Source organism: Salicola sp. AFF1 (assembly GCF_056783195.1).
On sequence record NZ_JBXAYL010000019.1, the window covers coordinates 1 to 56,026 of the forward strand.

General features: G+C 62.7%; 54 protein-coding genes (1 of these 54 cut by a window edge). 25 read left to right on the forward strand and 29 right to left on the reverse strand.

Features of this window, described 5'->3' with window-relative positions; genetic code table 11:
- Nucleotides 1–55: 55 nt before the first annotated feature.
- From AC1RQI_RS12445 to AC1RQI_RS12475, 7 genes are all read right to left on the reverse strand, one after another.
- On the reverse strand, nt 56–1,084 hold the full coding sequence (locus AC1RQI_RS12445) for a TPM domain-containing protein (protein WP_481905040.1): 1,029 nt from the start codon (nt 1,082–1,084) through the stop codon (nt 56–58).
- Complete coding sequence (locus AC1RQI_RS12450) at nt 1,059–1,718, reverse strand: LemA family protein (RefSeq protein WP_481905041.1); 660 nt, start codon at nt 1,716–1,718, stop codon at nt 1,059–1,061. The genes AC1RQI_RS12445 and AC1RQI_RS12450 overlap by 26 nt, the downstream gene beginning before the upstream one ends.
- 288 nt (nt 1,719–2,006) lie before the next feature.
- Nucleotides 2,007–2,474 carry a GNAT family N-acetyltransferase gene (locus AC1RQI_RS12455; RefSeq protein ID WP_481905042.1) on the reverse strand — a complete coding sequence of 156 codons (468 nt, stop codon included), beginning with the start codon at nt 2,472–2,474 and terminating at the stop codon, nt 2,007–2,009.
- 20 nt (nt 2,475–2,494) lie between these two features.
- Nucleotides 2,495–3,445, reverse strand: coding sequence for an EamA family transporter (locus tag AC1RQI_RS12460; protein ID WP_481905043.1), 951 nt, complete (start codon nt 3,443–3,445; stop codon nt 2,495–2,497).
- A gap of 62 nt (nt 3,446–3,507) precedes the next feature.
- Entirely contained in the window at nt 3,508–4,095 is a 588-nt protein-coding gene (locus AC1RQI_RS12465; protein ID WP_481905044.1) for an HD domain-containing protein, read from the reverse strand.
- Nucleotides 4,096–4,199: 104 nt separating this feature from the next.
- Nucleotides 4,200–4,586: a tautomerase family protein gene (locus tag AC1RQI_RS12470; protein ID WP_416633058.1), complete on the reverse strand. Its 387-nt coding sequence runs from the start codon at nt 4,584–4,586 to the stop codon at nt 4,200–4,202.
- A gap of 127 nt (nt 4,587–4,713) precedes the next feature.
- Nucleotides 4,714–5,952 (reverse strand): MFS transporter, encoded by a 1,239-nt coding sequence (locus AC1RQI_RS12475; RefSeq protein WP_481905045.1) that lies wholly within the window; start codon nt 5,950–5,952, stop codon nt 4,714–4,716.
- Nucleotides 5,953–6,034: 82 nt separating this feature from the next.
- Here AC1RQI_RS12475 and AC1RQI_RS12480 point away from each other — a divergent pair, with 82 nt between their 5' ends.
- Nucleotides 6,035–6,577 (forward strand): CGNR zinc finger domain-containing protein, encoded by a 543-nt coding sequence (locus tag AC1RQI_RS12480; RefSeq protein ID WP_481905046.1) that lies wholly within the window; start codon nt 6,035–6,037, stop codon nt 6,575–6,577.
- Between the two features lie 9 nt (nt 6,578–6,586).
- On the opposite strand, the gene AC1RQI_RS12485 is transcribed toward AC1RQI_RS12480, so the two are convergent.
- The 4 genes from AC1RQI_RS12485 to AC1RQI_RS12500 form a co-directional block, all read right to left on the reverse strand.
- Entirely contained in the window at nt 6,587–6,913 is a 327-nt protein-coding gene (locus tag AC1RQI_RS12485; RefSeq protein ID WP_481905047.1) for an AzlD domain-containing protein, read from the reverse strand.
- Between the two features lie 4 nt (nt 6,914–6,917).
- Entirely contained in the window at nt 6,918–7,592 is a 675-nt protein-coding gene (locus AC1RQI_RS12490; protein WP_481905048.1) for an AzlC family ABC transporter permease, read from the reverse strand.
- Entirely contained in the window at nt 7,592–9,577 is a 1,986-nt protein-coding gene (locus AC1RQI_RS12495) for a helix-turn-helix domain-containing protein (RefSeq protein WP_481905049.1), read from the reverse strand. The genes AC1RQI_RS12490 and AC1RQI_RS12495 overlap by 1 nt, the downstream gene beginning before the upstream one ends.
- 243 nt (nt 9,578–9,820) lie before the next feature.
- Nucleotides 9,821–10,255, reverse strand: a complete 435-nt coding sequence (locus tag AC1RQI_RS12500) for a GNAT family N-acetyltransferase (RefSeq protein WP_481905050.1) — start codon at nt 10,253–10,255, stop codon at nt 9,821–9,823.
- A gap of 450 nt (nt 10,256–10,705) precedes the next feature.
- Between AC1RQI_RS12500 and AC1RQI_RS12505 the strand changes: the two genes are divergently transcribed.
- Entirely contained in the window at nt 10,706–12,244 is a 1,539-nt protein-coding gene (locus tag AC1RQI_RS12505; RefSeq protein WP_416633050.1) for a phosphoenolpyruvate carboxykinase, read from the forward strand.
- Nucleotides 12,245–12,339: 95 nt separating this feature from the next.
- On the opposite strand, the gene AC1RQI_RS12510 is transcribed toward AC1RQI_RS12505, so the two are convergent.
- The 3 genes from AC1RQI_RS12510 to AC1RQI_RS12520 are packed head-to-tail and all read right to left on the reverse strand — an operon-like array spanning nt 12,340 to nt 16,520.
- Complete coding sequence (locus tag AC1RQI_RS12510) at nt 12,340–14,403, reverse strand: TRAP transporter large permease subunit (RefSeq protein WP_481905051.1); 2,064 nt, start codon at nt 14,401–14,403, stop codon at nt 12,340–12,342.
- Nucleotides 14,404–14,429: 26 nt separating this feature from the next.
- The gene (locus AC1RQI_RS12515; protein ID WP_481905052.1) at nt 14,430–15,449 is read right to left on the reverse strand and encodes a putative solute-binding protein; all 1,020 of its coding nucleotides are present in this window, start codon (nt 15,447–15,449) and stop codon (nt 14,430–14,432) included.
- A 24-nt stretch (nt 15,450–15,473) separates the two neighbouring features.
- Nucleotides 15,474–16,520 (reverse strand): hypothetical protein, encoded by a 1,047-nt coding sequence (locus AC1RQI_RS12520; RefSeq protein WP_481905053.1) that lies wholly within the window; start codon nt 16,518–16,520, stop codon nt 15,474–15,476.
- Between the two features lie 257 nt (nt 16,521–16,777).
- Between AC1RQI_RS12520 and AC1RQI_RS12525 the strand changes: the two genes are divergently transcribed.
- Nucleotides 16,778–17,050, forward strand: coding sequence for an HU family DNA-binding protein (locus AC1RQI_RS12525; protein WP_416633046.1), 273 nt, complete (start codon nt 16,778–16,780; stop codon nt 17,048–17,050).
- Between the two features lie 16 nt (nt 17,051–17,066).
- Here the strand turns inward: AC1RQI_RS12525 and AC1RQI_RS12530 are convergent, their stop codons facing one another.
- From AC1RQI_RS12530 to gshB, 8 genes are read right to left on the reverse strand one after another with little or no spacing between them, the layout of a single operon-like run.
- Entirely contained in the window at nt 17,067–17,237 is a 171-nt protein-coding gene (locus tag AC1RQI_RS12530) for a hypothetical protein (RefSeq protein ID WP_416633045.1), read from the reverse strand.
- Nucleotides 17,234–18,523: a dihydroorotase gene (locus tag AC1RQI_RS12535; RefSeq protein ID WP_416633043.1), complete on the reverse strand. Its 1,290-nt coding sequence runs from the start codon at nt 18,521–18,523 to the stop codon at nt 17,234–17,236. The genes AC1RQI_RS12530 and AC1RQI_RS12535 overlap by 4 nt, the downstream gene beginning before the upstream one ends.
- Nucleotides 18,520–19,527 carry an aspartate carbamoyltransferase catalytic subunit gene (locus AC1RQI_RS12540; RefSeq protein ID WP_416633042.1) on the reverse strand — a complete coding sequence of 336 codons (1,008 nt, stop codon included), beginning with the start codon at nt 19,525–19,527 and terminating at the stop codon, nt 18,520–18,522. Before AC1RQI_RS12540 ends, AC1RQI_RS12535 begins: the two co-directional genes overlap by 4 nt.
- Entirely contained in the window at nt 19,520–20,023 is a 504-nt protein-coding gene (gene pyrR, locus AC1RQI_RS12545; protein ID WP_416633041.1) for a bifunctional pyr operon transcriptional regulator/uracil phosphoribosyltransferase PyrR, read from the reverse strand. The genes AC1RQI_RS12540 and pyrR overlap by 8 nt, the downstream gene beginning before the upstream one ends.
- A gap of 14 nt (nt 20,024–20,037) precedes the next feature.
- A complete protein-coding gene (ruvX, locus tag AC1RQI_RS12550) occupies nt 20,038–20,463 on the reverse strand; it encodes a Holliday junction resolvase RuvX (protein WP_416633040.1) in 426 nt (141 codons plus the stop codon).
- Complete coding sequence (locus AC1RQI_RS12555; protein WP_416633039.1) at nt 20,456–21,013, reverse strand: YqgE/AlgH family protein; 558 nt, start codon at nt 21,011–21,013, stop codon at nt 20,456–20,458. Before AC1RQI_RS12555 ends, ruvX begins: the two co-directional genes overlap by 8 nt.
- Before the next feature lie 40 nt (nt 21,014–21,053).
- A complete protein-coding gene (locus AC1RQI_RS12560; protein ID WP_481905054.1) occupies nt 21,054–21,923 on the reverse strand; it encodes an energy transducer TonB in 870 nt (289 codons plus the stop codon).
- An 8-nt stretch (nt 21,924–21,931) separates the two neighbouring features.
- Nucleotides 21,932–22,894, reverse strand: a complete 963-nt coding sequence (gshB, locus tag AC1RQI_RS12565) for a glutathione synthase (RefSeq protein ID WP_416633037.1) — start codon at nt 22,892–22,894, stop codon at nt 21,932–21,934.
- 329 nt (nt 22,895–23,223) lie between these two features.
- Between gshB and pilG the strand changes: the two genes are divergently transcribed.
- The 14 genes from pilG to AC1RQI_RS12635 all read left to right on the forward strand — a co-directional run bounded on the left by pilG (nt 23,224) and on the right by AC1RQI_RS12635 (nt 40,722).
- Nucleotides 23,224–23,616, forward strand: a complete 393-nt coding sequence (gene pilG, locus AC1RQI_RS12570; RefSeq protein ID WP_349751308.1) for a twitching motility response regulator PilG — start codon at nt 23,224–23,226, stop codon at nt 23,614–23,616.
- Between the two features lie 48 nt (nt 23,617–23,664).
- Nucleotides 23,665–24,027: a twitching motility response regulator PilH gene (gene pilH, locus AC1RQI_RS12575; protein WP_095616183.1), complete on the forward strand. Its 363-nt coding sequence runs from the start codon at nt 23,665–23,667 to the stop codon at nt 24,025–24,027.
- A 13-nt stretch (nt 24,028–24,040) separates the two neighbouring features.
- Nucleotides 24,041–24,601, forward strand: coding sequence for a chemotaxis protein CheW (locus AC1RQI_RS12580; RefSeq protein WP_481905055.1), 561 nt, complete (start codon nt 24,041–24,043; stop codon nt 24,599–24,601).
- A 66-nt stretch (nt 24,602–24,667) separates the two neighbouring features.
- Nucleotides 24,668–26,788, forward strand: coding sequence for a methyl-accepting chemotaxis protein (locus tag AC1RQI_RS12585; RefSeq protein ID WP_481905056.1), 2,121 nt, complete (start codon nt 24,668–24,670; stop codon nt 26,786–26,788).
- A 30-nt stretch (nt 26,789–26,818) separates the two neighbouring features.
- The gene (locus tag AC1RQI_RS12590; RefSeq protein ID WP_481905057.1) at nt 26,819–27,742 is read left to right on the forward strand and encodes a CheR family methyltransferase; all 924 of its coding nucleotides are present in this window, start codon (nt 26,819–26,821) and stop codon (nt 27,740–27,742) included.
- On the forward strand, nt 27,726–35,018 hold the full coding sequence (locus tag AC1RQI_RS12595) for an Hpt domain-containing protein (RefSeq protein ID WP_481905058.1): 7,293 nt from the start codon (nt 27,726–27,728) through the stop codon (nt 35,016–35,018). Before AC1RQI_RS12590 ends, AC1RQI_RS12595 begins: the two co-directional genes overlap by 17 nt.
- Complete coding sequence (locus tag AC1RQI_RS12600) at nt 35,015–36,055, forward strand: chemotaxis protein CheB (protein ID WP_481905059.1); 1,041 nt, start codon at nt 35,015–35,017, stop codon at nt 36,053–36,055. The genes AC1RQI_RS12595 and AC1RQI_RS12600 overlap by 4 nt, the downstream gene beginning before the upstream one ends.
- A 22-nt stretch (nt 36,056–36,077) precedes the next feature.
- Entirely contained in the window at nt 36,078–36,536 is a 459-nt protein-coding gene (locus AC1RQI_RS12605) for a chemotaxis protein CheW (protein ID WP_481905060.1), read from the forward strand.
- A gap of 38 nt (nt 36,537–36,574) precedes the next feature.
- Nucleotides 36,575–37,063: a Fur family transcriptional regulator gene (locus AC1RQI_RS12610; RefSeq protein ID WP_481905061.1), complete on the forward strand. Its 489-nt coding sequence runs from the start codon at nt 36,575–36,577 to the stop codon at nt 37,061–37,063.
- Nucleotides 37,056–37,790 carry a zinc ABC transporter ATP-binding protein ZnuC gene (gene znuC, locus AC1RQI_RS12615; RefSeq protein ID WP_481905062.1) on the forward strand — a complete coding sequence of 245 codons (735 nt, stop codon included), beginning with the start codon at nt 37,056–37,058 and terminating at the stop codon, nt 37,788–37,790. The genes AC1RQI_RS12610 and znuC overlap by 8 nt, the downstream gene beginning before the upstream one ends.
- On the forward strand, nt 37,787–38,593 hold the full coding sequence (locus tag AC1RQI_RS12620) for an iron chelate uptake ABC transporter family permease subunit (protein WP_481905063.1): 807 nt from the start codon (nt 37,787–37,789) through the stop codon (nt 38,591–38,593). Before znuC ends, AC1RQI_RS12620 begins: the two co-directional genes overlap by 4 nt.
- Before the next feature lie 74 nt (nt 38,594–38,667).
- The gene (locus tag AC1RQI_RS12625; RefSeq protein WP_481905064.1) at nt 38,668–39,372 is read left to right on the forward strand and encodes a PAS domain-containing protein; all 705 of its coding nucleotides are present in this window, start codon (nt 38,668–38,670) and stop codon (nt 39,370–39,372) included.
- 73 nt (nt 39,373–39,445) lie between these two features.
- Nucleotides 39,446–40,396, forward strand: coding sequence for a DnaJ C-terminal domain-containing protein (locus AC1RQI_RS12630; RefSeq protein ID WP_416633025.1), 951 nt, complete (start codon nt 39,446–39,448; stop codon nt 40,394–40,396).
- Nucleotides 40,397–40,398: 2 nt separating this feature from the next.
- Complete coding sequence (locus AC1RQI_RS12635; protein WP_481905065.1) at nt 40,399–40,722, forward strand: chaperone modulator CbpM; 324 nt, start codon at nt 40,399–40,401, stop codon at nt 40,720–40,722.
- Between the two features lie 3 nt (nt 40,723–40,725).
- On the opposite strand, the gene AC1RQI_RS12640 is transcribed toward AC1RQI_RS12635, so the two are convergent.
- Both AC1RQI_RS12640 and AC1RQI_RS12645 read right to left on the reverse strand, forming a co-directional pair.
- Nucleotides 40,726–41,808 carry a patatin-like phospholipase family protein gene (locus tag AC1RQI_RS12640; RefSeq protein WP_481905066.1) on the reverse strand — a complete coding sequence of 361 codons (1,083 nt, stop codon included), beginning with the start codon at nt 41,806–41,808 and terminating at the stop codon, nt 40,726–40,728.
- An 8-nt stretch (nt 41,809–41,816) separates the two neighbouring features.
- The gene (locus AC1RQI_RS12645; RefSeq protein ID WP_481905067.1) at nt 41,817–42,746 is read right to left on the reverse strand and encodes an alpha/beta fold hydrolase; all 930 of its coding nucleotides are present in this window, start codon (nt 42,744–42,746) and stop codon (nt 41,817–41,819) included.
- A 231-nt stretch (nt 42,747–42,977) separates the two neighbouring features.
- On the opposite strand from AC1RQI_RS12645, the gene folE reads away from it, so the two are divergent.
- The 5 genes from folE to AC1RQI_RS12670 all read left to right on the forward strand — a co-directional run bounded on the left by folE (nt 42,978) and on the right by AC1RQI_RS12670 (nt 48,097).
- Nucleotides 42,978–43,544 (forward strand): GTP cyclohydrolase I FolE, encoded by a 567-nt coding sequence (folE, locus tag AC1RQI_RS12650; RefSeq protein ID WP_416633021.1) that lies wholly within the window; start codon nt 42,978–42,980, stop codon nt 43,542–43,544.
- A gap of 16 nt (nt 43,545–43,560) precedes the next feature.
- Nucleotides 43,561–43,935 (forward strand): dihydroneopterin triphosphate 2'-epimerase, encoded by a 375-nt coding sequence (gene folX / locus AC1RQI_RS12655; protein WP_416633020.1) that lies wholly within the window; start codon nt 43,561–43,563, stop codon nt 43,933–43,935.
- 72 nt (nt 43,936–44,007) lie between these two features.
- Nucleotides 44,008–45,594 carry a putative bifunctional diguanylate cyclase/phosphodiesterase gene (locus AC1RQI_RS12660; protein WP_481905068.1) on the forward strand — a complete coding sequence of 529 codons (1,587 nt, stop codon included), beginning with the start codon at nt 44,008–44,010 and terminating at the stop codon, nt 45,592–45,594.
- 5 nt (nt 45,595–45,599) lie between these two features.
- Nucleotides 45,600–46,118 carry a DUF411 domain-containing protein gene (locus AC1RQI_RS12665; RefSeq protein WP_481905069.1) on the forward strand — a complete coding sequence of 173 codons (519 nt, stop codon included), beginning with the start codon at nt 45,600–45,602 and terminating at the stop codon, nt 46,116–46,118.
- Nucleotides 46,119–46,147: 29 nt separating this feature from the next.
- Nucleotides 46,148–48,097 carry a VacB/RNase II family 3'-5' exoribonuclease gene (locus tag AC1RQI_RS12670; protein ID WP_481905070.1) on the forward strand — a complete coding sequence of 650 codons (1,950 nt, stop codon included), beginning with the start codon at nt 46,148–46,150 and terminating at the stop codon, nt 48,095–48,097.
- Between the two features lie 12 nt (nt 48,098–48,109).
- Here the strand turns inward: AC1RQI_RS12670 and hemH are convergent, their stop codons facing one another.
- Entirely contained in the window at nt 48,110–49,204 is a 1,095-nt protein-coding gene (gene hemH, locus AC1RQI_RS12675) for a ferrochelatase (RefSeq protein WP_416633015.1), read from the reverse strand.
- Nucleotides 49,205–49,293: 89 nt separating this feature from the next.
- On the opposite strand from hemH, the gene AC1RQI_RS12680 reads away from it, so the two are divergent.
- Complete coding sequence (locus AC1RQI_RS12680; protein ID WP_416633014.1) at nt 49,294–49,761, forward strand: flavodoxin family protein; 468 nt, start codon at nt 49,294–49,296, stop codon at nt 49,759–49,761.
- Nucleotides 49,762–49,814: 53 nt separating this feature from the next.
- Here the strand turns inward: AC1RQI_RS12680 and AC1RQI_RS12685 are convergent, their stop codons facing one another.
- Nucleotides 49,815–50,306: a Spy/CpxP family protein refolding chaperone gene (locus AC1RQI_RS12685; protein ID WP_416633013.1), complete on the reverse strand. Its 492-nt coding sequence runs from the start codon at nt 50,304–50,306 to the stop codon at nt 49,815–49,817.
- 108 nt (nt 50,307–50,414) lie between these two features.
- Nucleotides 50,415–51,857, reverse strand: coding sequence for a phospholipase D-like domain-containing protein (locus AC1RQI_RS12690; RefSeq protein ID WP_481905071.1), 1,443 nt, complete (start codon nt 51,855–51,857; stop codon nt 50,415–50,417).
- Between the two features lie 156 nt (nt 51,858–52,013).
- Here AC1RQI_RS12690 and rapA point away from each other — a divergent pair, with 156 nt between their 5' ends.
- Complete coding sequence (gene rapA, locus AC1RQI_RS12695) at nt 52,014–54,671, forward strand: RNA polymerase-associated protein RapA (protein ID WP_481905072.1); 2,658 nt, start codon at nt 52,014–52,016, stop codon at nt 54,669–54,671.
- Between the two features lie 129 nt (nt 54,672–54,800).
- A complete protein-coding gene (locus AC1RQI_RS12700; RefSeq protein WP_481905073.1) occupies nt 54,801–55,259 on the forward strand; it encodes a DUF4124 domain-containing protein in 459 nt (152 codons plus the stop codon).
- Between the two features lie 60 nt (nt 55,260–55,319).
- Here AC1RQI_RS12700 and AC1RQI_RS12705 read toward each other — a convergent pair whose 3' ends face one another.
- Nucleotides 55,320–55,745 carry a YidH family protein gene (locus tag AC1RQI_RS12705; protein ID WP_416633010.1) on the reverse strand — a complete coding sequence of 142 codons (426 nt, stop codon included), beginning with the start codon at nt 55,743–55,745 and terminating at the stop codon, nt 55,320–55,322.
- A 93-nt stretch (nt 55,746–55,838) separates the two neighbouring features.
- On the reverse strand, nt 55,839–56,026 hold the 3' portion of the coding sequence (locus tag AC1RQI_RS12710) for a hypothetical protein (RefSeq protein WP_416633009.1). Its footprint extends 226 nt past the window's final position; only the last 188 of its 414 coding nucleotides appear in the window; its start codon lies beyond the right edge, outside the window; its stop codon occupies nt 55,839–55,841.

Consider the following 56,026-nt stretch of genomic DNA (forward strand, 5'->3'; position numbering starts at 1 on the left):
TTCTGTGGCCTGACGGCCACCCGGAGGTGGGTCAAAATTAATGGCCAGTAGTGGGTCATTTTAATTGGCCACTAACACGTCTGGATTGCGGGTAACCGTTGCCGTCCAACTGCCAGTCCATGAACGCAAACCGGTAGCGGTGGATGGCATTGGGGTTCAGATGCCACGCATTATTGCGACCAAAACCCACGGCCTTTTGCTGCACCACCAGATCCAGTCGCCAACGCTGGCCATCCTGCTTCAGGAACCAGGGCGCGCACTGGCGTTCATCAATGCCATAACGCAGCACCGCGAACCGGCCATCACTGGATTCCAGAACTTCCCCCTTACCGCAGCCCCGGTATTGGCGCACGATGTTGTCCATCTGGGCGGGGGTTACCGTCCAGTCGTGCAACATCGCCTGGGTTTTTTCGGTATAGATGGATAGCCCCGGGCGATCATCCCGCTCGTCCATTGCCGCCAGATAGGCCCGGACCGTCTCTCGGGGCCCCTCGCCGGCTGTCACATCCGGGCCGCCCGACGAACGCTGGCGCTCCCCACCTGCGCCCAGCTCCGCCTCGGTGGTCGCCCCGGCTCCGCCAGTGGCAGCGGGCAGTGTTGAGGGGTCAAAAGCCTTGTTTTCGGCCGCTTCCTGAGCGCGCGTCACAATCAGCTCAGTGGTGGCCACAATGCCATCCGCCACACGGCCACGCTGGAAAAACGGCACCATCTGCCGACGCTCCAGATAGCTGATCAGGGCATCCGGGTAAACGCCCTCCAGCGCCTGGGACACCTCAACCCGCACCTGGTCCTGCTCCGGGTCCAGCAACAACAGTAACCCCCGGCCACCCTCGCTACGCTGACCCACGCCAATGGACTCAAACAGATTTACGGCACGACGGTTTACATCCGCCTCCCCAGCTTCGATCACCACCCGATAATCGATGCCGTGATCCGCCAGCAGATGCTCATGGTAGGTGTTCAGCGCTTGCGCCTGATCCTCACTCAACAGATCCGCCCGGTCCTCCAGCCAGGTCCCCGAGTCCGAGCAGGCAACGAGGAGGATCAGGACCAGAACACTAGCGGAACTCCAGAGAACCCGCATCTTGCGCCCCCTCATCCGCCTCGAAATAGGCCTTGCGAGTGAAGTTCCCCATCCCAGCCATCAGGTTGCCGGGAACACGGCGAATGGCCGAATTATAGGCCTGCACCGCTTCATTGAACCGCATACGGGCCACATTGATGCGATTCTCGGTGCCCTCAAGCTGGGCCTGAAGGTTGAGAAAGTGATCCGCTGAACGCAGCTCGGGATAATCCTCGACAACGGCCACCAGACGGCTTGACTTCTCCGAGAGTCGGGCCTGGGCCTGCGCGATGCGCTCCAGGGTTGCCTCATCCTCCGGTGGCGCACCACCAGCCTCAGCCGTGGTCTTGGCAGCTTCCTCGCGGGCGGTTTCCACTTCTTCCAGCACCTGCGACAGTCCCTCACCCGACTGGTTACGGCTTTCCACCACGCCTTCCATGGTCTCGCGTTCGTGCTCCAGATATCGGGAAGCCGTATCCACAAGCTGCGGAATCAGGTCCTGGCGACGCTGGTAGTTGCTTTCAAGCTGGGCCCACTGCGAGAACACCGCCTCTTCCTTGCTGATCAGGCTGTTGTAACTCCACCCCATGAACAGAGCAATCAGGGCCAGGGGCACCAGAATAAAAACCGCCAGGGCGATATTGCGTGACAACATAGCTGTTTGATCTCCTGTTTCATGCTGATCTGACATCCATTCGCCGACATCCTGTACCGGCTGCGTATCGTCCTGCCCCCAGGCCAGGCCGGGAAACACCATCAAAAGCGTCACCAGAACGGCAGTACAAGCCATTAAGGCGACCGGATTGCTATGTAACGGAGGCGATTTAGGTTGGTATGCATCCATTCTCTGGTTCCTTTTCCGTCCTTGCGCCACGAACGCTTAAGGGTCCCTACCCGGCGGGCACCGGAAGGGCATTCGAGGTTTCCATTAAAGCGGGCCACGTTAAACGGACGCCGTTGCGAGCGGCTTAACCATGGCCAACGCTCCTGAGCCGTCCCTTTTTTCTACCGCAAATCCTAACCCCTGGTAAAGCCGAACCGCCTTGCTGTTGGATTCATAGACATTGAGCGTAAAACGCTCGGCACCGTGGTTCGCTGCACCAATGTCCATTAAAGCCACGCACAGAGCCCACCCAATACCCTGGCCCCGAGCCGCCGGATCGACGATCAACCGCGCCAGGTGAAGAGCCTTATCATTTTTGGGGAGAACCTGACCAAATCCAACAACGTTGCCCGCAGCGCCCACCAGAACGTAAGCATTGCGCTCGGACGCGCCCATGTCCGCCCATGCGGTCTCAGGGGTGGCGGGATAACGTATCGTGGGTCCGGCCCACATACGGCATGCGGCTTCCGCCTCAATCCACTCAAGCACCACGGCGAGGTCGGATTCCCGGGCAGCACGCAGTTCCATTCAGCCCTCTCCCCTGCCAACTATCTGGTTACAGCCCCTGACAAACGGCGCAATCCTCGAACCCCAAAGGTGGACACGCTGAGACCGCAAAGGATCAGGAAACACGCCCCCCATTGCGCCAGGGACAGCCGCTCATCAAGTACCAACCCCGCTGTAAGTAGCCCTGTTACAGGCACCAGCAGCGACAGGGGCGCAACGCTGTGCGTTGGGTACCTGGAGAGCAGGCTGCTCCAGGCGCCAAACCCGAACAGGGTGGCCCCGAACGCCAGATAGACAATGGCGAAGAGGGACATGCCTTCCAGGTTTGTGAATGCGCCAACAATCGCCTCTGGCGGGTTCAATGCGAAAGCAAACACCAGAAGGGGCACAGGGGGCACAAGGCTCGACCAGATGATCAGGCTGAACATATCCAGCCGCTGGCCTTTCGCCACGGCCTCCGCCGCCGCTTTCCGCACCACGATATTGGATACCCCCCAGGAGGCCGCGCCGGCGAGTGTTAACAGGAAAGCGGGCACCGGCAGCTCTCCCAACCCCTGGGCCCCTGAATGCCCTATCAGGAACAACCCCAAGGCCGCTATGCCAAGCCCTACAAGCTGGGCGCCGGAGACCGCTTCACGCAAAACAACGCTGGCAAAGATGAGCGTGAAAAACGCCTGGGATTGAAGGACCACGGAGGCCAGGCCAGCGGGCATGCCAATGTGCATGGCGTAAAACAGGCAGCCAAACTGCCCGATACCCACCGTAAGACCATACAGAACCCAATAACGCACGCTGGCAGCAGGGCGCGGCACAAACAACACGGCTGGCAGTGCGGCGAGCAGATACCGAAGCGCAGCCAGCAGCATCGGTGGAACCCCATTGAGCCCAAGCTTGATGACCGTGAAGTTTGCACCCCAGATGGTCACCACCAACAAAGCCAATGCCATATCCTTGCGGCTCAACACCCATCCCCCATCCGTTATCCAGATCACAAGCCAAGCGCCTTCCCACAGCCCCGTTCAGCAGGAAGACGCCAGTCCCTATCATGCATGCCCTAATTCTCTTCGGTGAGAATCCCCTGTTCGAAGGCATCCGCCAGCTGCTTTCGGAGTACTTGCCACAGCTCTGTGCTTCCCTGTTCAATCCGCGCGTTAAGGCTCAACACCTGATCCGGTGTTACCCCATGGGTCCGCCAGCTGTGGCCCTTTCCCTGCAGGTTCTGAAGCAGCGGGGGCACACGGTCGATCGCCTTGGCATACCGGGCATCGGGTGTTTCCCCCGCCTCAAACTCATGCCAGAGCGCCACAAAGTCATCGCCTTCCCCATTGGGCAGGATTGAAAGAATCCGCGCCACGCCATCAGCTTCCGCGGCTTTCAGCGGCTCCGTTTCACTGGCGTAGACAATGGTATCTCCAACATCGATCTCACCCAGATCGTGAATCAACAGCATCCTGATGACGCGATCAATATTGACCGGTTCATTGGCAAAATCTTTCAGCATCAGCGCCGAGAGGCACACATGCCAGCTGTGTTCAGCGGCGTTCTCAAAACGCGCCAAGCCCACAGGCTTTGTCTTCCGGTGAACGTCCTTGAGCTTTTCAATCTCAACAATGAAGCGGAGGACTTCCTCGATTGCCGTCACACACGACTCCCTGAATACCTGTTAGGCGTCATCGGTAAGCAGGCCTAGAGGGTTGCGAGACAAGGTGACTGGCGCACCCTCACGATGCCTGGCCCACCGCTTTGTTACACATTCACTGAATACGTAAGGCCGCGTGCCTCGTCACCCGTCATACCCCGGAATCCCCAACAATGGGGTGCCTGCTCCTTGATGGTCACCTCAATATCCACCGGTGAGATACCGACCTCGGATTGAATCCTCCTGAACAACTCCTTGATCAACGCTTTCTGGGTCTCCGGCGCGCGCCCCTGCATCATATTGATCTCGATGGCTGTATAAGCGGGAGTCCTGCCGCCCGGGTAATAGAAATCCTCGGCGTCCATCGGGATAAAGCGGTGAACCCGCTTATCTTCAGGCATGCCCAGAACAGACTGCATGCATCCATGGATCACGTCTGAAAGAAGCGCCTTGAGCGGATTCAGGTGTTCCTTGATGCCGTAGACAACAATCACAATGCCTCCTGCAACACATTGGGCTTAGCGGTGAGCGTTAGCCTGACCCACAAACAACGGAAAAATCAATTGCTCCCAACTCCTTCACGCAACCGTCAGCCAGGCTCGACCGCACAACTCACCGCGACTATCCCGAGACAGCAGCCGGCTCAGGCGCCCGTATGCCCCTGAAGGCAGCCGTGGCAAGCGCCCCCAGTGCCAGCAGCAACGCTGCGGATAGAAACGCCAGGTCGTAGCTTCCCGTCGCCTCGCGTACGGCGCCCCCAACGTAAACACCCAGAGCCGCCAGGACCTGGTGCGCAAACCAGGCGGAACCGAGAATGGCACCCAGTCCGCCAGCACCGAAACGGTCGCCAATAAGCCCTGTCTTGAGGGGAATAATCGGGATGGACGACACACCATAAACAACGGCAAACACATACAGCTGCCAGACCTGGCCAGCCATGGCCAACCAGGCCAACGCAAGGGCGCGGACAACGTAAAGCCCGATCAACAACGGCTTCTTTCCAACCCGTGGGGCTGCCTGGCCCAGCAACCCCATGCTCAAGGCGCTGGCCAAGGCGGCTATCCCCAGAAGATTCCCGCCCAACGCCTCGCTGCCCCCAAGGTCGACCGCAAAGCCGGGCAGGTGCATGGCAACCATGTAGAGCGAATACCCGCAGCTGACAAAGCCAATGGTCGCGCAGTAGAAGTCAAAGGAGCGGATCGCCTCTGTAAAGCTAGCGCTTGGGGAGGCCGCACCGGTGACCGTTGGCTCAGCCTCGCCATCCGGCCATTGCCCCACCTGGGCGGGGTAATCCCGGACACCGAAAAACACCAGCGGCGCCACCAGAAACAGCATCCCGGCTCCGAGAACGGCAAACGCCGTCTGTGCGCCCCCGAGAACGATCAACCAACCCACAAGGGGAAGAATCAATAACTGACCAATGTTGATGCCCATGGAACTGCGGGCAAGCATCTTCCCCCTCTGCCTTACATACCAGCGGGATACCAGCACCGCATTGGCCATGGAACCGCAGCCGGCAAAGCCAATGGCGGTCAGGACCCCGTAATACAGGAAGAACTGCCACTGATGCTCAATGGTCGCGGCCAGGAGAAAAGCCAGCCCCATCAACGCCGCGGATGCCGTGATGACCAACCGAGCCCCCACGCGGTCCACCAGCCGCCCAAGGAAGGGCTGCAACACGCCCCAGACAATCATGTTCACCGAAACGGCGGTACTGAGCGTTGCCAGGGACCACCCATGAACACTGTGCAGTTCCGCGAAGAATTGCCCGGCTGAAAGGTTCAGACCGAAGGCCGCCATCAGCACCAGGAATGAAATGGTGACCATGCGGCCACCCATGAAGTGAGTTCCAGACCCCATCAAACTAACCTCCTTTTATTTAAAAGATGGTTAGATTAGAGCAGGGTCCCATCTAACCTGTCAAATGTGAGATGATGGTTACATGGTAAAAGCTGCATTACAGAGCAGACCCCTTGAGGGCGAACCCATTGCCCTGGACCTGGTCAACACGCAATGGAACGAGCGCGGTCAGCGCATGGATCTGCTGGAAATGGAGGGAGGCGTGGCGCAATGGCTTTCAGAGCACGACGTGCCCCAGCCAGCGGATTTGGACGCAACCCAGGCAGCGCTGTGCGAAGCGCGGGCCGCCCTACGACGATGCCTTGAAGCGGATGATGGGGATCCCGGTGCCAGGGCGGCATTGAATCAGGTGCTGGCCTGGGGCCGGATCATTCCCGAACTGGCAAGCACTGGCCCCAGCGAACGGATTGAAGCCGAGGAAACACTATTTCCAGCGTGGGTCGCCGCCCGCGGCTACCTGGAACTCCGGAACAAATGGTCCCCTAAGCGTATCCGGGCCTGCGCCCACCCCGACTGCATCCTCTACTTCCTGGACGCAACCCGTAGCGGCACCCGCCGCTGGTGTGATATGCGAACCTGCGGCAACAGAGCCAAGGCCAAGCGCTACCACAACCGCTATGGCTAGCGGACGTTGTCAGACGTAGTGCAGCGCCCCAAAAACCAGCGCCCCCAGCAGGGTAGGGATCGCCACGCCTCCGAGGGATCGCTTGGCAAGGGCCATGCAAAGCAGTGCCACACAGGCCGCCAGCCCTTTCCTGCCAAACGGAGCCGTGGCCACCATGGGCAATAGCGATACCGTCAGTAATGCCGTGATCGCCGCCGGCCCAATAGCCCGCAGGCATTTCTGAACGACAATGGGCAGCGGCTTGCGGTCACTTCCCTGAAAACGAAAGGGCAGCCAGCGCAACAGAAAGGTCATCGCCCCCGCCAGCAACACGACCAGGGTGAGCTCCGGAGTCATGCCCTCACTCCCCAGAGATTGAATACGCCCCGGCCAGCATCCCGAGAATAAGGGCGTGATGGCCCGGCAACACGCCCATGAGTGCCGCGGATACCCCAGCGGTCGCCAGGATGGTGCCCCACCACTCGCGCACACCAACCTCCAGAAGCAATACAAAAAACAATCCCGGCAGGATGAACGACAGTGCGGCGTCCACGGCCGGAGGCAGATCCCCCAGGTTCGACCCCAGCGTTACCCCCAGCAGCGTACCGCCAACCCAAGCGGAATAAGCGCCAAGCTGAAGGCCCAGAAGCCAGTTCTCGCGCGCTTCCGGCGTAAGCCGTTCAAGATGGCCGGAGGCGGCGGCGAACACCTCATCGGTCAACCCGAACGCAAGCAGCGGAGTGGGGAGTTTTCTTTCCGCCTCACCCAACCGTGGCAAGAGAGCAGGCCCGTAGACCAGATGGCGCGCGTTCATCAGCAGGATGGCCCCCAATGTACTGACCATGCCGGCACCCGAGGTCAGCAACGTGACCAACAGGAACTGGCTGGCGCCAGCGAACACGGCCACGGAAATCAGGGCTGTCAGCGCGGGCGACAACCCAGCCTCCAAAGCTGCAAGGGCAAACGCGAACGCTATGGGAATGTAGCCAACGGCTATGGCGGTGCTGCTGGCCACACCTTTCGCCAGGGCTTTCATCAATATCCCTCCGGTTTTTGCAGCGTGACCACATGGCTGCCGCCCTGCCATTCATCCATCCCCGATGTCGCAAACACCCGCTTATGCGCCACAACCCGGAACCCGCTCATCCGTGCCATGGCCAGAAACCGTTGAATGTGGGTCTTGGGCGCCCCCTCACCCTCAAAACCCGTCACCATGGCCTGCACCTCCAGACGGACTAAGCGCAGGTAGGCGGCAAACGGGCAGTGATCACAGACGTGCCAAGCCCTGTCATTCAATCGCATCGACAATGCCCGGCAGCGGTCGACGGCGTCCTCAACCCACCCGCGCTGGGCCGCCAATAACGCAAGGCTCAATGACGCCTTGATGTCGGCGTAGTCCTCCCAAAGCGCCGGACTCATGGTCGTGCGATCGCAACAGGCCAAAAAAGTCGCCGTGGACAGTATGGAGGTGCCATGGTGCCGGACCAGGGCCTGCAGGTAGGTGTGCCGGTCCTGGTACTCCGGGAGAAACTCACCGGCCATGCAGAGTAGGCCACCAGGCCTGAGCAGCTGATGGCTTTGCCTCAGCATCAGGGCCATGTTGGGGTGGTGAGCAGCTCCCATCTCCAGCAAAAGATCCTGGGACGCTGCCGGCATGGCACCGGCCAGCACATCCTCTTTTTGGGGCTGGATGCGTGGCTCGACGCTCGCCACAGCCTCCAGGTGCCCAAGGGTGGGTCCATCGGGCGCTACCGCCCTTACGCTCAGCCCGGGCACCAGCTCGCACAGCATGAGCATGGCCATGCCCGCGCCCGAGCCCACCTCGAACGCCTGACTCCCGAGCCGGCTTACCCCATACGCCTGAATGGCATCCGCCATCGCGACGACCTGGCGGGCACAGGCTGGATGCAACACCTCATAGGCCGCGTACCGATCCGCATGGGGCCGGCCTGAAGCACCCGCCATCTCCCTGGAGACAAGACTCTGCCCGGGCGATACCGGGCCGGAAGTGCCAGGCATCCGGACAACCCCATGCTGGAGCGCGATGTCACTGAGCAAGCATTCCAGGGTCAGGCTCTCCCGCTGCTGTTGAAGGCCGCTTATCACTGCGGAATCCGGGAGAGCGGGTGTTTCAGCCAGCCCCGCCAGCCACCATGCCTCACTCAGGAGGCCGGCGGAGGGCCCAGGGCTTTCATTCGCGGCAAACGCGGAGGTCGCTGCGCGCGGAAAAACCGCCCAGAAAGCCCCACCGGCATCCCGTCCAGTGACCGTCATAATGGTCCGGTTCCCGTCCGGATCCCCCCCCGTGTCTGCGGTGATTGCCTCCCGCACCTCGCTGGCGTCCAAAGGCGCGCTCCGCAGCCCGAGCAGCGTCCCCTGCAGACCGGCAGCCGTTTCCGCAGCCATACGCTGAAGCAGGCTCCGAAAGCTCTGCCACTGGTCGGAGGACTCCGGCCAATGGATGACCTGGTCCGCCAATTGCTGAGACGTGGTCTGTGCGGGGTATTCAATGAACACCATCGCCACCGCCGCTGAATCCAGCGCCCCGTACAGGTGCTCCCCATCAGCGGCGTACTCGCAGGATTCGCCCGCCGCCAGCCTCTCAGGAGCGTCCGTGCTTCCCGCCAGCATCGAGCCCGACAGCATGACCACCCGTTCGCGCACCCCTTTTGCATGCCCTGCTGAGTGGCGGACATGGCCTGCCGGAAGTTCCATTCGGTAGGTTTCAATCAGGATTTCACCGACGCTTCGTTCCATGAGCCGAACAGAAGCCCCATGCTCACCCGGTGACGGCGACTCGGTCAGACTCCCTTCGCCACCCACCACCAGGTCGCCAAAAGGCACCTTCAGGGCGTCCGCGAGCGCCCACAGGGTGTCGATAGTCGGGTTGCCTTCACCGGTTTCAAGGCGCGAAAGCGTGGACTTGGCGATACCACTGCGCTGTGCCAGTGCCGATAGCGTCAACCCCTGAAAAAGCCGTGCCTGCTTGAGATTGCAAGCCAGGGTCTCGAGGTATTCCATACTAAACTGTTCCACAAAAAGAACCTGTTCTTTTTGTAGCACACCTCGTAGGGCTACCCAAACAGCACTCAGTTATTGGATCTCTCGCATCGCCAGCGCGGCAGGTGCAGGCCTGGCTTGCGCGCTGATACTCCCCTTCCTGCAATCGCGGAGTTACAGACCTCAAAAGCACACCCGGACACCCACGAACCGCAGCTGGGGCATGCCGATGGACTTAACCAGCTGCCACCTGGGTGACCAACCTCAACACAGGCTGAGGCTCATGTGATGGGAACTCAGGACAAAGCCCTTCTTCAGGTAGAGCCGATGGGCGTCATGGCGCTGGTACCCCGTATCCAGGTGGGCTGCCGCGCACCCCAGCCGCCGGCCTTCTTCAAGCAACCAGTCCAGGAGCGCACCGCCAGCGCCATTGCGCGTCCTCTCCGGGTGGGCCACCAGATCATCGATGTACAGCACCCGGCCCCATGCGAGGTAGGTCGCCACCCGGTAACCCGCGGCCGCAATCATTGCGCCGTCCTGCTCGATGCAGGCAATGCGATAGCCCTCGGCCGCCTGGATGGGCACCTGCTCCATGAACTGATGCTTGCTGAGATGCGGTCGCAGGATCCCGAAGAGGTCGTAGACGGCCTCAAGCGCCCGACCGTCTTCCATGTCCAGTTGCTGAATTACGTGGTCCATTGTCGTCTCCCTGGCTCGTCACCGGCTGGTGCTGTCTTCATCATGACGGCTCAAGGTAGCGTTTCAACCGAACGAGCGGAAGGCCCAAGGACTTTTCGCACACCCAATTCCGGTAGCGCCCTTTTCACCGGTTCCCGGCCTACTGGAAAGCTTCCTATGGATTTGAACGGCTCCACAAAATCCCCGGCACATAGGCTTCCAGGCTTATCAGGGCGCTCTTTAAAGGCCCCCGATGGTCGTAATTACCGAAACGTTCTGGCATACTGCCGCTCCTGTAGACGACAGGAATTCTTTCCCGCGCCCCGTCACGCCGCAGGCATGGCGGGGGGCTACCGCTTTTGAGGGGTGCGCCCCGAACATCCACCCGCACCCCAGGGCCGCTGCGCTGCCCTTCACCCTGGCAGCCCGTGCGCCGCAACCGATTTTGAAACATCTGAAAGTGAGGTCATCGTGAGTAAAACCTACACGGATCTGTGCCCGGCCCGGCTTATTGAGCTGGCGCTGGAAAGGAATGAGGGCAAGCTCGCCTCCAATGGCTCACTGGTGGTTACAACCGGCGAGCGCACTGGCCGCTCCCCCGTTGACCGCTTCATTGTGGAGGAGCCCAGCACCGTCAACCAGATCGACTGGGGCAGCATCAACCGTCCCTTCGACGCGGACAAGTTCGATGCACTCTGGGAGCGCGTCCAGGCCTACATGGGGGAGCACGAGCATTTCACCTCCCATGTGCACGTGGGGTCGGACCCGAACTACTATCTGCCGGTAAAAATGACCACCGAAACCGCCTGGCAGAACCTGTTCGGGCTCAACCTGTTCATCCGCCCGGATCAGTACAACCCCATTGATAACCCGGAATGGGAGATCCTGAACGCGGCCAATTTCGAGTGCGTGCCCGAGCGTGACGGCACCAACAGCAACGCCACCGTGATCATCAACTTCGCGCGCAAGCGCGTGCTGATCGCGGGCATGCACTACGCCGGCGAGATGAAGAAGGCGATGTTCTCGGTGCAGAACTTCCTGCTGCCGGACTACGACGTGCTGCCCATGCACTGCTCCGCCAACGTGGGCGACAACGGCGATGTGTGCCTGTTCTTTGGCCTCTCCGGCACGGGCAAAACCACCCTCTCCGCGGACCAGAGCCGTTACCTGATCGGGGACGACGAACATGGCTGGGGCGAGGATACCGTCTTCAACCTTGAAGGTGGCTGCTACGCCAAGACCATCGACCTGACGCGCAAGAACGAGCCCATCATCTGGGACGCGATCAAGTTCGGCGCCCTGGTCGAGAACGTGGTGGTCGACGAAGCAACGCGCGAGCCGGACTACACGGACACCTCGCTGACCGAGAACGGGCGTTGCGCCTACCCGCTGGAGCATGTGGAGAAGCGGGTGGTGGAGAACCGTGCTGGCGAACCCAAGCACATCATCTTCCTGACCTGCGACATGACCGGCGTTCTGCCGCCGGTGTCCATCCTGTCGCGTGAGTCCGCGGCCTACCACTTCCTCAGTGGCTACACGGCCCTGGTAGGCTCCACGGAGATGGGATCGGATGAGGGGCTCAAGTCCACCTTCTCCACCTGCTTCGGCGCGCCCTTCTTCCCGCGCCCCGCCGGCGTCTACGCTGAGCTGCTGATGAAGCGGATGGATGCGTTCAACAGCAAGGTGTTCCTGGTGAACACCGGCTGGACCGGCGGTCCCTACGGTGTGGGCAAGCGCTTCTCCATTCCCACCACTCGGGCCATCATCAACGGAATCCAGGACGGTGAGCTGGACAATGTTGAAACACAGCACCTGGACGACCTGAACCTGGACGTGCCGACCTCGGTGCCGGGTGTTGAGACCAAACTGCTCAACCCCCGTAACACCTGGGACGATCCGGCCGAGTACGATGCCAAGGCCCAGGAGCTGATTGCCCAGTTCGTGGAGAACTTCAACAAGTTCGACGTACCGGATTCGATCGTCAACGCTGGTCCCAAGCTGCGCCAGTAAACCAGCCCAGGCGCCCTCCGGGGCGCCGCCGGTCGAAACAGAAAGGCCCCGGTCGTGCCATCACGCCGGGGCCTTTCCGCGTTTTGGGCGGCGCCTCAGAGCGCGTACACCAGCAGGGGCACAAACGCCACCAGCACCAGGGCCGCGCCCATCACCACCATCGGCATCAGGATCCGTTCATAGCGCTGGTAGAAACTGCCGCCACTGGCCTCCGTCTGCGCCAGGCGCACCTCGTTATCGCCAACCACCTGGCGGGTCAGGAGGTGGTTGAGTGACACCGGTGGCGTGAGGTAGCCCAGCTCAAAGGCCACCAGGGTCACCATCCAGAAGTGAACGGGATGGATCCCGCTCTGGTAGGCGAAAGTGGCCACGGTGGCACTCACCAGTATAACGGCCCCGAAGGCATCCATGATCATGCCCAGACCCACCAGAAGCAGCACCATCAGGCCCATGGCGGCCCAGGGGCTGGCCACGCTGGCCGGGAACAATGCCATGAGCTCGGCGCGCTCGATAACGCCGCCCAGACTGATGGAGAGCCCAAACAGCAGCAGCAGGGCCCCGATCTCTGCGGTGGTATCCGTGGTGGCCTGGCGCAGGCTGGGCTCAAGCGCGCGGTGGGCCTGACCGCCAGCGGTCTGGGGCAGTTCCCGGCCCCGGAAACGGATGGCCTCAAATACCAGTATACTGATCAGCATCACCGGCAGGATGCGCGGCGCCGAAAACTCGTCCAGGGTCACGCTCAGACCCCAGCGGTAGGCCACCACAACCGCGGCAACCACCAGCGCATAGGGAATCAGGGGCCGCAGTGCCTGGAGCATCTCGGGGATCGCCTCGTTCAATGGCGCCAGTTTCAGCTCGCTCTGGCGATTGAACAGCATTGTGACCAGGAAGAACAGAATCGCAGAGAGCGCGAAAACCATGGCGCCCCAGCTGAAGAGCTGGTCGGTGGTGACCTCGCGGTTGAGCATGGCGATGACCACCACCAGCAGGCAGGGGCGCAATACTACCCCCATGGAACCGGACATGGCGGTAGCCGCCAGCGCCAGCTGGCGACGCGCTCCGGCAGCGCGCAGCTCGTGGTAGATGACGGCCCCGGCGGCGATCACGAAAATGCCAGAGGCCCCTGTGTAGGCGGTGGGAATGGCAGCGACCACCACGGCCACGGTAGCCAGCAATTCGGGGGGCATGCGCAGGGGGCGGAAGACATCAAACACCAATGAGGCTACCCGGGTCTGCTTGAGCATCATCCCCGCCCAGATGTAGAGCGCCACGTTCACGAAGATCTCCGCGTGCTCCATCAGCGCCCCCAGGTAAACGCCAATGCCCTGCATATAGCCGAAGCTGAGGAAGTAGGCTCCAGAGATGAAGCACATCACGGCATACAGGGGGATGGTGGTCAGCGACTGCACAATACCGCCGCCCGACTCCAGGTTGTCCGGCTCTCGCAACAGGCGATAGACGCTGGCCACCCCCAGCACCGCAAAGCACACCACCCAGAGCACATTGAGCGTATCCCGCGCCGGTGGCACCGCTTCCATGGATTGATGCACATGGTTACGGTAGATCCAGCTGGATCCCAACAGCATGAGGTTGGCAATAGCCTGGGCACTGTAGGAGACCCGGTAATCCATGCGGGTCTCAATGCCCCGGATGGCGATCTGGTGCCGGCCCAGCGTGGCCGTGGCCGCGCAGATGGCCAGCAGCAGGATCAGCAGCGGACGCTGCCAGTTGAGGCCCGCCTCCGTAATGGCCGCCAGGCCCTGCTCAAAGCCTCGATAGAGCCGCACCGGCGTGGTGATGCGCTCCTTCATGACGTGGTACTGGAGGTGATCGGCCTCACAGGCTCGCTGTGACGCCTTCACCGAGCGCCGGATGGCCTCGCGATCCACCTCGGACTCCCCGAGCAGTCCGGCAATCTCCTCGTCCATCCGGCGCTCGGCAACCCGGTCCACCTCGGACTCGATGTCCACCAGGAAACGACAGTCCGGCGGCTCCGGGTCCTCCCGGAGCTGGTAGTAGCCGGACCAGAAATGTTCCCCCAGCTGAAGCGCCTTGTTGTGCAGGTCCGTGCTCGTGGCCAGGAACACGAACAACAACAGGATCAGGCAGGCCGGCAACGACGAGAACCATTCGATGCCGGTACGGCGTGGCAGTCCCATACAGCAGACCCGGTCAGTTGGTGGCTTCAGCCCTCAGAGCGGGCGCATTCCGCCCTGGAGGGGTTCACCCGGCAGCGGATGCCACGCATCAGCTTCAGGGCGGTCTCGTCGAATTCGCCTTCCTCGCGCAGCTGCCGCCGGACCTCGGCGAGCATGGCATTGTATTCATGGCGCTGTTGCTTGGTGGGCCGCATCCAGTACTTTTCCTTCACCTTGGATTCGGCGTCCTCAATGATGCCGTAGGCCTGATCAATACGGTTGAAGGCGTACTCCCGCGCCTGCTTCACGAATCGCTCGGGAAACCGGTCCCGGCGCACAAGGACCTGGAAGTTCATCTGCGCCAGGGTGTAGTCGAGGATGGCGCCGTTGTCGCCCAGGCCCTTGTAGAGCTCCAGCGGCTCATAGGCCACGGCCGGCGCATAGGCGGCATCAACGCTGCCATTGTTGAAGCGTCCGGAGAAGTTGGAGGTGCTGGAGCCGACCACGGAAGCGCCCACATGGCGGACCATGGTAACCGACGCCTTGTCATGCCCCAGGGTGGCAATGCGCTTGCCCTGGAGCTCTTCCACCGTGTCGATCGAGCGGTCATCAAGGAACAGGTAGACGGCACCCGCCGGGAGCACGCCCACAACTTCATACTTTTTGGTCTTCAGATACTTGCGGGCATTGGACTGGCTCAATACCTGCAGCAGCATCCGCATTTCCTCTTCCCCCGGTATCGCGCCCATGGCCTCCAGCGATCCGGTGAAACGGTTAAAATCACGGGCCATGGTGCCGGTCAGAAGAACCGAGTCGCACTGGCCATTGCGGAATTCCTCGGCGGCGATTTTCTCGCTGGTGTAGGCCCGCAGGTCCAGGTCCACGCCCTTTTTGAGCGCCATCGGCCTGGCGGATTGCATCAGCTCAAACAGCGGACCATTGGCCCCCACTGGGTCGAATACGCAAAGGCTGCGCTCAAGCAGGTCCTCCTTGGCTGCGACGCTCGTGGCGGTGGCAAGCGTCAGCGCCGCCAGAGCGCCCATCAGTGTGCGTTTCAGGGTTTTCATGACCATGCCTCCTGGTTGCGCCCGTTACATCAGTTCATTCAGGTCAATGCGCTCGGATTCCGGTTCCGGATCATCCCAGAATTCACCCAGCCGCCCGGTCGGGGTGCGGTGGCCCTGGGCCCTCGTCCAGAGCCGGTCGGAAATCGCCTGGATATGACGCGTTGCCGTCGCATCGATCATGACCCAATCTTCGGCGGCGGGCTTGGCCTCAATCGCCTTGGCGTGGCGGCGGATCACCTCCCGCAATCTCGCCTCGTCACCCGCGTTCTGGGCAGCGACGGCGTAAAAAACATGGGCCAGTCGCACACCAGCTTCTTCGCCCTTGCGGCTGGCCTTTTCCAGCTGCTTGAACGGCTTGGCACCCTCGGGCGCCGCAGACGGAACCATGGCCCAGACAGTGGCCCTCATGGCGCGTGGCGCCCCCCACCAGCGGTCGTCGTCCAGGCATCGGGTGGCGCGGGCCACCCGCGAACCAATGTTGTTGGGGATGCCCAGCTGTTCACCGGCACGCACCTGGGTATTCATCGCCTGCAAGCCAGAGAGCAGTCCGGCCAGGAACATGAACTGATCCGTCTCGGTTTCAAGTCGTTCGGTGGGACATTCCCCGTTCCCCACGTCACCGTAATGGCTGTTCATGTTCTTCCAGGCCTTGTGGAAGCGAAGAGCGGCTTGCCGGTAGTGGCGGCGAGCGGCGTAGCGGGCATCCTGAGCCGCATCGGGGTCGCGGTCGCGCATCAGTCGCTCATACGCCAGGTCCCGTTCGCGGGCCCGTGTTTCAGAGCAGCCGGCGGCGGATAGGTGCATCATGATGCCAAGCTGGTTGGGTTCATCCGTTACCCGCCCGAACGACATCATCAATGGTGTGGTCGCCTCGCCCATGGCACAGGACATGCCCACATCGGACTGCTTCAGCACATAGGGCGTGGTGTGTTCCTTGGAGAGTCCCTGCATCACGCTGCCACTGGTGGCGTACATCTGGTGGCGGATCATGGAGCAGCCGCCGAGCATCGCAAGCAGTGCCAGCAGCACCGTTACCCGCGCCCAGAGCCGGGGTTGAAGGATTACTCTCATGGTTGGCCTCAGCCTTTCCTGTGGGTTGCTCTTCCGTGCGTGCGGCGACTCCCTGATGCAGCGTCATCGCCGGTCAAATCCAGTCCGGCATTATGCGCAACCCTCGGGTCCTGTTGTGAGATCAGTACCACAAAGACTGGAATGAGAAGCCCATGGCGCGCTCAGGTTACCGACCGGTCAGGGTTGACGGCTGTCTCTGGTGGGCTATATCTGAACGGTGTTATCGTGATCATCGAAAAGACAAAGGAGACCCCATCATGCGTAAGCCGGAACTGGCTGCTGCCATTGCTGAAGAAACGGGCCTGTCGAAGAGCAAGGCTCAGGACGTGTTGAATGCCTTTACGGATCAAGTCAGCGCCGCGCTGGCCAAGGACGAGGGCGTGAGCCTGCCGGGCTTTGGCAGTTTCAGCGTGCGTGAACGCAGTGCGCGTACCGGCCGCAACCCGCAGACCGGCGCAGCGATCCAGATTCCGGCGAGCAAGTCAGTGGGATTTAAGCCGGGCAAGCCCCTGCGCGAGGCCATTAAGTAGCCACACTCCCAGTGGCTCAGCCGGGGTTGTTGTCCTTCCCCGCCTCAAGGCGGGCCAGGCGCCGCTCGATCGCCGTCAGCTCTGTCTGGATGGCGGCCTGACGATCCAGTACATCCCCGGCATGACGGGCAATCCGCCACAGCAGGCCAGTCATGACGGCAAGCAGAACCAGCGCGATCCAGCTCATGCGTCGTCACCCTCATCTTCGTGACGGATACGGCCATCCACGGCGGTCAACGTCACCCGCCCCGGCAGTGCACGATCCATAACCGGTAGATGCGGGCCAGCGGAGAACAGGGTCCGGGCCGCAGGCGCCCAGGTCCGTCGCGGGTCCACCAGCGTCAGGTCCGCCACGGCATTCTCGGCGATGGTGGGCGTATCCAGGCCCAGCACTTGCGCCGGCCCCGTGGTCAATGCCCGCAGCAGGGCCCGTTGTGAAAGCTCCCCGGCGGCCACCCGCTCCATCCCCAGCGACAGCGTGGACTCCACTGTGGAGAGGCCGGGCTCGGTCTCCGGGAAGGGGGCAAGCTTGGCCGCTTCGTCCGAGGGCCGGTGCTGGCTGACAATGGCATCAATCACGCCGCTTTCCACACCCTCGAGCAGTGCGCGCCGGTCCGCTTCGCTGCGCAACGGCGGCCGACAGTGAAAGGTGCCATTGTAGCCTTCGATGGCGTCTTCCGTGGCCACCAGATGCGTGATGCCCACCTCGGCGGTCACGCTGTGCCCAGCCTCCTTGGCGGCCCGCACCAACGCCACGGAACGCGCACAGCTCAACGGCCCGATGTGCAGGCTGGCTCCGGTTTCCTCCGCCAGCATCAGCAACTCACTCACCGCCGTGGTTTCCGCCACTTCCGGAATGCCGGGGAGTCCGAGCCGGGCGGCCACGAGCCCATCATGGGCGCAGCCCTCGGAAGCCAGGGAGGCGTTTTCCGGCTGCAGGAACAGGCGGATTCCGAAGGTATGGGCATAAGCCATACAGCGGCGCAGCACCCGGGCGCTGGCGGCGGTGTAACCGCCGTTGCCCAGGGCCACGCAACCAGCCCGGGTCAGCCCAGCCATATCGCTCAGGCGCTCGCCTGCCAGTCCCCGGGTCAGCGCCCCTACGGGCAGAACCCGAGTGTGACCCTGGCGTTGAGCCACATCCAGTACAAGATGGGTGACGGCACCGGAGTCGTTCACCGGTGAGGTGTCCGGTGTGGTGCAGACGGTGGTAAAGCCACCCCGGGCGGCGGCACGGGTTTCGCTTTCAATACTGCCAGTGCGGTCGCTGCCCGGTTCCGGGAGCAGGCAGTTGAGGTCGATCAGCCCAGGCAACAGCCACTGGCCGGTACCATCCACCACGCGTTCCGCCCGTTCCCCGGAGAGCTCACTCCCCACCCCGGCAATGCGACCGTCGGCCACCAGCACGGAAGTCGGCATGGACGCCGGTTCACCGTCAATCACGGGATGAATGTTGTCGACACGCCACTTCACGATGACGCCTCCCCCTCTCCGGTTGCCGACTGACGCTCGTTGAGCTGGCCGCCCATGGCCATGGACATGACCGCCATGCGCACGGCGATGCCATTGGTCACCTGTCCAAGAATCACGGACTGTGGCCCATCGGCCACGGCGGACTCGATCTCCACGCCCCGGTTGATGGGCCCGGGGTGCATGACCAGCGCCCCCGGGTTGGCGTAGGCAAGCTTCTCCCGGCTGAGGCCGTACATGCGGTAAAACTCGCTCTCGCTCGGCAGCAATGCCCCTTCCATGCGCTCATTCTGGAGCCGCAGCATGATGATGACGTCCACGTTGCGCAGCCCTTCTTCCATACGATGGAACACCCGCGCGCCCAGGGCCTCGGGCTCGTGGGGCAGCAGCGTATCCGGCGCGATCAACCGCACCTCGTCCACACCCAGAGTGTTCAGTGCCCGGATCTGTGAGCGAGCCACGCGCGAGTGCTGGATGTCACCCACAATCGCCACGCGCAGGCCGCTGAAGGTTGTCAGGTGCTGGCGGATGGTCAGCATATCCAGCATGGCTTGGGTCGGATGTTCGTGGCGCCCGTCACCGGCGTTGATGATGGCCACGTCCGGCGTTACGGACTGGGCCACGAAGTGCGGCGCCCCACTCTGGGAGTGGCGCATCACGAACATGTCGCTGGCCATGGCGCGCAGGTTGAGCAGTGTGTCCGAGAGGGATTCGCCCTTGGAGGTGGCCGAGGTGCCAATGTCCAGATTGAGCACGTCCGCCGACAGACGCTTGGCGGCAAGCTCAAAGGTACTGCGGGTACGGGTGCTGGGCTCGAAAAAGAGATTGACCAGGGTGCGCCCCCGGAGCAACGGCACCTTCTTGATGGTGCGCTCACCCACCTCGATGAAGGAATCGGCGGTATCCAGGATCCGGGTGAGCAGGGGCTCGTCCAGCCCTTCAATGGCGAGGAAGTGGCGCAGCTCCCCGTCAGCGGTCAGCTGCAGGCGGCGGCTGCTGTCAGGCATCGGGCACCTCCTCTACCGTGAGTTCCAGCGGCTCCGGGCCCTGAAGCTTGATGCGCTGACGTGCCCCCAGATCCTGGCGGATGCCGATGACATCCGGCTGAATGGGCAGCTCCCGGCGACCCAGATCGACCAGCGTTGCCAGGGTAATGGACTCAGGCCGGCCATAGTCGAAAAGCTCGTTCATGGCGGCACGGATGGTGCGCCCGCTCATGATGACATCGTCCACCAGCAGCAGGTGCTGCCCGCCGGTCTCGAACGGCAGCCGTGAGGGACTGACGCGGGGGTTGAGCCCGACACGGCTGAAGTCATCCCGGTAGAAGGTAATATCAAGCTCGCCGCAATCGGCCTCGATGCCGAGGCGGTGCCGCAGCGCTTGAGCAATCCAGACACCACCGGTGCGGATGCCTACCGGGAGCACTCGGCCCAGGCCCCGCGCGTGGATATGGTTGCGCAGGTCCTCGGTCATCCGATCCAGAAGCTGTTCAATGTCCTGCACAGCGGCTCCTGTCGTCAGTTACTGGCGGAGGCGCACCAGGTCTCGAGGATCAGCTCCGCCGCGCGCCGGTCCACGCCCTCATCCGCGTGATCCGGAACCCGGCCCTGTGCCAGCGATTCCTGCTTGGCCTCATGGGTGGTCAGGCGTTCATCCACCATGGTTGCGGGGCGATGATAGCGTCCTTCAAGCCGTCGTGCGAACTTGCGGGCAAGATGGCACAGCCAGGTTTCCGTCCCATCCATGTTAAGCGGCAGCCCCACCAGGAACAGCTCCGGCTGCCAGGTCTCGACCAACCCGCCCACCTGGTTCCAGTCCGGGATCCCGTCCCGGGCCTTAAGCCGTGCCACCCCGGAGCCAGAGCCCAGCATCTGCTGGCCCACCGCCACGCCAATCCATTTCTCGCCAAAGTCGAAAGCCATCAGGCTGCGACTCTCAGGCATGGCCCACGCCCCCGCTCAGGTGGCCCGGGCTCACGCCCAGCTTCTCCAGTGCCGCGTTGAGACGCTGGGCTGGCTCACGCTCGAACAGAATGCTTTCGTCCGCCGGGCAGGTCAGCCAGGCATCGCCGGCAAGCTCTTCCTCCAGCTGGCCCGGTGCCCAGCCGGCGTAACCCAGCACCATCAGAAAATCCATGGGCCCCTCGCCAGCCGCGATGGCGCCCAGAATGTCCCTTGATGTGGACAGCGCCAGCGTCTCCGTCAGTGCCAGCGAACTCTGCCACTGGCCGACCGGCCGGTGCAGGACAAAACCGCGTTCGGGCTGGACCGGTCCCCCCTGGTAAACGGGCGCGCTCGGCGGGTCCCCCTCAAGCGACAGCTGCGAGAGCAGGTCGCCCAGATCCAGGTCCATGGGGTGGTTCACCGTTAACCCCATGGCGCCCTCGTCACTGTGCTCACAGATATAGGTCAGTGATCCCCCGAAGCGCGGATCCTCAAGCCAGGGGGTCGCGATCAGGAAGTGATTGGTCAGGAATTCCGACTGTGTGCTCATGATCGCAGTATTCCTTGCCTGGGGCCAGCACACAATAGGGTTAACCCTTATCCGGAACGCTTGCGCTCAGCCCGCCTGATTCAAAGGACCAGGTTCGGATGATCTCAAGCACGTCCTGCTCCTCGGCCATGCGCCGGTCGAAGGCTTCGAAGGGCGTTGCTTGGCGGACGATTCGCTGCGCCGCGTCATCTAGCACTGCGTGGCCGGAGGATTGCAGTACTTCCATCTCGCGAAGGCTGCCATCACTGTTGATGGCCACCAGCATCCGGACCCGCCCATGAATTCCCCGCCGGCGCGCCTCCCGGGGGTAGTTGAGATTGCCTGTGCGCTCAATGGTCTGCTGCCAGTTGCGTACATAGCCGGCAACGGCATCCGTTTTCGTCGACACAGAGGTAACGTGTTCGATGCGTGGACGCTGCGCGTATTCGTTCTGTTGCTTGCTCAGGCGCGCCTCCAGGCTGGCCATCCGCTGGCGGCGCTGCTGAAGGCTCTCGTCCGGATGATCACGTTTTGGGGCCTGATCATCCTCCTCACTTTCGTCCGGCGTTTGACGGGACGATGGGCTCTCGGTGGTAACCCGCTCGGCGACACCGCCGCTGTCAGGCCGGGGCTCGGGCTGGGGCGGTGTGGCAGGGCGTGGCTGTGAGTCCGAAAACGGGGCCGACTCGCGGCTGGTGAGCTCCTGCTTGGCTTGTGCCTCGCCACTGCCTTTCTGGGAAGCCTCGGCCAGGAAGTCCGCCTCCTCCGGCGCCTCTGATGTGGGCCGGGTTGCCAGCGTTACGTCCATGCTATGGTCGGTGGTTTGGGGGTCTTCTGGTGCGAACCCCACTCCCAGAATCAGTACACCGTGAACCACCAGGGCGGCAAAGAGGGTCAACCCCAGGCGGTCCGCATGCGTTACCTCCGCCACGACAGCGCTCAGCCTCCGACCTGGTTGTCCAGACGATGGGCGATAGCCGCCATCAGCCGGCCACCAATGTCATCGTCAAAGGCGCGATCAAGCTCCCGCACACAGGTGGGACTGGTTACGTTCACCTCGGTCAGGTAATCACCAATCACATCAAGCCCCACGAACAGCAGCCCACGGGCCTTCAGTGCCGGCCCCACCTGCTCACAGATCCAGCGGTCCCGGTCGGTCAGCTCACGGCCCTCACCGCGCCCGCCGGCCGCCAGATTGCCACGGCTTTCACCCGCTTCAGGGATGCGCGCCAGCGAGTACGGCAACGGCTCGCCGTCAATCATGAGAATGCGCTTGTCACCGTCCTGGATCTCGGGCAGATAACGCTGAATCATGGCACTGCGGGTCCCGTCCGCCGTCAGGGTCTCGAGGATGACACTCAGGTTCTCGTCGTCCGGGCGAACCCGGAAGATGGACTTGCCGCCCATGCCGTCCATGGGCTTGATGATGACGTCGCCGTGCTCGCGGTGGAATTCACGCAGCTTGCGGGGATCCCGGCTCACCATTAATGGCGGGATGCACTGGGGAAAGCGGGTGGCGAAGAGCTTCTCGTTGCAGTCGCGCAGAGTGTTCGGGGGATTGAGCACCAGCGCCCCCTGGCCTTGTGCCATTTCCAGGATCCAAGTGGCCATGGTGAAGGCATCATCCACCGGCGGGTCCTTGCGCATCAGGATCACGTCCAGTTCACCAAGGTCCTGATCCCGGCTCTCGCCGAACTGATACCAGCCCTGCGGATCATCATACACTTCCAGATCCCGGGTACGGGCACGCGCCTGGCCGTCGCGCACATAAAGATCGTCGAGCTCCATGTAACGCAACAGCCAGCCACGGCGCCTGGCAGCCAACAGCAGGGCCAACGTGGTATCCTTGTGAAAACTGATCCGCTCGATCGGATCCATGACCACACTAAGGGTCACACTCATCAGGGGCCTCCCGGAGGTGATTAACGGGCCGGCAATGTACCGGCATGCGCGCCAGAGAATACCTGCTATGCTGGAAAAAGGGCAGTGGTTGTGCAAGCTGGCCACCGGGCCAACTGTTGAACGCCGGGTAAGTGATTTCCATCACAATCAGTGACACAACGTCGCTGGAGGCCAGGCCCGGCATCCGTTATAAAAGTGGGGCCATATAGAACACGCATGGGATCTGTGTTAAAACGGCGCCTCATACTGAGGCCGAAGCAAGGCACGGAAAGCCATCCGGGCCGCCGCAAGCACAATGATCTCTCTATTTAGCGCAGGGCTGTTGGACAATGGACGATAACTTCGAAAACCTCAAAGTCATGGTGATCGACGACAGCAAGACCATCCGTCGCACCGCGGAAACCCTTCTCAAGAAGGTGGGCTGTGAAGTCATCACGGCCACAGATGGGTTCGACGCACTCGCCAAGATCGCGGACTCGCAACCAGACATCATCTTTGTGGACATCATGATGCCGCGTCTTGATGGCTATCAAACCTGCGCCCTGATCAAGAACAACGATGCATTCAAGCAAACACCCGTAATCATGCTGTCGAGCAAGGACGGCCTCTTCGACAAAGCCAAGGGCCGCATCGTGGGATCGGACCAGTACCTCACGAAGCCATTCAGTAAGGATGAACTGCTCGGCACCATCCGCGACCACATGCCCACGCGCCAGGAATGACCGCTTCGGCATGACCCATCATTTGAACGACCCATAGCAGAGGAACCCATGGCTCGCATCCTGATTGTTGACGACTCACCCACGGAGGTGAAAAAGATTTCCGGACTGCTAACCAAGAACGGCCACGAAGTGCTGAGCGCCGACAATGGCTCCGATGGCGTTGCCATTGCCCGTTCGGAACAGCCGGACCTGGTGCTCATGGACGTGGTCATGCCCGGGCTGAACGGCTTCCAGGCAACCCGGCAACTGACCCGCAGCTCGGAAACCCAGCATATTCCCGTGGTTATTGTGACCACCAAGGACCAGGAAACCGACCGTGTCTGGGGTACGCGCCAGGGCGCACGTGGTTACCTGGTCAAGCCGGTGCCCGAGGACGAGCTGCTCAAGACCATCGACGACCTGCTAAGCTGAACGGGAGTACCGGATGTCCGCGCAGGCCATTTCAGCTGAAACCGACCCGTTCAGCGCCCTGACAAGCATTGCCCAGCGCAGTCATGAAAAAGCTGCCGGGCTGCCCAAGCAGGAGGAAGCGGTCGAGCTGTTCAGTGGCATCGGGTTCACCCTGGCAGGGCAGCGGTATGTGGCGCCCATGGGTGAGGTGGCCGAGATCCTCGACGTACCACGCTTCACACCTGTGCCAGGTGTGCGGGCGTTCATGCTCGGGATCGCCAATGTCCGCGGCCGCCTGCTTCCGATCATCGACCTTGCCCTGTTCTTCGGCCTTCCCAGGCCTGCCGGTGCTCTGCGTGAACGCCGTGTGCTGGTGATTGAGCAGGGGAAACTGTTCAGTGGGCTGGTGGTGGATGACGTGCTGGGCATGCAGTATTTCAGCGTCGACAGTCATACACCGGAGGCGGAAGAACCCAGCAGGGCGGTCAAACCGTTTCTGAGGGGCGCTTACCAGCGCAATGATGAGGTGTGGAACGTTTTTTCCACGCTGGCGCTGGCCGAAGATGAACAGTTTCTGGATGTCGCGCACTGGTAGTGCGCGCGGTTAACCACCGGATTTGTCGATCAAAACAACATCAGAGTGATAGGCCAGGAGCCGAAAATGCAGAACCGTGCCGGAAAATTCATTTCAGCGCAGAGCGCCAACCGGCCCATTGTAGGGCTGATCGGTCTGCTCGGGGTGCTGACCATTGCGCTGGTGGTGGTGCTGTTCCTGATCAACCGCAACAGCAGCCATGACGCCCAGTACATCGACTACGCCGGTGACCTCCGGGTGCTTTCCCAGGAGATCGCCAAGAACGCCACCGAGGCGGCTGGCGGCACCGAGGCGGCCTTCGACCAGCTCCAGAGCTCCCGTGACCGATTCAGTGAACTCTGGGGCTACCTCCGCAACGGGCGGCCGGAAACGGGGCTGCCCCCGCTCAAGCTCACCGAAGAAACCGAAGTCCAATCGTTGTGGAGCGATGTCCGCACCAGCGCGGACGAGATCCTCGCCACCCGCAGCGGCGTGCTTGAACTGCACAAGCTGGCCAACGAACTCAACAACATCATCCCCGATCTCCAGGTGGAATATGAGGACGTGGTGGACATCCTCATCAACACCGAAGCAAACCCTGAACAGATCTCCCTGGCGCAGCGCCAGTCCCTGCTGGCCGAACGCATCGCCCGGAGCGTCAACAACGTCCTCAGTGGTGACGAGGACGCTGTGGTTGCGGCCAACCAGTTTGGCGAGGACGCCCAACGCTTCGGGCGGGTTCTCAACGCCCAGCTCAATGGCGACGAATCCATGAACGTAAGCGCCCTGGAAGATCCAGACGCCCAGTTCATCCTCGAATACGTTGATGAAGAGCTCTTCAACGTGGTGGACAAAAACGTCGACCGCATCCTCCAGTTTTCACCGGATCTGTTCCAGGCACGCGAATCCGCCAACGCCATTTTCACCCAGAGCCCCGAGCTTCTGAGCGAAACCTCGGAGCTGGTCTCGCTGGTCCAGAACCGTGACCACATCGTGACGCCCATCTGGGCCTATGCGCTGCTGGTCGCCATCCTGGCCAACATCATCGCGATCGGTGTTGCCCTCTACCAGGCCTCCCAGCGCCGGCTGCGTGAGACCCAGGAACAGAACGAGCAGAACCAGAATGCGATCCTGCGGCTTCTCGACGAACTGGCCGACCTTGCCGACGGTGACCTGACCACGGAGGCGACGGTTACCGAGGACTTCACGGGCGCCATCGCCGACTCCATCAACTACGCCATCGACCAGATGCGTACCCTGGTGCAGTCCATCCGCGACACGGCCGTGAACGTGGCCTCTTCCGCCGAACAGACCCAGGCCACGGCCAAACAGCTGGCCGAGGCTTCGGAACACCAGGCTCAGGAGATTGCTGGCGCCTCGGCAGCCGTGAACGAAATGGCGGTCTCCATCGACCAGGTCTCCTCCAACGCCTCCGAGTCCTCGTCAGTAGCAGAACGCTCTGTATCCCTCGCCAAGAAGGGCACCGAGGTGGTCCAGAACACCATCAAGGGTATGGACGACATCCGCGAGCAGATCCAGGAGACCTCCAAGCGGATCAAGCGCCTGGGTGAGTCCTCCCAGGAGATCGGTGACATCGTGTCGCTGATCAACGACATCGCCGACCAGACCAACATCCTGTCGCTCAACGCCGCCATCCAGGCCTCCATGGCCGGGGACGCGGGACGCGGCTTCGCGGTGGTCGCGGACGAAGTCCAGCGGCTGGCCGAGCGCTCCTCGGCGGCGACCAAGCAGATCGAAGCCCTGGTCAAGACGATCCAGTCGGACACCAACGAGGCCGTGATCTCCATGGAACACACCACCAGCGAGGTGGTGCGCGGGGCACGGCTGGCCCAGGACGCCGGCGTGGCACTGGAAGAGATCGAGAACGTTTCCACCAACCTGGCGGAACTGATCCAGAACATCTCCAATGCGGCACGCCAGCAGTCGTCCTCTGCCGCGCACATTTCAAACACCATGAACGTCATCCAGGAGATCACTTCGCAGACCTCCTCGGGTACCAACCAGACCGCCGAGTCCATCGGGAATCTTGCGGCGATGGCCGCCGAGCTGCGTGAATCCGTGGCCGGGTTCAAGCTGCCGGAGTCCACCGAGGAAGCACAGCCTGCGGAAGCGCCGCAGGCCCTGGAATCGAACGCGCCCACGGATGCAGGGGATGACAGCGACCAGGATGTCCCAACGGTCCGTTAATCACAGCCACCGGTCAGGTGCGGGCGTAGCATGGTCAATGCTGAAAGCAACAATCCATCCACCGTGATTCCGCCCGGCTTCGCGCCGGGCATGGCCATGGATGACGCCCAGTTCGAGCAGTGGCGGGACCTGCTGGAGTCGCGTACCGGCATGACGCTGTCTCCAGAACGGCGCTCCTTTCTGGAAGCCAACGTGGGCATGCGTGTCCGGGAGCTCGGTTTTCCCAGCTACCAGGCCTACTATGAGAAGATCCTGTACGGCCCTGGGGCAATTGCCGAATGGGCGACCCTGGTGGATCGACTCACCGTTCAGGAAACCCGTTTCTTTCGCGACCAGGATGCCTTTGACCTGGTAGCCGCGCACGCCCGCAGCCATTACCGCGAAGGCGGACAGAAGACCCTGGAGGCCTGGAGCCTTGGCTGCGCCACCGGCGAAGAGGCGTACACTCTGGCCATGCTTCTGCACGAAGCCGCCAGTGACGCACCGGGCAGGCGCTACTACGGCGTGACGGGCACAGACATCAGTCTTGTCGCGCTCGACAAGGCGCGCCATGGGGTTTACGGACCACGCAGACTGGCGGGTACGGACCCGTACTGGCAGTCTCACTATTTTGAAACCCTGGCAGACAACAGCGTCTCCGTGATCCCGGAGCTCAAGGAGCGCGTCAGCTACTCGCAGCTCAATATTCTTGAACTACAACACGCGCCCATGCACGGCATGGATATTATTTTCTGCCAGAATGTTCTCATCTACTTCCGCCGCTGGCGGCGGCGGGGCATCGCTAACCGGCTGGCCGATCTGCTCGCCCCGGGCGGACTGCTGATCCTCGGGCAAGGCGAGCTGACGGACTGGCAGCATCCGGAGCTGACGCCGGTGGCCGCCCCGCAGGTACTCGCCTGGCAGCGATCGGAATCCCAGAATGGCAACCGGAGTGATCATGGCTCAGCACGATGACACCCTCTCCCTCCACTGGGTGAGGGGAGAAATTCAGGAAACGCTCAGACAGAGCCAGCAGACGCTGGAAGCCTTTGCCGAAAACCGCGATGATCTGGCGCAACTCCGGTTCTGCCTGAACCACCTGCACCAGGTTCACGGCACACTCCGGATGGTGCAGCTTGAGGGTGCCAGCCTGGTCGCGGCGGAAATGGAGGCCCTGGCCGAAGCACTGCTCAATGAGGATACCGGGGACAGCGAAACCGCCATCGGCAGCCTGATGCAGAGCATTCTGCAGCTCCCGGATTACCTCAACACCCTCCAGTCCCGTAGCGAAGATGTGCCGCTGCGCCTGTTGCCGCTGCTCAATGACCTCAGGGCCGCGCGCGGTGAAAGCTTCCTCTCGGCCAGCGTGCTCTTCAAGCCGGACCTGAGCCCGGCGCGTTTCGAGGCACCCGCCAAGGTCAATCAACGCCTCACCGCCTCCGGTGTGCTCGATAAAGTCCGTAAACTCCAACAGATGTTCCAGTTCGCACGCGCTGGTCTTGAAAAGGGCGTGGACGAGGACACCCATCTCGATTATCTGGACAAGGTCATTACGCGCCTGATCAAGCTCTGCCAGAAAACCCCGCAGGGTGAGCTCTGGCAGGCAGCGGGCGCGCTCATCGACACCCTTAACTCCGGGCACAACGCCATGGGAGCGGCCACGCTGGCCCTGATCAACGAGCTCGACAACGAGCTCGAACGGCTGATCAGCGAAAGTGACACCATCCTCAGCCAATCCGTACCGGAAGACACGCTCAAGAACCTGCTCTACTACGTTGCGCGTGGTGCCGAATGCAACAGCGAGCGCGTGCGTACCATGGTGGAACGCTACGGATTGCTTGAGGCCCTGCCCGGCGATACCGGCGATCACGGACAAAGCCAGGCGCCGGCACGCGCCGCCATGGCCTCGGTCGTGGACGTGCTCGGTGAAGAGCTCACCTCCATCAAGGACCGGCTGGACCTGTTCGTGCGCGCCCGCGAGCGCAGCAATGCCGACCTGTCAGAGCTCCTCCCCGGGCTTCGCCAGATTGCCAACACACTGGCAATGCTGCGCCAGCAGACCAGCGAGCGTGTCATCAACGACCAGATCGAACGCATTGAGCAGCTCGCAGCCAGTCCGGAGGCCGTGGATGACGGCACCCTGATGGACATCGCGGGTGCCCTGCTCTATGTGGAAGCGACCATTTCCGGGCTCTCGGAGGATGAGGAGCAACAGCCGGCCGACACCGGCGAAAGCGACCATCGGATTACCGGGCTCCAGGCCAACGAGGCCGGGAGCGCTGTGCTGCGTGAGTCCCGCAACGCGCTGGAGCAGGTCAAGACCGGCGTAGTCAACTTCATCGCCTCTCAGTGGAACACCGAGGAAATCAGCGGTGTTCCCGAACTGCTCTACAGTATCCGCGGTAGCCTGCGCCTGATTCCACTGGAACGCACCGCCACTGCCCTGGAAGCCTGCGAGCATTTCGTCCAGCAAGTGCTCATCGACAGAAACTGGGCGCCCAACTGGGAGCAGCTTGACACCCTGGCGGATGCCATCACCAGCATCGAGTACCATCTGGAACGGCACATGGACGGCATCGACGATAACGATGCCATCCTGGCCATGGCCGAGGAACGGCTGGAAAGCCTGGGCTTTCCCCCCGGCAAGGAGGCCACCTGGCAGGAATCCGAGCCGGAGCCGGAACCGGAGGCCGAAGCGGAGGCCGAACACGCGGGCGTCAGCAGCGACGCGGCGGCGACAGCGGAAGCCCCCAAGGAGCGCGACTCCGAGCTGTTGGATGACGACATCCTTGAAATCTTCGTGGACGAGGCCGACGAGGTTCTGGAGACCATCCAGCAACACTATCCAAGCTTCCAGACTGACCATACGAACCATCAGGCGCTCGGTGAAGTGCGCCGTGCCTTTCATACGCTCAAGGGCAGCGGTCGTCTCGTGGGGGCCACCAGTATTGGGGAGCTGGCCTGGTCGGTCGAAAACCTGCTGAACCGGGTCCTGGACCGTTCCATACAGCCGGGCGAGCGCATCATCAACCTGCTCGACAGAGTGATTGAACGTCTGCCGGGCCTGATCCAGTCCTTCCGCGACGGCCAGGCGACGGGGGATGTGGACGACCTCATGAATGAGGCACACAGCCTCGCGGACGCCCGAAACGCGCCTGCGCCCGAGGACACAGAGGCCGAAGAAGCACCTCATGAGGCGCTTGAGCAGGCGCCTGAGGATGAAGAGCCGGAGGAAGCCGAAGAAGCGGAGGCAGCCTCGCCCGCTGAACCTGAACAGGACTCCGAACCGCAAGCACCGTCGGTAACCGAAGCAGAGCCTGAGCCTGAACCAGAGGCAGAAACCGGCCCTTCAGAACCAGCGGCAGCGCCATCACACGGCGGTGACGAGGAGCCCCTCGTGGATCAGGAGATCCTCGATATCTTCATCGAGGAAGCGGAAGAGGTTCTGGAGACCATCCACGAATACCTGCCGCGGCTTCTTGAAAGCTACGAAAACACCAGCGCTCTGACCGAAGTCCGGCGTGCCTTCCATACCCTGAAGGGCAGCGGCCGCATGGTTGAGGCCGAGCGTATTGGGGAGCTGGCCTGGGCGGTGGAGAATGCCCTGAACCGGGTACTCGACGGCACCCTCTTCATGAGCGACGACATGGCATCGGTGCTCAAGGAAGTCACCGAGGCCGTGCCCACCCTGGTGGAGGATTTCCGGCATCAACGGGCACCGTCCGTTAACACTGAAAGGCTTGAAGAACGCGCCAATGCCCTGGCGCGCGGCGAGGTCCTGGATACCGAGCCCATGCCGGAAGCCGAGCCCGAAGCCCAGGCGTCAGAGGCCAGCAGCGCGGAGTCCGGAGAGACCGGCGAGTCCGAAGAGCTTGATCTCGACCCGATGCTCATGGACATCTTCCGTTCAGAGGCCGACAGCCACCTGGAGGCGCTGGACGAGTTCCTCTCCGAGTCCGAGGGGCATAGCGCGGTTGATTATACCGACCAGCTCTCGCGCGCCCTGCACACCCTCAAGGGCAGCGCCCACACCGCCGGCATCGAGCCCATCGCGCGCATCACGGCCCCCATGGAGAAATTCGTCAAGCGGGCACGGGCTGCTGGCGACCAGGCCGATGCCAGCGTCGTTGAGCTTATCCGCCGGGTGCGCAACTTTGTGCGCGCGGGCCTGGAGCGCCTGGATAAAGACCCGCTTACGCCCCTGGACGGCACGGACGCCTTTCTTGACGACCTGCGCGAGCTGCATCAGGCACGCTATCCCGAAGAACGGCCACCGGCCGGGACCATGGCGACACCCCAGCCACAGGAACCCGGGCATAACAGCCTGATCAGCATCTTCCTCAATGAGGGCATTGAGCAGCTGCTGGATGCCGACCAGACACTGGAAGAATGGCTGGCGGGCAACACAGGCGAAGCGCCCCTGCAGGAGCTGATCAACAGCCTGACCACACTCAGCGCCAGCGCCGACAGGGCGCAGGTACAGCACGTCAGCGAGCTTTCCGGTGCACTGCAGCATCTATACGAGGAGGTCATCGAAACGACCGACCTGCCCGTGGACAGCCTGACGCCGCTGCTGCGGGAAGCCCACGAGTCATTGATCAACCTCATGGACCAGCTGGCCGCAGGGCTCGCGACTGAAGCCCCGGCCAGCCTGGTCACCCGCCTGAACGAACAGGCAGCCGACCTGCGCCATGCCCGGAGCGATGCCGAGCAGCAGGTCTTCGAGGAGCGCTTCAGCGAAGACCTCGCCTCCATGGATGAAGCGCTCGACGAGGACATTGGGCCGGAACCTGAACCTGAACCTGAACCTGAACCTGAACCTGAACCTGAACCTGAACCTGAACCTGAACCTGAAAAACAGGATGCAGGCGGTACCGACCAACAGGCCAGCGCGGATATTGATCCGGAACTCGCGGAGATCTTTCTGGAGGAAGCCCACGAGCTCATCGACAGCACGGGCGAAACACTGCACCAGTACCTGTCCGAGCCCCAGAACACGGAACTGGCCAAAACCCTCCAGCGCGATCTGCACACCCTCAAGGGGGGTGCACGCATGGCCGAAATCGCCCCCATCGCCAACCTCGCCCACTCGCTGGAAGACCTTTTCGAGCGCGTGGCTGAAGGCCAGCTGGCTCTCGGGGAAGCCACGGGCGAAACACTGCTCGCCTGCCACGATGCGCTGGCCAACATGGTTGAGCAGGTCAGTGCCTTCCAGCCCTGTGAACCGGCGGACGAACTGGCCGAAAGGGTAAATGCCCTGATACGGGGCGAAAGCGCCGCCCCCGAGCCGGAACGCCAGGAGCCGGAGCCGGAGCCGGAGCCGGAGCCGGAGCCGGAGCCGGAGCCGGAGCCGGAGCCGGAGCCGGAGCCGGAGCCGGAAACATCAGAGCAGGAAGCGGCACAAGAAGCCATCGCCGAACCCGAAGCAGAGCCTTCAGGCGTACCGGACAACGAACTGAGTGCCCTCTTCCTGGATGAGGCCCGTGAGATCGAGACCGCCATCGACAAGGCGATCCGTGACTGGGAGCCCAACCCAGAGCAAGGCGAGCCCATGGCGCGGATGCGCGAGGAGCTTCACACGCTCAAGGGCGGCGCCCGTCTGTCCGAGCTCAACCCCATTGCCGAGCTCGCGGACACCTGGGAGAGCACCCTGGACAGCGTCATCGAAGGCGCCGGCGACAGCCGGCAGGCCCTGAATTACAGCCAAAACAGCCTGCATCAGCTGCGCGGAATGCTGGAGCGCGTTGAGGCCGGTGAGACGCTGGAAGCAGCTGACGGGCAAGCCGAAGCCTCCGAAGCAGGCGCGGCTGAAGACGCCGAAGATGACCCCAGCAACGTCGACCCGGAAGTCCTTGAGATTTTCCTCGAAGAGGCCGGCGAGCTTGTGGACACCCTGGACCATACCCTGGCCGCCTGGCACAAGGCGGAGGACGGCGACCAGGCTGCCCACAGCCAGGAGGCCCAACGGGCCCTGCACACCATCAAGGGCGGCGCCCGGCTGGCCGAACTGACGACCCTGGGCGAGAAAGCCCACCGGTTCGAAAGCCTGCTCTCGCGGATCGAATCCGAGGGCAACCAGCCCACGGAGGCCCAGTGGGACGAAATCAACGGGCTCCACGACGAGATCATCAGCCGCGTTGAACAGGTCCGCAGCACCTGGCAGATGGAATCCGGCGCCGAGCAGCCCGAGCGCGAGGAACAGGACCAACCCGCCGAAGCGCCAGAAACCGCAGAGGCCACGGCAACGCCGGAACAAACCGAAAGCTCCCAAGCAGACACTGCGTCCGCCGGGGAGGCCCCCACTGGCGACGACGCTCAGAAAACAGACAACGAGAGCGAGGCGCCGGCCCAGAAAACCCAGCCGCAGCAACAGGCCCGTGACCAGCGCAAGGCCGAACTGGCCCGCAGTGCCCAGGACACACTGCGCGTCAACGCGCAGCTGATGGACGAGATGGTCAACCTGGCGGGCGAAACCAGCATCACCCGCGGCCGGCTTGAGCAGCAGATCAGCGACTTCAGCCATACGCTCGACGAAATGGCGGCCACCACGGACCGCCTGCGCGAGCAGCTGCGGCGGATGGAGAACGAGACCGAGGCCCAGATCCTGCACCGCGCGGAACAGGAATACGGCCCGGATTATGACCAGGATTTCGACCCGCTGGAGATGGACCGCTACTCCTCGATCCAGCAGCTCTCGCGGGCGCTGTCCGAGTCCGCCTCGGACCTTGCCGACCTGCGCGAGACCATGAGCGAGAAGGTGCGTGACGCCGAAACCCTGCTCCTGCAGCAGCAGCGTACCAACACCGAGCTCCAGGAAGGGCTTATGAAGACCCGCATGGTGCCCTTCTCCTCCATGGTCCCCCGGCTGCGGCGGATCGTTCGCCAGATCTCCGGCGAAACCGGCAAGAAAGCCCACTTCGAGGTCAACAACGCCGAGGGCGAGCTGGACAGGACGGTTCTGGACCGGATGGTCTCGCCCCTTGAGCACATGCTGCGCAACGCCGTTGACCATGGCATTGAATCCGCGGAAGAACGGGAGAAAGCGGGCAAGTCAGCCAGCGGTAACGTCCGGCTGGACCTCAGCCGTGAAGGCGGCGAAGTCGTTCTTCGCCTACAGGACGATGGCGGCGGGATCGATACCGAGAAAGTGCGCCAGAAAGCCATCAGGCAGGGACTGCTCGACAGCGGCGAGGACCTGACCCCCCATGAGATCCTGCAGTTCATCCTGCAGCCCGGCTTCTCCACGGCTGCTTCCGTGACCCAGATCTCCGGGCGCGGCGTGGGCATGGACGTGGTTGCCAGCGAGATCAAACAGCTGGGCGGCAGCCTGGACATCGACTCCACCCTTGGCGAGGGCACCATCTTCACCGTCCGCCTGCCGTTCACGGTGTCGGTCAACCGTGCCCTGATGGTGACCATTGGGGATGACTATTACGCCATCCCGCTCAATACCATCGAAGGCATTGTTCGCGTGTCCACCTACGAGCTTGAGGAGTACTACCAGCCGGATGCGCCAATGTACGAGTACGCCGGCCAGCAGTACCGCCTGCAATACCTGGGCGCGCTGCTCAACTCCGAAAGCCAGCCCAAACTGCAGGGCCAGGCACTGCCTTTGCCAGTGATGCTGGTGCGGGGTGCCGACCAGCCCATGGCCCTGCAGGTGGACAGTCTCATGGGCAGCCGCGAAATCGTGGTCAAATCCCTCGGGCCCCAGTTCGCCAGTGTGCGTGGCGTCTCCGGCGCTACCATCCTGGGCGATGGTAACGTGGTGGTGATCCTCGACCTGCCGGCCATGATCCGTGGCGACATCCTGGCCCAGCGCCAGCGCATGCTGGCCCAGGTGGAAACCGGCGAGACGCCCCAGGAGGAGCATCCCACCCAGGTCATGGTGGTGGACGACTCCGTTACGGTGCGCAAGGTTACCTCGCGGCTGCTGGAACGCCACGGCATGGAGGTACTGCTGGCCAAGGACGGGCTCGACGCCGTGGGTCAGCTCCAGGACCGCCGCCCGGACATCGTTCTTCTGGACATCGAGATGCCGCGCATGGACGGCTTCGAGGTTGCCAGCTTCATCCGGCATGACAGCAAGCTCAGCGATGTGCCCATCATCATGATCACGTCACGGACCGGCGACAAACACCGTGAGCGGGCCGAGGCCATCGGCGTTAACCATTACCTTGGCAAGCCGTTCCAGGAACAGGAGCTGCTGGACACCATCATGGAGCATACCGGCGCCGGAGCTGAGCAATGAGCACAGACCGGGGCGTGATCGTCATCGCCGATGACGTACTCCAGCGCCACCGCCTGCAGCAGGCACTGGACAAACACGGCCTGCCGGTTGCCTTCATTGGTGACCCGGAGCGGTTTGCCGCTCTGGATGCCACCCCTGACTCAAGCCTCTGCGTGGTGGAACTCACCGACGAAGAGGAGTATCCGGAGCTGATTGAAACGCTGCTGACGGACGAGGATCGCCCCCTGCTTTTTGGTCCGGGCGCCGCCCCGGAACCAGGCCACCCGGAATACATACGCTGGGAGAGGCGCCTGTTCGCCAAGCTCGGCGACCAGCTGGGAAGCCTGGAGACACTGGAAAACCAGAACAGCCTGGACGCCCTGGCTTCAGAACGCCAAACCCGCCAGCGCCTGCCCATGCCGACCTGGCTGGAGCCGGCCGAAGAGAACCAGCCGGCCCGACAGCTCTGGATCCTGGGCGCCTCCCTGGGAGGCCCCGCGGCCGTTAAGGCGTTTCTCGATTCACTGCCAGGGCGCCTGCCGGTTGCCTTCGTGTACGCGCAGCACATTGACGCCCATTTCAGTGGGGTTCTCAGCAGCGTACTCACCCGGGACTCGCAATGGCCACTGGTCAGCGCCGAGCACGGGCGAGTGCTGCGATGCGGTGAAGTCCTCCAGGTCCCCGTTGAACAGGAACTCTGGCTCGACGAGGAGGCTCGCATCCAGCTTCGCGACCAACCCTGGGCGGGGCCCTACGGCCCTTCCATCGACCAGCTGATGACCAATATCGCGCGGGTTCACGGTGGCCACTGCCACAGCATCCTGTTCAGCGGCATGGGCAATGATGGCGCCCTGGCCGCACCAGCACTCCGCAAGGCGGGCGGTCATGTCTGGGTACAAAGCCCGGAAAGCTGTGCCAGTCCGGCCATGCCCGAATCCATCCGCGCCAGCGGCACAGCGGATTTTGAGGGCGAACCACGCGAACTGGCGGCCCGACTGCTGCGCGTACTCGAGGAACAGACCCTTCTGGCGGGCCGCTCCCGATACCATTCAGCCTGATTCGACCTGTAAGGAAACCATCATGGCGGAGAACCCCGAACAACTGGCCTGTGTTTTGATTCCGGTCCAGGACACTACCCTGCTGCTGCCCAACGTCTCCATCGCCGAAATCGTGGATTACGAGCCGGACCCGGCGGACAAGGACCAGGACTGGGTGCTCGGTCGGCTCCAGTGGCGGGGCCTGAACCTGCCGGTTCTGTCCTGGGAGGCTGCCAATGGCGGCGACCCTTTCCCACCCGAGGGCCGGCGTGGCCGGATACTGGTACTCAATACCATCACCGAGCGCCATGACGCCATGCCGTTCATGGCCATGGCCACCCGGGGGATCCCCCGCCAAGCCAAGGTGAACCCAGACGATCTCCAGAAGGAATCCGAAGCCAAAGGGGAGGCCACACTCATGTCGGTGGTCTTTGAGGGAGAACAGTGCGTGATCCCGGACATGGCCGCGCTCGAGGAGCTGGCCCAGCGCGCCGCCAGCTGAGGTTCCGTCACCCAGGGGCTGGTGTTACCCTGTAACGTATGACTCACCCACTGCCCTACCGCTCCCATGACCACGAGGCCTGTGTCAGCCAGGCTCTGAGTGACGCCCGACGCATATGCGCCGACAAGGGCGCCCGCCTCACACGGTTACGGGAGCAGGTCCTCGAACTGGTCTGGCGATCCCACAAGCCGCTCGGCGCCTACGACATCCTCGATAGTCTCAACGGCGAAGGGCGACGCTCGGCGCCGCCCACGGTCTATCGCACACTGGACTTTCTGCTGCAGATGGGGTTGGTGCACCGGATCGCCTCGCTGAATGCCTTCATCGGCTGCAGCCAGCCCGACCACCGCCATACCGGCTGCTTCCTGATCTGCCGCCAGTGCCATAACGTGCTGGAACTGGAAGCCTCCGGCATCCAGCAAGCCATCAATCATGAAGCCTGGAGCCATGGTTTCCGGAACGAGGAAACAGTCGCCGAGGTGACTGGTCTCTGCCCGGCCTGCCAGGAGGCAGATGGCCATGACTGAGCCCGTGGTGCTACTGGAGGATGCCGGCCTTCGCTATGGCGAAACCCATGTGCTTCACGACCTCACCTTCAGCATGAGCGAAGGGGACATTGTCACCGTCATAGGGCCCAATGGCGCGGGCAAGACCAGCCTGATCAAGCTGATCCTGGGGATTGAAAAGCCCAGTTCCGGCCGTGTACGCCAGCGCCCCGGCATCCGCGTGGGCTACGTGCCCCAGCGCATGACGCTGCAGCCCACACTGCCGCTGACAGTCCGGCGTTTTCTGGGGCTCGCCGGTGGCGATGATGCCGCCATCAACGCCGCACTCAAGCGAACCGGCGTAGCCCAGCTGGCGGATGAATCCGTGCATCATCTCTCCGGTGGCGAGTTCCAGCGCATACTGCTGGCCCGGGCCATACTGCGACGGCCCCAGCTGCTGGTTCTGGACGAGCCGGCCCAGGGGCTGGACGTGAACGGCCAGTCCGCGCTCTACGAGCTGATCCAGTCCCTTCGCGACGAGCTCGACTGCGCGGTGTTAACAGTCTCCCACGACCTGCATGTCGTCATGGCCTCAACAGACACGGTGCTCTGTCTCAATGGTCACATCTGCTGCCGTGGCCAGCCGGAGCAGATCTCTCGGGATCCGGCCTTTACCCAGCTCTTCGGGGAGCATCTGGCCAACACCCTGGCGGTATACCATCACCACCATAACCACAGTCATGACGTGCACGGAGACCCCGTGCCATGATCAACGCGATCCTTGATGACTTTTTCTGGCGCGCCATGGCCGGGGGCCTGATTGTAGCCCTGGTTGCCGGTCCCCTGGGCTGTTTCGTGGTCTGGCGGCGGATGGCCTATTTCGGCGACACACTGGCGCACTCCGCCCTTCTGGGCATTGCCCTTGGCACCGCCTTCCAGACCAACCTCAACCTCAGTATCGTACTGGTGTGCGTGTTGCTGGCGGTGATCCTGATGCTGCTGTCGCGCCAGCAGTCGCTGGCCAGCGATACCCTGCTGGGTATTCTGTCCCACAGCTCGCTCGCCATCGGTCTTGTGGTGCTTGGGATGATGCAGGATTTCAGCATCGACCTGACCGGCTACCTGTTCGGGGACCTGCTGGCCATCAACCAGCAGGACCTGTTGTGGATCCTCCTGGGCGGTGCCTTCATACTGGTGCTCACGATCTGGCTCTGGCGCGGCCTGCTGATGATCACCCTCCATGACGAACTGGCCGCGGTGGAAGGCTACCGTACCGGCCTGCTGCGACTGGCACTGATGCTGATGCTGTCGCTGGTCATCGCCACCGCCATGAAGATCGTAGGCGTTCTGCTGATCACCGCCCTGCTCATCATCCCAGCGGCTGCGGCACGCCCGCTGGCCGCCACGCCCGAACGCATGGCGGTCATCGCGTCCCTGCTGGGGATGGGGTCGGTGGTAGCCGGCATGACCCTGTCCTGGCACATGGACACCCCCGCTGGTCCCTCGGTGGTTGTGGCCGCCTTTGGCTTCTTTCTGCTCCTTTGGGTGGCAAGGGCCCGTTCACCAGCCTGAGAACCCCTTCGCTTGGTCTGTGCAGACCTCTGAGCTACAGTTATTCTGAGGCAGGCGGCACAAGAGCCAGGACGATGGAACCGGAAAGCATAGCCGATCGCGATCAGCCGGGCTGGTACCGGGCGCTGCCCCCGCTCGTGCTGGGGGTGGGAGTGGCACTGAGCCTGCTGCTCTGGTTCGAAACCCGCCAGGCGCTGGCGCGCGCCGCCACCAGCGGCGACGACCCCGTATTCCCGACCGTCCTCCTGCTCGCCGGCATCGTGGTGAGCGCTGGCCTGGCGGTGCTCGTGGGCTGCCTTGTGCGTGCCCACCAGCTCTGCCTTCGCCGCGAGGTGCAACAGCAACGCCTGCGTGAACGCGACAGTCGCGCCCTCGAAAACAAACGCCTGGAGAAAGCGGTGATGAGCCGGGCGCTTTCCGACAGTGAACAGCGAACCCGCGACTTTATCCGGTTGAGCACCGGCATTGCTCTGGAGCTGGATGACAGCCGGGCCATTGGTTACATCTCACCCCAGGTTGAAACCTGGCTGGGGCATACCCCCACCACTCTGGCCGGCGAACGCGTTGCCATGATCCTGCCGGAGTCCGAACACAACCGCGTTGATGATGCCCTCGATACCAGCCGTCGGGAGGCTTGCCATACCACCCTGGATACCTGGTTCCAGGACCCTGAGGGCCACACCCTGCCCGTGCACCTCCGCATCTGTGCCATTGTGGACGCGCTTTCCCATTGCGAGGGCTTCCGGCTCGTCGCATCGCCACGCGGCCCCATTGAATAACGCCGCGTTACCTCCATTTCTATCCACAGAGACAACCCTTTAATGGCGCCAGACGCTGCACAGAGGTTCGCCAATGGAATTCAAGGATTACTACCAGATTCTGGGCGTTGATGAAGACGCCTCCAAGTCCGAGATCAAATCCGCCTATCGCAAGCTGGCACGCAAGTACCACCCGGATGTGAGCAAGGAATCGGACGCGGAGGACCGCTTCAAAGACATCAGCGAGGCCTACGAAGTCCTGAAGGACGACGAAAAACGCGCTGAATACGACCAGCTCCGCAAGTATGGACAGACCGGGGATGGCGGCTTTGACCCGCCCCCCGGCTGGGAATCCGGCGCCAGCTTCTCCCGGGGCGGATTCACCGGTGCCGACAGCATGGACTTCAGTGATTTCTTTGAGTCCATCTTCGGGGGTGCCGGCGGCGGCTTCCGGCAACAACGAGGGCAGGGCTTCGCCATGCGCGGTGACGATCTCCACCACCAGCTGTCACTGTTTCTGGAGGAAGCCTACAACGGCTGCGAGAAATCCCTCCGGGTCCAGCAGCCCGAACCCGGTCCTGACGGTCGTGTCCAGCGCCGCGAGCGCACGCTGAACGTGAAGGTACCTGCTGGCGTTCGCGATGGGCAGACCATCCGTTTGCGGGGCCAGGGCAGCCCCGGCGTTGGCAATGGTCCGGATGGGGATCTGTATCTAGACATCCAGATTGCCCCCCATCCACACTTCCGGCTGGAAGGCGGGGACCTCTATGTGACCGTTCCGGTAACGCCCTGGGAAGCGGCACTGGGTGGTCGCATAACAGTCCCGACAATGGATGGCAAAGCCACGCTCACCATCCCTGAAGGGGCCCGTGAAGGCAAGAAGCTGCGCCTGCGTGGCAAGGGCATGCCCGGCAAGAATCCGGGAGACCAGTACGTGATGCTGCAAATTGCCATGCCACCGAAACAGACGCAGCGCAGCCGCGAGCTCTTCCGTGAGCTGAGCGAAGAAGTGCCGTTCAACCCACGCGAACACCTGGGAGTCTGATCATGAGCAGCAGAACGCCCCACGCCGAAATGATGGACGAGCTGACGCGGCTGACCCTGCGCGACCTATGCCATGACTGCCAGGTCAATGCCGAGTATGTGATCGAACTGGTGGAGTTTGGTGTCGTCCAGCCGCGCGCAGGCCGCAGCCCTTGGGAATGGGTCTTCGCTGGCGACGACCTGGTCCGGGTCAAGAAGGCGGAACGCCTGCGGCGGGACCTGGATATGGACCTGCCAGGGGTGGCCCTGTCACTGGAGCTGCTTGAGGAGGTCCGCCAGCTGCGCCGGCGGGTAGAGGAACTGGAACGTGGAATGTGGAGCGACTGACGTTCAACCCAGCTCGGACAACGGCTGCGCCACCTGGGCAACCCGGTCGTTGTCCACCAGTTCCAGGAATGCGTCCCCCAGACGCTGGCTCTCGGCCATGGCCTGGCGCCAGTGGCTTTCACGGGTGGCATCATCGCCTTCGTAGGCATGGAAATCACGCCGGTCCGGCAGCCGGCCATCGGGCAGCGTCGCCAGGTATTCGGCTGTGGGCGCGATCAGCACCATGTTGCGGAGGCGTTCCGGGTCACCGTTTCGCCAGGGCAGGCTCTTATCAAACCAGCCGGGCACCACCCGTTGGGTAAAGTGCGGGTACAGCACCAGATCATCGCCAGCATAAGGGAGATCCAGGTGGTAGTCCGTAAGCCCACCATCCCGAAAACAATGCCCCGCCACGCCGGGAATGCGCTCAACCGCCCGCATCACCATGGGGATGGAACCGGAGGCCAGTAGAGCGGCCTGAAGGTTGGCCGCGTTCAACTGCTCATAACGCCCCGGGAAATCATTAAAGGCGCCCAGCGGTGGCGCGGCGCGCTCATCGTGCATCAGGACCCGCTCAAAGCCGAGCTGGATCCAGGGCCGGTAAAGGGCGTTGGCCAGGACCACCGGTGCCAGCCCGGCCATCAACAGGGCCTTGTTATCCGAGGCCACCAGCCCCCTTGAGCGGGCGACCATGACGTTCAGTCGATAACGTTGCTGTTCAAAGACAGCGTTTTCCTGACCCCCAATCAATGCCTCCAGCATCGCCTCGCACTGCCTGGAGACCTGGTCCGGCGTGACCCCCCTGGGGAAGCGCTGGGCCGTGTAAAGCTCGCCAAGGCGCTCCAATGCCGCCACCGGATCCGGCGTGCAGGCACAGGCAAACCGCCAGCTGCCGATGGATGAGCCTATGAGGGCACGCTCACGCGGCGCCCGCTCCAGCCAGTCCCCGAACAGCACCCGATCCAGCCCTTGCAGCCCAAGGGCCTTGGGGCCGCCGGCAGCCCCGGGGATGGCGCCCACATCCTCGGGCCGGAGTCCGCGTTCACGGATTCGGGCCAGCGCCCGGTCGCCAGCATGGATGCTCAGAAGCGGTGTGGAGTCACTCATCAGTGCGGTCAGTCATCACCCAGTGCAATGCGGCGGCGGAAAGCCAGGTAGTGCTGGAGTGTTTCCGCGGGTGCCTCGAAATGGGGATAGTGGCCAATGTCGTTCAGCAGTGCAATCCCGTGCCCACCCACAAGCTCGCGATAGCGCTGCAGCATGGCCCGACCGGAGACCGGATCCGCCCCGCCCCAGATGAGCAGGGTTGGCTGTTCGCACGCCTGGAGGGCTCCCACCCAGCGGTGGCGGTGAATCCGGCGCTCCTCCATATAATGGATGATGCGGTGGATCACCCCGCGCCCGTTGTTGTGGATCAACAGCTGCCAGAAGTCCTCCATATCCCGGGCTGTGGGCTGGGTTGCCGCACCAAAGAGCCGGCCCAGGCTCGCTTCAAACACACGCCGCGTCAGCCCCCGGCTGACCAGTCCGCCCAGCGGCCCCAGCAGCAGTTTCTGGATCAATATCGGTTGGTGGACCTCCGGGAAGAGCGCCGCGTTCATCAGGGCGACGCTGTTGATGCGGAACCCGAGGCTGCCCTCGCGCTGGCGGGCCAACAGCTCCTGAGCCACCGTTGCCCCATAATCATGCGCCATGACATGAACCCTGTTTTCCCCCATCTGTTCCAGCCAGCCCTGGATGAGGTCCGCCTGCTCAATGATGGAGTAGGCGTGATCCTGTGGCTTGTCCGAGAACCCGAATCCAAGCATGTCCGGCGCCAGCAACCGGTAGTGCTCCCCAAGGGCCGGCCACAACCGGTGCCAGTCCCAGGAGGCGGTGGGAAAACCATGGATCAACAGCAGTGGCTCGCCCTGCCCTGCGATCCGGCTGAATATCGCATGCTCGCCGTAACAGAACCAGCATCCCGCCTCCTGCCAGCATTGAAGTCCATGGGACTCCCCTCCCGGTTGGCTGCCCTGGGGCGTGGTCTCTGTATCCAGGCGCATTACTGTCTCTCCCTATTGCTGTTTCTGGCAGTGGCCTTCCTGGGGGTGAGTCTATCGCAATGACCATTCCGCAACGAAACCGTAAGACTCATCCAAACGCCGAGCGGCACCGTAGATTGAGAAAAACAGATAATCCGATCGCCGTGCCCTATTGTCCTTCACTATGATGACCGGCAAGTGCGCGGCATAATAGAGCGTTGATTAACTAGGGGTTCAACCCGGGAGCACATCATGGAGCACAATACTGACGGGCTGGCGGCCGACTACCGGGACATCATCCGCCGGCTGGGGGAAGACCCGGAGCGCGAGGGTCTGGCTGATACCCCGGACCGCGCCGCCAAGGCCATGGAATTCCTGACCCAGGGGTATCACCAGGATCTGGATTCCATCGTCAACGGTGCCATTTTCGAATCCTCCAACGATGAGATGGTGGCCGTTCAGGACATTGAACTCTATTCCCTGTGCGAGCACCACCTGCTGCCCTTTGTGGGTAAGTGTCATCTGGCGTACCTGCCCAACGGGCGCGTTCTGGGACTGTCCAAGTGCGCCCGCATCGTGGACATGTTCGCCCGGCGCCTCCAGATCCAGGAGTCGCTCACCCGCCAGATCGCGGAAGCCATCCAGGATGTTACTGGCGCCAAAGGGGTCGCGGTGGTGATCGAGGCCCATCACATGTGCATGATGATGCGCGGCGTCGAAAAGCAGAACTCCAACATGAAAACCTCGGTAATGCTGGGTACCTTCCGTGAATCCCAGGCAACACGCATGGAATTCCTGACCCTGCTCAACCGCACCTGACCACAACGGGGCCGCCATGACCGACGCACGCACCGCCACCATCCGCATCAAGGACCTCCGTCTGCGCACCTATGTGGGCATCAAAGAGGAAGAAATCAACAACCGCCAGGATGTGGTCATCAACATACGGCTGGTGTACGACGCCGATCAGGCCATCCGCAATAACGACATTGAGGCGGCCCTGAACTACCGCACCATCACCAAGAACATTATTGCCCATGTCGAAGGCAACCGGTTTTCCCTGCTGGAGCGCATGACCCGGGAAGTACTGGACCTGGCGATGGCGCCTGACGCAGTACTGGAAGCGCAAGTGGAAATCGACAAGCCCCATGCGTTGCGTTTTTCGGACTCGGTATCGGTTACACTGGAGGCCTCACGCCAGGGGTCATAGGATCCATGGACAGTAGAGGCAAGCTCTCACACACTGTGGAGCTACCACCGCAGGACCCGAGGCCCTCACGCGATGCCGCTGCGTTCGCTGCTCAACGCTGACTCCCATCCCTCCCTGAAGCTGATCCTCGCCTGGCTGGCCGCCCTGTCGCTGGTTGCAGCCGGCACCGTGCTCGCGTGGCGCGATGGCCAGTTCTGGCCGCCGCTGATACTCACGGCGGGGGCTCTGGGAACCCTTGCACTGGCGTTGGGACAGGGATTGCAGCGCCACCACCGGCTTCTGGAACAGACGCGTGCTGCCCTGCGCGATGAAACCGACAAGCGCGTGAGCGCCGTGGCTGATCTGCAACGCATCGCCAGTAACGACCCGTTGACCGGTCTCGCCAACCGCCACTTTTTCCTGGAAGACCTGGATTATGCGGTGCAGCGTGCCCGCCAGTCCGGCGAGCAAATCGCGGTAGTCGCCCTCGATCTGGACGGATTCCAGGCGCTCAACAATACCATGGGCCATGATTACGGCGATGAGCTGCTGGTGGCGGTGGCCCGGCGTCTGCGCACCCTGGAGGACCATAACCACCTGTTCTGCCGGGCCAGCAGCGACGATTTCTATCTGCGCTGCTATCCACTCGCTGACCTACAATCGCTGATCCAGCTCATGAACCGCCTTCGGGAGCTATTCCGCCGTCCCATTCCTATGAACGATCAGGATCGGTACCTGTCCGCCTCCATGGGCGTCACCCTCTTCCCGGAACATGCGGGAGATACCCAGTCGCTGATCGCCAATGCTGAAGCGGCGCTCAATCAAGCCTCAGCGCTTGCCGGCACCCGTTACCAGTTCTACAGCGAACACCTCGACGAACGGATCCAGGAACGCATGGCCCTCCACTGGGGCCTGCATGACGCGCTGGACCACCACCGCTTCCACCTTCGATTCCAACCCCAACAGGATCTGGCCACCGGCCAATGGGTGGCGGTGGAAGCAGCGCTGCACTGGCAGCACCCACAAAGAGGGGAACTGGCGCCGGAAGGGTTCATGGAAACGGCGCTGGAGACAGGAATGGCGCCGGCCATCACCCGCCACACGATCACGCTGGCCTGCGAGCAGCTGCGGCACTGGCAACAGGACGGAGCTCGCTCGCTAGCGGTCGCCATCAACCTATACGGCCCGGAGCTCGAGGACAGCAGCCTGGCAGAACACATCGGTGATACGCTGAGACACTGTGGACTGGCTCCTGACGCCATTGAACTGGAGTTGGCGGAAGGCAGTCTGGCCTGCAACACTCAGCAGCGGGAACAGCAGTTGCGGGCACTCAGTGAACTCGGTCTGCCCATCAGCATCGACCACTTTGGACAGGGCACCGCCTCGCTGGGATGGATACGGGATTTCCCGGTCCACCAGCTGAAAATCGAGCCAAACTTTGTACGGCGCGTCACCAGCCGTCATAATGACAGTGTGATCGTCAGGGCGATCATCCACCTCGCCCATAATCTGGGCATGCAGGTCACCGCCACAGGCGTTGACACGGATGCCCACCTGACGTTCGTCAACGCGCACCGGTGCGACTTCGCCCAGGGGGAACGGATCAGCCCATTCCTGGATCTGGAGGAGCTGGCAGAACGCATCGGCCTCAATCAATCCAACACTGCAGAGTACAGCTGACCCCCATGCGCCGTCTGACCATTGCCGCCGTGAGTCTTGTCGCCCTGGCCGTCGTGGCCCTTGGTGCCACCCAATTGGTAGCCGACAACACCCGTCAAACCACTGCGACCGACCAAGCCGGCGTCCCGACCGATGAGACCCTCACCGTCTTCGCCTCCCCCACCTGTGGCTGTTGCGGAGACTGGATCGAGCACATGCGCCAGGCGGGATTCAAGGCCGAGAAGCGCGAAGTCAGCAACATCAACCGCGTAAAACAGGAAGCCGGCCTGCCACGCTCGCTGGCGAGCTGCCATACCGCCTTCATCGGTGGCTACCTTATAGAAGGCCATGTTCCGGCCTCCGACGTGAAGCGCCTCCTGCGCGAGCAGCCATCAGCTGCCGGACTGAGCGTACCCCGCATGCCGATGGGGTCGCCGGGGATGGTGGTTGAGGGCCGTGGCCGGGACGCCTTTGACGTGATCCTCTTCCGCCAGAACGGCGATCAGGACGTTTTTGAACACTACCCCGCTCAGACCAGTCTCTGATTCCGCAATACTGACAGGTTATTCTTTCAATGCTGAACCCCGATGCCCTGAACCAGCTTCAACAGCTCCGTTCCGATATCCAGTCCGACAAGGAGCTGTTTGCCGGCGCCGTCAAACGCGTGACCGGACGCTTTGGCTTTGTCACCCTTGATGATGGTCGTGACATCTATCTCCCCCGTGACGAGGCCCAGAAGGTGCTGCTGGGTGACCGTGTCCAGATCCAGATCACCGAGGGTAATGACGGCAAGAAGGCGGGTGAGCTGGAAACGGTGGATGAACAGGTGCTGGACACCTTCATTGGCCAATACGTGATCAGGGGCAAGGGCCACTTTGTGGCCCCCGACATCAATGGCCTGAGCCGGTGGTTCTTCGTACCCCCGAAACAGCGCAACCAGGCCAGCAACGGTGATTTCGTCCACGCCCGGGTCACCCGCCACCCCTTCAGCAGCGGCAACGCCCAGGCTGAAGTCCTGAGCGTCATTGGCAACGAGTCCGACCCGGGCATTGAGCGCGGCTATGCCATGGCCAAGTATGCGCTGCGCGACGAGTGGCCCGAGGCGGTTAACGAAGAGGTGACCACCCTCTCGGAAGCAGCCATCGAAGAGGCCGCCAGGAAGCGCGAGGATCTGACGGACCTGCCCTTCGTGACCATTGATGCCCCCAGCACCCAGGACATGGATGACGCCGTCATGGCCCAGGCCCTGCCCTCGGGCGGCTGGCGCCTGTGCATTGCCATCGCGGACCCGGCCGCGCTACTGCCCGAAGACGGTGCCACCGAACAGGAAGCACGCCTGCGGGCCAGCTCCGCGTATTTCCCTGGCCACCCCAGGGCCATGCTGCCCTCAGCCATCAGCCAGGACCTGGGCTCGCTCATGGCGGGTAAGGATCGACTGGCCCTGGTCTGTGACCTGCAGCTCGACGCCAATGGCAACATGGGCGATTACCAACTGAGGGCGGCGACCATCCGCTCCCGGGCCAAGCTGGCCTATGAAAGCGTGGCCGCTTTCTTTGACGAGCAAACTGACGAGGAAATCCAGGCACTGGACGACGCCACCCTGCAAAGCCTCAAGCAGTTGCAAACGGTGGGCGAGACCCTCCGGCAATGGCGCGAGACCAACGCGCTGGTCAACGAGGAGCGTCCGGATTACCGCATCCGTCTGGACGACAACCGCAAGATCCGCAGCATCGAGAAACGCTACCAGACCAGTGCGCACCGGCTGATCGAGGAATGCATGATTGCCGCCAACCGGTGCGCGGCCGACTTCCTGAGCCAGCGCAGCGGCAACGGGCTCTTCATCACCCATGCCGGGGTGCGCGAGGAAAAGGTGGACAACATCCGCCAGCTGCTGGAACAGCACTGCCCGGAACTGCTCGATGTGGACCCGACCACGCCCGAAGGCTTCACCAGCCTGGTGCGCCGGGCCTCGGCTTTGGATACCGAGCTCCCCGTCAAAGCCATCGTCATGCGCCAGCTGGAGCGCGCGGAAATGGCGACCCAGGCCGCGCCTCACCAGGGCATGGGGCTGGCGCTCTACACCACCATGACCTCGCCGCTGCGCAAATACAGCGACTACTTCGTCCACCGGCTGATCCGTTATCACCTGGGCATTGCCGGCCAGCCCGAATGGGATCAGTCCGTTCTGAGCGCGCTGCAGGAGTCCCAGTGGCAGCTGCGCCAGGCGGTGAACGAGATGGAGCACAGTCTCAAGTGCCAGTTCGCCCCCAGCCTGGGCGGCGAGCCCCTGCAGGGCACCATCGTCCAGGTGAACGCGGGCGGCTTCCAGGTGAAGCTGGATGAAACCGGTCTGGTGGGCTTTGTGGCGGCACGGGATCTGCCGGAGAAGTTCAGCTTCGATCCGGTTACCCACACCATTGCCAGCGACCAGCGCCGCTTCCGGCTGGATCAGCCGGTCACGGTGACGTTCAAGGAAGTGGATGAGGAGCGCCGCCAGATCCGCTTCGACCTGGTCGACGCCTGAGCCTCTACAGCCTTACTGTTCAGCCCCGAGCGCCTCGGCGCGCTCGCGGCTGGCCTTCAGCTCCTCCGGGTTGTTCTCCGGCAGGTTCCAGCCCTGAAGGTGCTTCTCCACCAGGGTCGTAATCATGTCCAGGTGATCCTGATCCGCGTTCAACGCCGGGATATAATGGAAATCCTCGCCCCCGGCCTCCATGAAATACTCCCTGTTTTCCTCGTCAATTTCCTCGATGGTTTCCAGACAGTCCGCCGAGAATCCCGGGCAAACCACATGCACCCGCTTCACGCCCTGGTGCGGCAGCGACTTCATGGTTTCGTCCGTATAGGGCTGGAGCCATTCCTCGTTGCCAAAACGCGACTGGAAGGTGGTCATGTATTCACCCTCTCGCAGGCCCAGGCGTTTGGCCAACAGGCGCGTGGTCTTGTGGCACTCGCAATGGTAGGGATCGCCATTGAGCAGGTAGCGCTTGGGCACACCATGGTACGAAAGCACCAGCATGTCTGGCCGCCCCTGGTCGTTCCAGTAGCGCTCAATCTTGCGCGCCACGGCTTCAATGTAGGGCTCAAAGTCATGGTAATGACTGATGAAGCGCAGATCCGGCAACCAGCGCCGGCGCTGGAAATCCTGGGCCACCGCATCAAAGGTCGAGCCCGTCGTAGAGGCGGAATACTGAGGGTACATGGGCAGCACCAGTAGCTGGCGCGCGCCCCGGCGCTGCAGATCATCAATGGCGGAGGCGATGGAAGGATTGCCGTAACGCATGGCGTAGGCCACCTCGACATTCTGCCCGTACCGGAACTGCAACCGCTGCTTCAAACCCTCGGCCTGGCCCTTGGTGTATACCAGCAGTGGTGATCCCTCATCGCTCCAGACATTGCGATAGCCCTCGGCGGATTTTTTGGGGCGGGTACGCAGCACGATGCCATGCAGGATCAGCCACCACAGAAGCCGCGGCAGTTCAATCACGCGCGGGTCTGACAGGAATTGGTCCAGATAGCGTCGCAGCGCCGGCGTTGTGGGTTCGTCCGGTGTGCCCAGATTGGTGATGAGCACGCCCACTTTGGCTGGCTGGTCGTGGGTGAAGTGCTCACTCATGCCACGGTATTTCATAAGGTTGGATTCCCCGTTGCGCTGGAATGGATTGACTTGGTTCTTATACGCACCACCATGAGGGCTGGTTCCCTGCAAGAGGTGGCCCAATGACTGCCAAACAGCTCCTGATTGTTGCCCATACACCGTCGCCCAATACGTCCCGCATGGCGGACGCGGTTCTCAATGGTGCCCACCATGAGGATATCGAAAACGTCACGGCCCGGCACATACCACCGCTGGAGGCAGGTCCCGACGACGTCCTGGCGGCGGATGCCATCATCCTTGGCACCACCGAGAATCTCGGAACAATGAGCGGTGCGCTAAAAGATTTTTTTGATCGGATCTATTACCCCTGTCTGGAAGAGACCCAGGGCCTGCCTTTTGCCAGTTTCGTACGGGCGGGCAAGGATGGGACAGGCACGCTAAGAGCGATCGACTCGATTACGACCGGACTCCGCTGGCGCGCTGTTCAGGAGCCGCTGCTGTGCCAGGGGGAATTCCAGGAGGTGTTCATCTCCCAGTGTGAGGAACTGGGCCTGTACGTAGCGGCCGGGTTGGATGCCGGGATGTTCTGACAGGCGCCTCGGCCACGGTTGACCGGGCGCCCATCCGGTTCAGCAGTTCCGGCTCACTGCTGGCCCTGCTGCTTCTGCTGTTGCTGCTTCTTCATCTTCTGCTGCATCTGCTGCTTCTGCATCTGCTGCTGCATTTTCTGCATCTGCTGACGCTGCTGCTTCATCTGCTTCTCAAGCTCCTTGCGCTGCTCCTCGGTAAACACCGATTCCACGCGGGATTGCAGCAGGATGCTCTTGGCGGTCATCTCACCGGTGAGATTACCCAGCTTTTCGGCATCATCACGGATGGCCTGCTCGTCATAGTCCGGCCCAACACGGCCATCGAGCTTCTTCTGCAGCTGCTGGATCTGCTTCTGGGTATCCTGGATGTCACCCTGCATCTCATCCAGAATGCCGCGGATCTCTTCCTGCTGTTCGTCAGTGAGATCAATCATGCGCGCCAGCTGGTCCACCTGGTCGCCACCCTGCTGACCCATCTGCTGGGCGCCGGCGGTAAAGGCAATCGCCATGGCAAGGCCAGCGGCGAGGAGTCGGAAGGTTTTCATAGGGAACACTCCGGTATTGGTTTTGGTGTTAATGGTGTATGAGTCCGCGAGCATAACGCGACTCTGGGGGGTCTTTCACGTTTGTAGGCCACGAATTCATTAACACTTTTACAGATAAGGCGACATCAGCCTTGCAATGCCGTTACGCAGCCGCACCGCCAGCCAGGCATTGCGCAACTGGGCCAGTTCAAGCCGGTCGGCCCGCGCCCGCACGCGATCCAGTAATTGCTCCAGCGAGCGGGTCAGGCACGGGTCATAGCATTCCAGGTTGCACTCGAAGTTCAGGCGCAGGCTGCGTGGATCCCAGTTGGCCGACCCGATCATGCACCAGCTTCCATCCACGGTGAACAACTTGCTGTGATCGAATTCACCCGGGCTGTACCAGACCCGCACCCCCCACTGCAGCAAGCCCTCAAGCTGAGCACGGCAGGCCCAATCCACCATCGGCAGGTTGTTGTGCCGTGGTAACACCACATCCACGGTGACGCCCCGCAGGGCCGCTGTCTTGAGCGCATCCTGAACGGTGGCATCGGGCAGGAAATAGGGCGTCATGATCCGCACATGGCGGCGGGCTACGGACAGTGCCCCCACCATGATCTGGCGCAGGGTATCCAGGTTCTCGTCCGGTCCATCCGGGATCACGCGGCTGAGGGTGTCGCCCGGGGCATAGGGGGTTGGGAACCAGAGGTCGCCGCTGAGCCGCTCGCGACAGGCAAAGGCCAAGTCCTCGGCGAAAACCGTCTGCAGCTCCGCCACCACCGGCCCCTCAATGGCGAAATGCAGATCCCGGATGGGATGGCGTGGCCGGCTTTCAAGGCAGTTGCCGGCGGCGATGTTCATGCCACCACTGAATCCCAGAACCCCATCCACGACCAGCATCTTGCGGTGGTTGCGAAGGTTCATGAAGGGCATGGCCAGTGGCGTCCGCGTGGGCATGAAGCGGGCGTAGGGCACCCCTTCCCGGCGCAGGTGCCGGATTATGGAAGGGATTGAGTAACGCAGCCCCACGGCGTCCACAAGCACCCTAACGCTCACGCCGCGGCGTACCGCCTGGCCAAGGCCGCGGGCGAAGTCCCGGCCCACGGCATCATTGCTGAAGATGTAGGTACTCAGGGTGATGCTCTGGCGGGCGCTGGCAATGGCTTCCAGCATCCGGGGAAAGGCTTCGTCCCCATTGCTCAACGCCGTCAGCCTGTTGCCGGTCAGCAGCGGCTGGCGCGAGACCCGATCCGCCAGCCGTGCCAGGGATTGCAGCTCGCGCGACCATTCCCCGCCCATGTCTTCGGAGGCATAGGCGCGCACCGCCGAGCCCTGATCCACGCGCGGCATCTCGCCACGCAGCTCGGCCGCGCGCCGGCGTATGCGGTTGATGCCAAACATCAGGTACAACAGCGAGCCCATCAGTGGCGCCAGCCAGATCACTCCCACCCAGGCCACCGCTGCGCGGCTGTCTTCTTTGTTCAGTATGGCATGCCCGGAGGCCGCAACAGCCAGGCTCACATAAAAGACCGCGAACAGGGCAGCCAGAATGCCGCTGTCCGCTTCAGCCATAACGGGATTCCGTGTCTGTGGACGCCACACCCTGCTCCTGTGAAGGACTGTTGCCGGCATTCTAGCCGGGCCCGGCAAACCCGGCCAATCACCGATTGCAATAAGACGACACAGCCGCTACGTTTGCGCCCCCGAAAAAGTCAGTCCGGAGTCTTCATGACCTTCACAATGGGCCAGCGCTGGGTCAGCCAGACCGAATCCGATCTCGGACTGGGGCTGATCACCGACGTTAGTGGCCGCCGCGTCACCATTGCCTTTCCCGCCGCCGACGAGGAACGGACCTACGCCATGGACAACGCGCCCCTGGCGCGCGTTCGCTACCGTGTGGGTGAAACCCTCAGGGACCGCCACGAACGCGTACTGACGGTGCGCGAGGTGGAGGATTCCGAGGGCCTGTTCACCTACGAGTGCGAGGATGAAGCGGGCAAACCGGTCACTCTGACCGAAGTCATGCTCAGCCCCTATGCCCGCTTCGTACACCCGGAGCAGCGTCTGTTCTGCGGCCAGTTCGACCGCAACGGCGACTTTGAGCTCCGTTATGCCACCCTGCAGCACCAGGCACGGCTCCAGGCCTCGCCGGTGCGCGGCCTGTTGGGGACGCGCACCCGACTGCTGCCCCACCAGGTTGCCATTGCCGACCAGACGGCGCGCCGCCCCCATCCACGGGTACTGCTGGCGGACGAGGCCGGATTGGGCAAGACCATCGAAGCCGGGCTCATCCTGCACCGGCAGGTGCTGACCGGTCAGGCGCGGCGCATCCTGATCCTGGTCCCGGACGCCCTGCTGACCCAGTGGTTCGTTGAAATGCGCCGGCGTTTCAACCTCCACTTCGCGCTTTTCGACCAGCAACGGCTGGAAGCGGAAACCGAGGGCAACCCTTTTGAGAGCGAGCAGATGGTGCTCGCACCGCTGTCACTGCTCAGCGATGACCAAACCACCCTGGAACAGGCCACCGGCGCGGACTGGGACCTCATGGTGGTGGATGAGGCCCATCACCTGCACTGGTCCCCCGAGGGCGCGGATGCCGGTTACCAGGCCGTGGAAAAGCTGGCCGGGGTCGTCCCGGGCGTTCTGCTGCTGACGGCCACCCCGGAACAGGTGGGGCTCGACAGCCACTTTGCGCGCCTGCGGCTGATCGACCCGGCCCGTTTCAGCGATTTTCAGGCCTTCCAGGAGGAAGTGCGGGCGAACGGCGGGTTAGCGGAACAGCACCGTCTGCTCTTCCGCCATACCCGCGCGGACGTGGGTGGCTTCCCTGAGCGGGTGGTCGAGCCCGAACCACTGAGCGTGGATGACGACTACCAGGAAGTGGCGCCACTGAGCGGTCACGCGGGTCTGTTCCCGGAAACAGCGCTGGAGGGCGCCACCTGGCTGGACCTGGACCCGCGCGTGGCCTGGCTGCAACGCACGCTCAAAGCGCACAAGTCCGAAAAGGTTCTGGTGCTGTGCGGCCATGCGGAGACCGCGGAAACCCTGGAACATTATCTGCAGCTGCGCGCCGGCATCCGCAGCGCCGCCTTCCACGAGGGGCTGAGCATCATTGAGCGCGACCGCGCCGCCGCCTGGTTCGCGGACGAGGAACAAGGCGCCCAGGCACTGATCTGCTCCGAGATTGGCGGCGAGGGCCGAAACTTCCAGTTCGCCCACCGGCTGGTGCTGTTCGACCTGCCCGCCAACCCGGACCTGCTGGAGCAACGCATCGGCCGGCTGGACCGGATCGGCCAGGGCGAGCGGATCCACCTGCACATCCCCTACCTCGCCGGTACTGCTCAGGAAGTTCTGTTCCGCTGGTATCACGAAGGCCTGAACGCCCTTGCCGCCTACTGCCCCACGGGTGTGGCCGTTCAGCAGGCCGTAGCCGATGAGCTGGAAACGGCACTGAACCACCCGGAACAGGCTCCGGACGCACTGCTGAATGCCACCCACGAGGCCCGGCAACGCCTGGACCAGGCGCTGGCGGACGAACAGGCCACCTTCGCCACCCTCACCCAGGACGAAAAGGCTAACGCCGAACAACGGATCGCCGAGATCCGGGAGGCGGACGACCCACAGCCACGCGCGGACTACCTGGGGCGGCTGTTCGACCAGTATGGCATCCACCACGAAGCCGAGAGCGATGGCCACTGGATCATTCGACCCACCGACCACATGAAGGTTGACCATTTCCCGAACCTGCCGGATGAGGGAATGAGCCTGGCCCTTGACCGTGACACCGCGCTGGCACGCGAAGATCTGGCCTTTGCGAGCTGGGAGCACCCGCTGGTGCGCGAGGGCATGGCCATGGTACTGGATTCGGAGCTGGGCAATGCCGCGCTGATCACGCTGGAGCTCAAGAGCGTTCCGGCCGGCACCCTGATGCTGGAGGCCATCCACCGCATCAGCACCGCGGCGCCGGCCAGCGTCCCGGTGGCCCGGTTCCTGCCCATGGCGCCGGGCCGGATGCTGCTGACCAGCGATGGACGCGACCTCAGCGCCATGCTCGACCACGACAAGCTCAGCAGCATTGGTGGGCGCATCAAGCGCAAAGACGCGCACCAGATCCTGCCGCAGCTGAGGGACACCATTGAAGGGCTTCTGCCCACGCTCAAGGCCAGGACCCAGGAAGGGCTGCCCGAGACCATCACTTCGGCCCGACAGGAGCTGGAAGCCCATTACAACGCCGAAATCGAGGCGCTGCGAGGGCTTCAGGGCACCAGTGAGGCACTCAAGGAGCGTGAAATCCAGGCCCTGGAACAGCAACGCGACCAGGGCGTCGCCGCCATTGAGCGCGCCACGGTGGAGCTGGAAGGACTGCGGGTGGTCCTGACCACCTGACGCTGCCCCCCTATTGCCCGCACCCCCCCAAGGGGGCCCGCGGGCAATGGTGGCCCGCGACAGGACGCCAGCAGCCACGGGATGCTAGTCTGTCCTGATCAAGGATCCATTGCAGCCAAGGAACCCATCATGACCCACCTGCTCAGAACCAGTGCACTGATGCTCCTGGTCGCCACCACGGCCGCCAGTGCGGAGGTCTACAAGTCGATTGACGACAACGGCAACGTCACCTTCTCGGACACCCCCCAACATGGCCAGCAAGCGTCCGAAAAGGTTCAGCTGCGCAACCTGAACAGCGTCAGCAACCCCAAGCGCGGCCAGGGCGGCTCACTGGTGGAACGCCTCTCCCCCGCAACCGACCAGGTAGCGCTCTATAGCGCAAGCTGGTGCGGGGTCTGTGACAAGGCCAGGGCCTACTTTGAAGACAACAGCATCCCCTTCGTGGAATACGACGTGGAGGAAAGCCAGCGCGGGAAACGCCATTACAAGCGCCTGGAAGCCGACGGCGTTCCCGTTATCCTGTACCAGGGTGAGCGGATGCAGGGATTCTCGGTAAGCTCATTCGAGGCAATGTACAACCAGAACTGACGCTTGTTGACGCCCGCCGCTGCGAGGGCTCGCCTCAGCCGGCCAAGGGGAACCCGGGTTCTAGAGGTTGCCCAGCACGAAGATCACAAGCACGATCAGCATGAATACCAGTGTGACCACGATCAGCGTGTCACGGAGCCAGGGAAGCCCGTGCCAGCGGCCCTGATTGATCTCCTTGCGCACCCGGAAGAACTCCCAGGTTCCCAGCGCCACCATGAACGCGCCCAGTGCGAAGAACAGCAGCGGCACCCAGAGCGTAACCACTGAGGACATGGCGCTCGTGCCCCCGCCATCCCCGGGATTCACCATAACCCCAAAGCGCTGGACAATGAAGCCGAGTGTGATCAGCGCCAGGCTGGTACGGACCCAGTTCAGGAAGTTGCGTTCATTGGACAGACGGGAGCGCTGCACATTCTGGAACAGCATCGCACGCTGCCAGTCGCTCAGCTCGGGATCCTCAAGCACCTTAAGGGATGATTGGTTCATGACGTAAACTCCTTGCGTCGTCGGTCAGGTGAAGGCCCGACCATACCGCAAAGACGTCATTGCCTGAAAAAGCGGGGAAGGGACTGGAGGCCGTCAGGCCTCCACGTCGATATTGGTACCCAGCTGGTCGTTCGCGCTGACGGACTGGTTGCCGGCTACAGAGCCACCATCCGGACTGTTGGTGGCCTCGGCACGGCTGCTGGCCGTGTTGCTTGCTTCACTGGGGGCATTGCCGGTATCACCACTGGCCAGCGTAGCGGCCGGGTTCGTGTCCGGGGCGG

What these genes read in the sequence shown, in the direction of transcription:
- AC1RQI_RS12640 (WP_481905066.1), bottom strand. Translation starts at nt 41,808, where the DNA reads ATGAGTGACTCCACACCGCTTCTGAGCATCCATGCTGGCGACCGGGCG.
- AC1RQI_RS12490 (WP_481905048.1), bottom strand. Translation starts at nt 7,592, where the DNA reads ATGAAAGCCCTGGCGAAAGGTGTGGCCAGCAGCACCGCCATAGCCGTT.
- AC1RQI_RS12595 (WP_481905058.1), top strand. Translation starts at nt 27,726, where the DNA reads ATGGCTCAGCACGATGACACCCTCTCCCTCCACTGGGTGAGGGGAGAA.
- AC1RQI_RS12530 (WP_416633045.1), bottom strand. Translation starts at nt 17,237, where the DNA reads ATGAGCTGGATCGCGCTGGTTCTGCTTGCCGTCATGACTGGCCTGCTG.
- AC1RQI_RS12590 (WP_481905057.1), top strand. Translation starts at nt 26,819, where the DNA reads ATGGTCAATGCTGAAAGCAACAATCCATCCACCGTGATTCCGCCCGGC.
- pilH (WP_095616183.1), top strand. Translation starts at nt 23,665, where the DNA reads ATGGCTCGCATCCTGATTGTTGACGACTCACCCACGGAGGTGAAAAAG.
- AC1RQI_RS12660 (WP_481905068.1), top strand. Translation starts at nt 44,008, where the DNA reads ATGCCGCTGCGTTCGCTGCTCAACGCTGACTCCCATCCCTCCCTGAAG.
- AC1RQI_RS12450 (WP_481905041.1), bottom strand. Translation starts at nt 1,718, where the DNA reads ATGTTGTCACGCAATATCGCCCTGGCGGTTTTTATTCTGGTGCCCCTG.
- AC1RQI_RS12520 (WP_481905053.1), bottom strand. Translation starts at nt 16,520, where the DNA reads ATGAGAGTAATCCTTCAACCCCGGCTCTGGGCGCGGGTAACGGTGCTG.
- AC1RQI_RS12620 (WP_481905063.1), top strand. Translation starts at nt 37,787, where the DNA reads ATGATCAACGCGATCCTTGATGACTTTTTCTGGCGCGCCATGGCCGGG.
- folX (WP_416633020.1), top strand. Translation starts at nt 43,561, where the DNA reads ATGACCGACGCACGCACCGCCACCATCCGCATCAAGGACCTCCGTCTG.
- AC1RQI_RS12670 (WP_481905070.1), top strand. Translation starts at nt 46,148, where the DNA reads ATGCTGAACCCCGATGCCCTGAACCAGCTTCAACAGCTCCGTTCCGAT.
- znuC (WP_481905062.1), top strand. Translation starts at nt 37,056, where the DNA reads ATGACTGAGCCCGTGGTGCTACTGGAGGATGCCGGCCTTCGCTATGGC.
- AC1RQI_RS12700 (WP_481905073.1), top strand. Translation starts at nt 54,801, where the DNA reads ATGACCCACCTGCTCAGAACCAGTGCACTGATGCTCCTGGTCGCCACC.
- AC1RQI_RS12480 (WP_481905046.1), top strand. Translation starts at nt 6,035, where the DNA reads ATGGTAAAAGCTGCATTACAGAGCAGACCCCTTGAGGGCGAACCCATT.
- AC1RQI_RS12540 (WP_416633042.1), bottom strand. Translation starts at nt 19,527, where the DNA reads ATGCCTGACAGCAGCCGCCGCCTGCAGCTGACCGCTGACGGGGAGCTG.
- AC1RQI_RS12630 (WP_416633025.1), top strand. Translation starts at nt 39,446, where the DNA reads ATGGAATTCAAGGATTACTACCAGATTCTGGGCGTTGATGAAGACGCC.
- ruvX (WP_416633040.1), bottom strand. Translation starts at nt 20,463, where the DNA reads ATGCCTGAGAGTCGCAGCCTGATGGCTTTCGACTTTGGCGAGAAATGG.
- AC1RQI_RS12665 (WP_481905069.1), top strand. Translation starts at nt 45,600, where the DNA reads ATGCGCCGTCTGACCATTGCCGCCGTGAGTCTTGTCGCCCTGGCCGTC.
- AC1RQI_RS12605 (WP_481905060.1), top strand. Translation starts at nt 36,078, where the DNA reads ATGGCGGAGAACCCCGAACAACTGGCCTGTGTTTTGATTCCGGTCCAG.
- AC1RQI_RS12690 (WP_481905071.1), bottom strand. Translation starts at nt 51,857, where the DNA reads ATGGCTGAAGCGGACAGCGGCATTCTGGCTGCCCTGTTCGCGGTCTTT.
- AC1RQI_RS12625 (WP_481905064.1), top strand. Translation starts at nt 38,668, where the DNA reads ATGGAACCGGAAAGCATAGCCGATCGCGATCAGCCGGGCTGGTACCGG.
- AC1RQI_RS12580 (WP_481905055.1), top strand. Translation starts at nt 24,041, where the DNA reads ATGTCCGCGCAGGCCATTTCAGCTGAAACCGACCCGTTCAGCGCCCTG.
- folE (WP_416633021.1), top strand. Translation starts at nt 42,978, where the DNA reads ATGGAGCACAATACTGACGGGCTGGCGGCCGACTACCGGGACATCATC.
- AC1RQI_RS12455 (WP_481905042.1), bottom strand. Translation starts at nt 2,474, where the DNA reads ATGGAACTGCGTGCTGCCCGGGAATCCGACCTCGCCGTGGTGCTTGAG.
- pilG (WP_349751308.1), top strand. Translation starts at nt 23,224, where the DNA reads ATGGACGATAACTTCGAAAACCTCAAAGTCATGGTGATCGACGACAGC.
- AC1RQI_RS12475 (WP_481905045.1), bottom strand. Translation starts at nt 5,952, where the DNA reads ATGGGGTCTGGAACTCACTTCATGGGTGGCCGCATGGTCACCATTTCA.
- AC1RQI_RS12510 (WP_481905051.1), bottom strand. Translation starts at nt 14,403, where the DNA reads ATGGGACTGCCACGCCGTACCGGCATCGAATGGTTCTCGTCGTTGCCG.
- AC1RQI_RS12585 (WP_481905056.1), top strand. Translation starts at nt 24,668, where the DNA reads ATGCAGAACCGTGCCGGAAAATTCATTTCAGCGCAGAGCGCCAACCGG.
- AC1RQI_RS12685 (WP_416633013.1), bottom strand. Translation starts at nt 50,306, where the DNA reads ATGAAAACCTTCCGACTCCTCGCCGCTGGCCTTGCCATGGCGATTGCC.
- AC1RQI_RS12485 (WP_481905047.1), bottom strand. Translation starts at nt 6,913, where the DNA reads ATGACTCCGGAGCTCACCCTGGTCGTGTTGCTGGCGGGGGCGATGACC.
- AC1RQI_RS12495 (WP_481905049.1), bottom strand. Translation starts at nt 9,577, where the DNA reads ATGGAATACCTCGAGACCCTGGCTTGCAATCTCAAGCAGGCACGGCTT.
- AC1RQI_RS12705 (WP_416633010.1), bottom strand. Translation starts at nt 55,745, where the DNA reads ATGAACCAATCATCCCTTAAGGTGCTTGAGGATCCCGAGCTGAGCGAC.
- AC1RQI_RS12635 (WP_481905065.1), top strand. Translation starts at nt 40,399, where the DNA reads ATGAGCAGCAGAACGCCCCACGCCGAAATGATGGACGAGCTGACGCGG.
- rapA (WP_481905072.1), top strand. Translation starts at nt 52,014, where the DNA reads ATGACCTTCACAATGGGCCAGCGCTGGGTCAGCCAGACCGAATCCGAT.
- AC1RQI_RS12525 (WP_416633046.1), top strand. Translation starts at nt 16,778, where the DNA reads ATGCGTAAGCCGGAACTGGCTGCTGCCATTGCTGAAGAAACGGGCCTG.
- AC1RQI_RS12515 (WP_481905052.1), bottom strand. Translation starts at nt 15,449, where the DNA reads ATGAAAACCCTGAAACGCACACTGATGGGCGCTCTGGCGGCGCTGACG.
- AC1RQI_RS12645 (WP_481905067.1), bottom strand. Translation starts at nt 42,746, where the DNA reads ATGCGCCTGGATACAGAGACCACGCCCCAGGGCAGCCAACCGGGAGGG.
- hemH (WP_416633015.1), bottom strand. Translation starts at nt 49,204, where the DNA reads ATGAAATACCGTGGCATGAGTGAGCACTTCACCCACGACCAGCCAGCC.
- AC1RQI_RS12600 (WP_481905059.1), top strand. Translation starts at nt 35,015, where the DNA reads ATGAGCACAGACCGGGGCGTGATCGTCATCGCCGATGACGTACTCCAG.
- gshB (WP_416633037.1), bottom strand. Translation starts at nt 22,894, where the DNA reads ATGAGTGTGACCCTTAGTGTGGTCATGGATCCGATCGAGCGGATCAGT.
- AC1RQI_RS12680 (WP_416633014.1), top strand. Translation starts at nt 49,294, where the DNA reads ATGACTGCCAAACAGCTCCTGATTGTTGCCCATACACCGTCGCCCAAT.
- AC1RQI_RS12445 (WP_481905040.1), bottom strand. Translation starts at nt 1,084, where the DNA reads ATGCGGGTTCTCTGGAGTTCCGCTAGTGTTCTGGTCCTGATCCTCCTC.
- AC1RQI_RS12555 (WP_416633039.1), bottom strand. Translation starts at nt 21,013, where the DNA reads ATGAGCACACAGTCGGAATTCCTGACCAATCACTTCCTGATCGCGACC.
- AC1RQI_RS12610 (WP_481905061.1), top strand. Translation starts at nt 36,575, where the DNA reads ATGACTCACCCACTGCCCTACCGCTCCCATGACCACGAGGCCTGTGTC.
- AC1RQI_RS12500 (WP_481905050.1), bottom strand. Translation starts at nt 10,255, where the DNA reads ATGGACCACGTAATTCAGCAACTGGACATGGAAGACGGTCGGGCGCTT.